Source organism: Reichenbachiella sp. (assembly GCF_039941815.1).
Taxonomy (GTDB): Bacteria; Bacteroidota; Bacteroidia; order Cytophagales; family Cyclobacteriaceae; genus Reichenbachiella.
The window spans coordinates 230,687-288,357 of the sequence record NZ_JBDVDW010000023.1; the positions used below are offsets into that span (position 1 = coordinate 230,687).

Consider the following 57,671-nt stretch of genomic DNA (forward strand, 5'->3'; position numbering starts at 1 on the left):
AATCATTCTTTTGTATCGTAAATCTTTCTGATTTTTGTTCTTTCTTCTTGCTTTTAGGAATTCCCTCAAAAATTTCATTCAATCCGCTTAGCAGGGCCTCATGAGTATTAATAAAATCGATTGCCTGCGGCTGAGGCCACTGTGTTTGGATATGAGCTAGCCATCTGGATTTGAATTCCGTTATTTGAGAATTGGAGGCCCTGGAACTCTCCGGCAGCGCATAAAAAGCTTCAACTTGCTCAATCATCAGTGTCATTTGCTCAGTCTCAGCGATCAAACGATCGCTGACCACTTCCAAATAACACTCATTTAGACACCGACTTATCCTATTTAATATTTCGTCCTCTTTAGAAGCCATTCTCGTTGATTTGTTGGTAAAGATTATTCAATACTTTCGATTTAGCACTGAAAACATATTGAAGTCAGATTTATTTTTTTCTACTGTAAGCAGGAATTAAGTTAAATAGAAATACATGAAGTTGATTTTTTAATTAAAGAATCTGGAAAGTATAAGAACCACCAGTCATTCCAAGGAGTTGATAGGCAGTTTCAATAATTTTCGCTCATCCAGCGATAAGAATTCTCTACTACCTCCTTGAGCACGTCTAAGTCAATGTCGTTCAGTTGTTTTATATAGAGGCAAGATTTACCTGTTTTATACTTTCCTAATGACTTCATCAATTGGGGTTCTCTTTTATAGCCCGATATGACATAGATTGTAAGACTTGTTTTTCTATTGGCAAACCCTACTTTAAACCACTCTGCTTCCTGACCATTTTGGGTTTTGTAAGCGTATCGACCATATCCGATCATGGCACCTCCCCAGACCACAGGGTCTTGGTTGGTTATGGATTTGAAAAAATCTAGCAAAGTTTTACAATCTTGACGACGATTAGGATCTTCGATGGCTGATACCAATTCGTTGGCACCCTCTGGTCCAGGTTGAGTTTTAAGAGTCATAGCGCTAGGTTTTAATTTATTAAGTTCTTATCTATTTTTTGCTAACTCGAGTCAGAAATTATGTTTTATAACCAAACGTCAAAATAAGTCAGTGCTCATTTGGGTGGTCACTTCCGAATCATTGCAGATCGTTTTTTGTAGCCCCTTACATCTGGATATTTCATATTTGTAGAAATAATCTAAAGTATGAAGCTTTCCAGCCCGGAATTTTTGATCCGAATGATCTAACGCAGCAATACCCATTTTCAGCCATTGCCAGCCAATGACGATAGTTCCAAAGAGATCCATAAATAGGGTGGCATCTGCCAAGTAGCGTTCGTGATTGCCTTTCATGGCATATGGCATCAATTGCGTAAGACATAACTCTATCAGTTTGGAACTCTCTCCCAATTCTATTGCGTACTTTTTCAGCTCTTCTTTTTGGAGCGCAATCATTATGGAGCCTTCTATTTCTTTGGCTAACAACTTCAAGGCGGCACCCTCCAACATGGTCACTTTTCTGCCCAGTAGGTCAAGAGACTGAATGCCTGTAGTACCTTCATAAATGGATATGATTCGGATATCTCGAAGATATTGTTGGAGAATAAAATCCATCATATAGCCATAGCCACCCAACACTTGCAGGCCTGTATCTACGGCATCCTTGCCTGCTTCCGACGGGAAGGTTTTTGCCACAGGGTTCAAAATTTCTGAAAGCATATGGTACTTGTCGTGTTCATCTCCTTGCGTGGTCATCAGCTTATCCACATAGTATGAGCACTGTAGGATCAGGCTCAAACTGCCCTCTACTATGGCTTTTTGATGGAGCAGCATCCGTTTTACATCAGGATGATTGACGATAAGCGTTTGCTCAGCGTTTGGATCTTTTTTACCTGAGCTTTGCAATTTTCTTCCTTGTGGACGCTCTTTAGCATATTGTAGTGACGCGTAGTAGGCAGCCGAAGCGATACCGGTACCCATGCGCCCTGTGGCAATTCGGGCTTCATTCATCAATTGAAACATGTAGCCCAAACCCTTGTTCTCTTCTCCGATCAAGTATCCGATACTTTCCCCACTATCACCAAATGCCAGGTGGTTAGTACAATACCCTCGCTGTCCCAATTTCACAAATTCACCAACGACATCCGCGTGATTATATGCGCCTATGCTACCATCGACATTTACCAGATATTGAGGTACTAGAAACAGTGATATTCCTTTTGTCCCAGCAGGTGCACCATTGACTCGAGCCAGCACCAGATGAACAAAGTTGTCGGCAAACTGGTGGTCGCTAGCGGAAATAAATATTTTCTGCCCTTTGATGGAATAAGTGCCATCGTCTAGTGGATGGGCTGAGGAAGTAATGTCAGAAAGCGAACTACCTGCTTGTGGCTCTGTGAGACACATTGTACCTCCCCATTGCATGCTTAGCATATTAGGGACGTATTTTTGTTTCAACTGTTCCGAACCAAAGGTGACAATGACATTGGCAGCACCAGAGGTCAGTCCCAAATATCCTGTCACGTGATTGTTGGCCGCCTCCATGATAAAGTACAGTGCGTTTACAACTAGCATTGGCATTTGAAGTCCGTTGTCCTTTTCGTCCTGAAAAGCGCCTACAAGGCCCATTTCGCCAGCTTTTTTTAGAATAGGACCGAACTGTTCGTGTACAATGACGCGGCCATCTTTGAATACAGATGGTTTTTCGTCCATTTCCTTTATATAAGGAAACAGGGCAGTATCACTGAATTCTTTTACTGCATCCAGCAGTAAATCTATGGATGGCAGGTCGTATGCCGAATAGCGTTCTGATTGAAGCAATTCGTCCAAGTGATGCACTTCGGACAATAGAAATGAAAGGGTTTGGGGGTCGTAATATTTCATTTTTGAATGGTTAAGAACATAAATTAATTCTCAATGACAAGAATTCCATTCAACCAGTCATTTTTTTGAGTGTTAAATGTGTCGTGATTCTTGAGATTGCTTCGTTTTGCATTTGATTGTCATCAAATTGCAGGCCTCGCAAGGACGGAGATAAGATTGCTTCTGAGTTATCAAAAGTCTTTTTTGTTGGCTAATCGCAATAAATTGAGTGCAGGCACCAGCGTCCAAATGAAAAGCGCACCAAAGGATAGAACTGTTCCCAAACCAGAACCGAAGAATTTTTGAAAAATGGCACCAGTATATCCCAATAAAGCAGCAATGTCCAGTTTGAGGAGAATCAAAACCCTGGAAAGATCGATGGGATTTAGCATACTTGATATGAGTGCAAATTTGTCCAGCGGGTAGTCTCTGAATGTCATCAACAGAATCATAAATATTCCATCATACATCACCGCCAGAAATAGCCATGTCAAAATCGCATAACTGAATCCTTTGATCCTGTTTTCATTGGCCAGGGCGATATTGATGGCTAAGCCAACGAAGATGAAAGTCAGAAAAGTACCAGTGATAAGCAAAAGAGCGAAGTTCCAAAATTCAGCCGATTGGCTCACTCCGTAAATCAGGAATGGTATACCTAGTCCCAGTACAAGGCTGAGAGAAAGCGAAGAGGCAATACCCAGATATTGACCAAGAAAAATAGTTCGTCTGCGAATCGGCTGAGCCAATAGGAGCTCCGTAAACTCACGGGCACTATAGTGATACATGATGCCGAATATGGTTCCTATCATGGGTGAAAGCACCACAATGATATTCATTAGAGTAATCACAGCTTTGGAAATGCTATTGTTTAGAAATAGTAATACGAACCCTAATAGCAGATAAAATGCGAAGTAGACATAACTCCACCGACTTCGAGCCAGATCAAAAAAGCTATATTTTAATATCTTTATCATTTCAATATTTGGGCTATGGCATGTTCCAGATCGTCTTGGCCTGTCTTTTCTTTTAGTGCCTCAAGTGATCCTTTGAAGTATATTTTACCATCTAGTAAAAAGACGATCTCATCGGAAAGTTCTTCTACCAAGTTCATAATATGTGTGGTGATCAGGAAAGTCTTACCCTTAGACTGCTCTTCTTTGATCAGCTCCTTGAGTTGGATGAGCGCCACTGGGTCTAGTCCAGCAGTAGGTTCATCGAGTATATAAAGCTGACAATCAAACATGAAAGTGAGGACGATATTTACTTTCTGTCTGGTGCCACCTGATAGGTTTCCGAGTTTTTTGGCCAAAGAATCATCCAGACCAAACCGGGTGATTAATGGTTTTTCATCTGCAGGCTGATCTCTGATGGTTTTTATCATCGCAATCACCTCGGCCACAGAGAGATTGTCAGGAAATCTGGCAATCTGAGGCAGATATCCGATTTGCTTCCGGTACTGCCATTCTCCTAAAGTAGAAGTGCCGTTGAGGAGTATATTTCCACTTTGTGGCAGCACCATACCCAGTATACTTTTTAGCAATGTGGTTTTTCCAGAGCCGTTGGGTCCCAGGATAGCGAAAATACCAGGCTTGTCTATAGTCAGGCTCACACCGTTTAGCACTTGTAAGCGATCAAATCGCTTTTTTATATTTTCGATTTCAATCATAATATAGGTTCCATGGCCGGAGCGTTATCCATCAGATTGTCAGGGGTAAAAATGGGTGATACCTTTTCAGAAAAATTGATGATATCTACAAAGAGACTCCTCAATAGCACAATTGATTCGGGGGTCTGACTGATGATATATGAAAAAAGCTTGACCGGACGATAGGGCACATCCCCAACACCATCTCTATCCAGGTCATATCCTGTATAGCTACTCCAGTAGTTGTGTCTGAATTCATTATCATTCATTTTGCTATTGTAGGCGATATCCAGTGCATTGTTTATAAAGTTGTTGTCTACAAAAATATTGGTGTAGCATCCACCGGATACTTTGACTCCCCATCCGTTGCTATAAAACTGATTTCGCTGATAGTTGATCCTTCCGGTTCCTTCGAGGAAAATCGCTATTGTATTCTCTTCAAAATGGTTCTCAATCACTTCGGCGTCATATATTTCTTTTAGTAAAAGCCCGTATGAAGCTGTTCCCCAGTTTTTGGAGAAAGTATTGTTTTTCATTACAATGAATTTGGAAAACATCACTGCCACGCCAGCACCGTTGTCGTGAAAGGTATTGTCTCTGTATTCGTCATGGTTGCTAAACATGAAATGGAGTCCGTACCGTACATTGTGATGACTCCTATTATTGATGACTTGGCTATTGGATACAAACTCGAAGTAGATGCCGTCTCTCAAGCCATAGGTTTCGTTTCCACTGATTTCTATCTCAGAGCAGTGCCAAAGATGAATACCGTTGCCCGAGTCTGTTTCAGTATTTGTCTTTCCAGAAATGGTGTTATCCTTGATTTTTCCAAAGTGTGATTTTTCTATCAAAAATCCGAAGTATGGCTGAATTACTCTATTTTTTTCGAGACTAAAGTGGTTTATCTTATGAGCGTATATGGCAGCATAATCTTTGGTGAAGCTTCGTCCGGCGTTGATGAAAGTCAATCCGATAATGCTAACACTGTCGGATTGAATATTTAAAATATGCTTCTCGAGCTGACCATCTAGTACTGCATTATCTGTGCTAAGCAAGGTTAGGGGTTTGCTGATCACGACGTCCACAGCAGTGTAGGTGCCAGAGGCCAGACGAATGGTGTCTCCTGAAACCGCCTGTTTCACAGCAGCAGCTACATCATTTATCGGGCAATTCTTACAGACCTTCAGCTCACTGCCTAGCACATTTTGTGTAGAAAATGATCCACTGATTAGCAAAAGAAAAAATATACGGATGATTAGGCGACACATCATTCTAGTCATAAAGCTATGAATTAGAAATTGATTTGTTTGAGTTCATTCCAGGATAATGTGCGATCAGATGATCTTCTTAAGAACTTGTTTCTTTCATTTTCGAATTCGAAGCCCGATAGATAGGCTCCCATTGGGCTGGGTATATTTTCACTAATTAAATAATAAGCACTAGTAGCATCAATGAGTTTTTTAGGCGAAATATAGTCCGTAATCAGTATAAATTTCAATTCGCCTGAATCCCACTGCCGACTACTCTGGATCATGCACTCAATGGCATCGTACTTATACGACCGCCCTTTTTGTGTTACGATTTGCGCTGCATGGGACTGATCTACAATTGTCATTTTACAAAAATGGCAACTGTCCGTACCGTAGTTGATCTCCGCTGGAGTGACTTCACAGCCTACGGCGAATACTAAGATTATGAATAAAGTATGAAGTGTTGATTTGTGCATGGTGTACCTGATTTTATGTTTCCATTTCTTCTCTTCGAGCGTGATAAAAGGCCAAAAGAGATAGCAGCATGCCGGTAAACAAAGCGTATGCTCCAGACATAGGCAGCGAAGTAGCATTGAAGTTAAGAATCATCTTTGATCCAATCAGTGGAGGCTGATAGGCTATGGGTTGGCCGTCCTTGTCGGTAAATTTAATGGCAGCCGTTTCTTTCAGGTCATGACCGTAATCGTATTCCCATTGGTAGAAGTCATACATACCTATGCTGCCGAGAATTACCATGATAGCAAACCAGGCCAAATAGAGCTTTCGCTTTCCTATAAATGCAATAATGAGCCCGAGTACGACGACAGAAATGACGACTCCAGGGAAAATTTTGAATTCAGGAATTTCTGTTGGAATGTCTTTCATTCCCACATAATGGTTCATCAAGTTGATGTTTTTGATGTCATTTGGATTATGATCTGCGATCTTATTGATCCAAATATCCATACCGATGGGTTCAGGGTATTGCGGCGCTCGGAGAGTAATATTCCACATGGGAAGTACAAACAACAGGAGGGGCAGTAGCGCGCCTGTGAACATCAAAATTTTCGATAGTTTCATGATTTCTTGATTTGATTTTTGTGAAGTACTGAGTAAATAGGGGAGCGAACCCTAGTGAAACGCTCCCCAACAAACCAACACTTTCTTTATTCTCCGTCCAGGCTCCAGCTTAGTTCTATGTCTGAATTCCGGTCGGATACTCTCACATATCCTTGCATTTCCTGATGAAGTGCAGAACAGAAATCCGTGCAGTAGAATGGCCACACACCCACACCTTTTGGTGTCCAGGTGAATGTCTCTGTCTGTCCAGGCATAATCAGCAACTCAGAGGTATTTGCTCCGATAATACTGATGCCGTGAGGTACATCATAGTCTTGTTCCAGGTTAGTCACATGGAAGTATACTTTGTCGCCTTCCTTGATGCCTTCTATGTTGTCCGGTGCAAAGTGGCTTCTGATCATGGTCATATAGACGTGTACCGTATTACCATCTCTCACTACTTTGGCATCTTTTTCAGACTTAGTCACAAATGGATGCTCATTCTCCTCAAGTGAATAAATTTTCTTAGAATTGGGCTTGATCAAATCAGCGGGAATACCGGCAGCATAGTGAGGCTCACCTAGAGTAGGGAAATCCAGTAGGAGTTCCATTTTCTCACCAGAGATATCATATAGCTGCGCAGACTGAGTGACTTCAGGCCCGGTTGGGAGATATCTGTCTTTCGTGATTTTGTTCATTGCTACAAGATATTTTCCAAAAGGCTCTTGAGAGTTTCCTCCAGGTATCATTAGGTGACCTACAGAATAGTAGGTTGGTTTTCTGTCGATTACTTCCCAGGTACCCAACTTCCATTTCACAACTTCAGAGGAGATAAAGAAGGTAGTATACGCGTTGCCTTTGTTGTCAAATTCTGTGTGCAATGGACCCAGTCCTGGCTGTACCACCACTCCAGCCAGCACATCTTCGAAGTTTAGTATGGGAATACCATACGCATCACCATCAAATTTTTCTTCCTCGATCGCCTTGATCATTTTGTCGAAAGAGTGAACCGTAACGTTGGCAGAAAGTTTTCCGCTACCCACTATGTATTCTCCTGTCGGATCTACATCACAACCGTGAGGAGACTTAGGCATTGGCATGAAATAAACTAGACCGGGGCACTTAGCAGGATCGAGAATTTTTACCTCTTTTTCCCATGTAGTAGTAGCCGTTTGCGTTTTTTCATCATAGAGGTTATGTGCATAATTGGTCGCCATCGTAGTGAAATTTCCTTGTGCCAGGTACTCCTCAGCTTTTTTCCAATTGATAGCTGCTACAAAATCTTTGTCATTCTGAGAAGCATTGACTTCCATGAGCGAATTAGCCTCTTCTGTATTGTAGGTGGTGAAGAAAAACCAACCGTGTGATTTGCCCCTGCCTGGATGTGCTTTGTCATAGTCAAAGCCGGGCATTAAGATTTGAAATTCTATGTTCATTTCACCGCTTTCCTGATCAACTTTCAAAAAGGACATAGCGCCTTTAAAATTGCCTTTATAGTCATTGATCGACATATCTCGCTGAGGAACGGGTACTGCGAATCTTGTACCGGCCACTACATATTCAGTATTGTCCGTCACATAAGATGAACTGTGATTTCCAGCAGAATTTGGTATCTCAATGATCTCAACAGTTTCGAAAGTAGTCAGATCAATTCTGGCAATTCTCGGCGTATTGTTTTCATTGATAAAAACCCATCTACCGTCCAGTTTGCCATTGGTTTGTGAGATGTCCGGATGGTGAGAGTCTCCCCATGGCACAAAGCCGAATGACGTATTGAGCAGTGCTTTAGTCTCTTCATTGAACCCATAAGCTTTCTCAGCGTCTACAGAAAAGACAGGTATGTTTTTGAATACTCTTCCAGAAGGCAATCCAATTACCGAAAGCTGTCCATTGAATCCTCCGGAGATAAATCCATAAAATTCATCGTGCTCGCCAGGCGCTACAAATGATCTTTGAGCCAGATCACCACTGATGGCACCTGAGTTTTTGTTTCCACCGGGAGTACATGCTGCAAGGATAAGCAGAGCCATACCCACTAGTAGACTTGTTGTATTTATGATTCTTGATTTCATCGAATTATGATTTAAAGTGTTTTGGTTATGGCAAAATAATTTTGTCAACTACATTGATGACTCCGTTTGAAGTTTGTATGGTACCCAGGATTTTTGCACCTGCTATGCTGACCTCCTCGCCATCGACTGTGACTTCGAGATATTGGCCAGTGGCAGTATAAATTTTCCTGCCTTTACGGGCTTCTTTTTTTAACGCTTCCAGATCATATGAGCCAGGAGCTGCATGTCCGGTCAGGATGTTGGCGAGTTTTGCTTTATTCTCTGGCTTCAGTAGATCCTCGACCGTTCCTTCAGGCAATGCAGCAAAAGCATCGTTGGTAGGTGCAAAAACAGTTAAAGGCCCAGCGTTGACGAGCACATGCTCAATCTCTGCAGCTTGTACCGCAGCTACTAATGTAGTATGCGCATCAGATCCAGCCGCGACCTGCAATATATTAGCAGCAGATACATCGTCTTGCACTGAGGCTTGACCTTTTGGGTGCGATTCTGGAGTAGCTTCACTACTCGCAGCAGACTCTGGTTGGGAGCCTTGCGAGCATCCCCCCAGCAATAGGACTATCCCTACGGACAGTATGGTTAATAAGTGCTTAGATTTCATGGTGATTACTGTTAGTTGATAAACTTATTTTAGGGTTCTGAAATATTCCAGAACAGCTCTGGCCTCATCTTCTGTCAGATTTTGATTGGCCATAGGAGAACCGTTGTATTCAATTAGGAGCTGCTTGGCTAATGGATCCTTTTGAGTCATCTCATCAGGATTTAGAATCATGTTCATGACCCATGATGGCGTACGACGGTCTAGAATATTAGCCGGAGACGGCCCGATAAATTTTTTGGTGATTTTATGGCACGCAGTACATTTGGCTTCAAAAATTACCTTACCCTGATCTACCAGACCCTGATCTATTTCAGCAGGCATTTCGAAAGATGATATGGGGCCGATACCTTCGTATTTCTGGTAATCTTTCTCCATCTCAGCCACTGATTTGGGTGCTTTCTTCTTGTATTTCTCTTTTACACTCTCGGCATTATTTTTATCTCCTCCACAGGCGGAAACCAGAAGTGCGAGAATGGTGAGCAGGTATGCAAATCTTTTCATAATTGTATGTCTTGTTTTGAAGTAAAAGTATTTCTGAGAAAGACTGAAAACTATGACGAGGGTCAGGTTTGAATGAGAGAGATGTCACCGAAAACCAACTAAATAGTGTAGGTAGCATGTATTAATTGACAGCTAACGGTTTAAATCGGTGCCCTAAAAAGGGCTGATTTCCATTTTGGTAATAAAACATTAGTATTAGTGAATAAAAATTCAGTGAATTATCATATTACTTGCTAAGTTTGCAAAGACTAGTGCCTATTAATGCAACTGACCCAAATTTGTAGTTCAATTGAAGTATAAAAATTAGCATGTATTATGGTCATAGGAGTCGTAAGATGTGAGGAGGAAAATTTAGTGGCCTTGGTACCACAGGTGGCCTCACGATACATTAAAGATGAATTTCAGGTAATTGTTGAATCAGGCGCTGGTTTGGACTCAGGGTATAGTGACGAGAGTTACGAGTCAGTTGGAGCAATAGTGACCTCACGCTCCAAGGTCCTGTCTAAGGCGAATGTTGTACTTACAGGCGTTGCTATTTCAGCTTCTGATCTAGAACAGTTAGGCCAGGATACTCTGCTCGTTGGTAAATTCAATGGTCGGGTTAAGTCCAATCAACTCAACCTACTCAAATCTAGTCGGGCCAAAGTCGTTAGCCTCGATCTATTACCCAGGACAACCATTGCGCAATCCATGGATGTGCTCTCATCGCTGGCCTCGTTATCCGGTTATAAAGCAGTAATATCCGCTGCTGAAGAATTTGCTGGGTATTTTCCAATGTTGACTACTTCGGCTGGAACCATTCCTCCTGCAAGAGTGCTCGTGCTGGGTGCTGGCGTTGCTGGCCTTCAAGCCATAGCGACAGCTAAAAGATTAGGTGCTATCGTTGAGGCATTTGACGTACGCACTGCTGTGAAAGAAGAAGTTCAAAGCCTGGGAGCCAATTTTATTGAAGTAGAAGGGAGCGAAGAAGATCAAAACGCTGGCGGATATGCAGTAGAGCAATCAGAGGCATATGTTGCAAAACAGAAGCAACTGATCCATGATACAGCAGTCAAAGCCGATATCGTAATTACTACAGCAAATATACCTGGTCGAGTCGCTCCAAAACTAATAGAAAAGCAAACTGTCCTGGATATGAAAAATGGAAGCGTCATCGTAGATATGGCTGCGGCTAGCGGTGGCAACTGCGACGGTTCGGTAGAGGGAGAAATCCTCGACATCGATGGAGTCAAAATAATCGGCGATTCCAAATTGTACAATAAAATGGGCAAACAGGCCAGTCTCCTCTATAGTAGCAATATTTACAATTTCCTCAAGTACATACTCAGAGATGGACTGGAAGAGCTGCCTTTTGAGAGTGACATCGTTAGCCAGACCTTGCTAAAGCATGAACCTTCGACTGTCATAGCCTGATCAATACTTATAAAAAAACAAAAAACATGTTAGCGATTTTAGACTACCTGATGGATCATATCCTTATGATCAACCTTCTCATCATTACCATTTATCTCGGTTTTGAAGTGATTTCAAAAGTACCCACCGTCTTACATACTCCATTGATGTCAGGATCCAATGCTATTAGTGGCATAGTAATCATTGGTGCTATTTTGCTAGTAAGGCAAGCCGGATCGAATGATTACTGGACACTGATTCTTGGTACGATTGGAATTGTGCTAGGTACTATCAATGTAGTAGGAGGGCACGCGGTGACTAATCGTATGCTGGAAATGTTTAAGAAGAAATAAAATGCACTATATAGAACTCATATATATCATCTCTACAATATTGTTGATCGTAGGCTTACGTAAACTGAGTAGCCCATCTACTGCTCGTCAAGGAAATCTGATTGCAGCCATAGGTATGACCTCTGCCATTCTTGTGGCTATATTTAGTCCGCTGAAAGGAGACCAGGGTAATCTTTTCTATGTTTTTGCAAGTATTAGTGTCGGATCTGTGATAGGAGTGATCTATTCCAGAAAGGTGGAAATGACAGCCATACCCGAATTAGTATCCATATTTAACGGTTTTGGTGGAGCATGTGCGGTTTGTATCTCCATTCTGGAAGTATATAAATTTGATGGTACTACCTCTATTGGCTTAATGGCGACTACCTATCTGGCGTTGTTCATTGGTGGGATAGCTTTTACAGGTAGCCTCATCGCTTATGGCAAACTGGCAGGAAAAGTCAAAGACTGGAGAAGTTCCATTTCTTCTTATTTCAATCTGTTCTGGATGGTAGTCTCTATAGGACTCATTGTGTTCCAATTGATCAATCCACAAGCAGTTGAATTTCTACCGCTTATCATTCTTATAGCGGCTTTGATCTATGGGTTGACCTTCGTGTGGCCCATTGGCGGAGCAGATATGCCTGTGGTCATCTCGCTACTCAATGCACTGACAGGCATAGCTGCCGCTCTAGCTGGATTGGTTTATGGCAATATGGTTATGCTCCTTGGTGGAGTACTAGTCGGCTCTTCCGGTGTGATACTCACCGTGCTCATGTGCAAAGCGATGAACCGATCTTTGATCAATGTGATAGTCGGTGGCTTTGGAGCCACAGCCTCTAGTGCAGCAGGCGAGCAAGGCGATATCAAAGAAACTAATACCAACGATACCGCCATTATGATGCGCTATGCACAGCATGTGATGGTAATACCTGGCTATGGCATGGCAGTCGCTCAGGCACAGAAAGCGTGCAAAGAACTTGACAAGAGCCTTACCTCCAGAGGTGTAAACGTGAACTATGCCATTCATCCGGTGGCAGGTAGAATGCCAGGGCATATGAATGTGCTCCTTGCAGAAGCTGACGTGCCCTACAATAAACTGATAGATCTTGACAATGCCAACGAAATGCTAACTGACACAGATGTTTGCCTGGTAGTCGGGGCCAATGATGTGGTGAACCCATCCGCCTTGGATGATAAGTCAAGCCCAATATATGGGATGCCCGTGTTGGAAATATTAAATTCCAAAAATGTCATTGTTCTCAAGAGAAGCATGAATAAAGGCTACTCAGGCATAGAGAACCCACTTTTCTTTCATGATAAGACCAGTATGCTCTTTGGAGATGCCCGGGATACTATCGAAGCACTGAATGGCGAGATAAAATCTATGGATTAATTTATAGATTAAATATTTTAAATTAATAACTAAGTATTATACGTATTAAATCATTAGGTATTTATGCCTATTGATTGAAATGCAAGCGTTGGTTACATTTGACAAGCAGCGACTTAAGTGAGAATAATTATAGTTAATGAACATAAATCATTAATTGATTTTATGTTTTGAAATTTGGTCATGGAATTGTTCTGTGATTTTTGGTCTTATTTAATTTGTTCATATGAAAACTAACTTAACTTACAAAATTGGCATAATTGCGTGCCTATTGTTCTTAACCGCCCAATTCCAAGTTCACGCCCAGGGCAACATTACACTAGAAAAAATATCCACTTATTACACAGATGTGTTTGCTGAAAGCGCCACAGAAATAGTAGCTCATGACCCGTTGTCTCAGCGTCTATATGTGACCAACGGCAATACTGGCGCTATCGATATATTGGATATTTCTGATCCGGCAAATATTGTTTTACATGCATCAATCGACCTATCACCATATGGTAAGAGTGCCAATAGCGTTGATGTACATGAGGGGATCGTTGCTGCGGCTGTTGAGAATGTCAACAAACAAGCAGATGGAAAAATTGTATTCTTCGATAGAGATGGAAACTTCATCAATCAGGTCACAGCTGGTGCTTTGCCTGATAACGTAGTTTTTGCACCGAATGGTCGATATGTATTGTCAGCGAATGAGGGCGAACCTAATGATGATTTCACTGTAGATCCCGAAGGAAGTGTGACTATAGTTAATCTTCGCCGTGGGGTTTATAATATCACCCAGGCAGACGTTTCACAAGTCGGTTTTACCATATTCAATAATGCTACGCTGGACCCAAGCGTGAGAGTAAGTTCTAATCCGGGTTTTTCTACTGTAGCACAAGATATTGAACCCGAGTACATTACTGTATCCAAAAATTCTCGCTATGCATGGGTCGCTCTCCAGGAGAATAACGCCATTGCTATCATAGACATCAGACGAGCCAAAATTCTTAGCCTCAAAGGTCTTGGGTTCAAAGACCATTCTCAATACGGAAACGGCCTTGATGCAAGTAATGAAACTGCTGATATTGATATTGCCAATTGGCCGATCAAAGGGATGTATATGCCAGATGCCATGACCAGCTACAAAAAATGGGGCCGAGAGTATATCGTTCTGGCCAACGAAGGAGATAGTAGAGACTATGCCGGATATAGTGAGGAAACAAGAGTCAAAGACCTTGCACTAGATCCTGTGGCATTTCCAAATGCAGCGGCACTCCAATCCGAAGATGCCATTGGAAGGATGAAAACTACTATTGCCACCGGAGATGCAGACGGTGATGGTCTTTTTGAAGAAATCTATACTTATGGAGCTCGGTCATTTTCCATTAGACGAGCGAGCGGTTCATTGATCTATGATAGTGGAGACGATTTCGAACAGATAACAGCAGCACAAATCCCCAATGATTTCAATTCGACTAACGATGAGAATTTCTCATTCAAGGACAGAAGCGATGATAAAGGACCCGAACCAGAAGCGGTAGAGGTCGCCAAATACAAAGGAAGAACCTATGCTTTTATTGGTTTGGAAAGAGTAGGAGGCATAATGATCTATGATATTTCAAATCCATATCACCCTTCGTTTATTGAATATATCAACAATAGAAATTTCAATGTGCCCGCCAATACCAGAGCTGCCGAAGACCTGGGACCTGAAGATCTTGTTTTCGTAAAAAAACGAAACAGTCCCGTGAATTCGCCCCTACTGATATCTGCCAACGAAGTCAGTGGCACGATCACAATATTCAAAGTCAAGCGTGATTATTCTTCAGCATATCAAAGCGATGCACGCACATTGGAAGTCGAAGAAGAAACTCCTGAAGAAGAATTGACATTGGCAACTGAACAATTGCAAGTCTACCCAAATCCCGTGGAATCAGGTTTATTGAGTCTCAATCAGCCAGTAGATGCAGTCATTTTCAACATCCATGGACGCAAAGTCATGACTGTTCAGGCAGTCAGAAAAGTCGACGTTTCGTCCTTGAAGAAAGGGTTGTATGTACTTAGGACTAATACCCTTGGCGCTGTCAAATTTATCATTAAGTAATTCCGATTAACCTAAACCCGATTACATGAAATCAAAAGTAACATTGATTGCGGCTCTGGTATTTCTGATGTTTTCAGAAGCCATGAGCCAGCAACTGAAAGAGAGAGTCAGAATAAATGGCTATTCAAGTTTTGAATATGAAAACATGTTCTCAGATGAAGGCGAAGGAGATCCCAACGGATCTTTCGATGCCGATCTAATTGATCTGGTTATTAATATAGATGTCACCAGCAAGTTGAGATTCTCCACAGATTTGACGTGGGAACATGGCGCTGCTTCCGAGGATGATCGAGGTAATGTAGCTGTAGAATATGCATTTCCGGAATATACTGTCAAAGATTGGCTGAAGTTTAGAGTGGGGAAAATGTTTGTCCCTTTTGGAATTTATAATGAAATCCACACTGCTAAACCAGCATTCTTAGCTGTCAAAGAACCACTCAGTACCAATAAGCCCCAAAAATTTGGAGCCGATGCTCGATTCTATCCAAGGTGGGCAACAGGGGTATCTATATTAGGAAATTTTGCTATTAAGTCTGTAGATTTTGAGTACCACGTGCAATTGAGTAATGGAGAACAAGAAAATACCAACCCATTTGAAGAGGACGACAACGAGGAGAAAGCCGTAGCCGCCAGATTGCTAGTGATGCCGTCTCAAGGGCTTAAGGTAGGAGTTTCTACATACTCTGATAAAATTACTGAGTTGGATGGATCCGGTGACGATACAGGAAATAGAACCAAACTCTTTAGCATCAGTACACATGCCGAGTATACTTATAAAAATGCCGGAATTGAACTAGAGTTTATCACTGGTAAAACGAGCCCTTCGGCTGGTGGAGACCTCAAAAAAAGTGCATTTGAAGGCATGCTCTATTATACTTTTATAGATCGCATCACACCCTATTTCAGATATGAATTCCTCGACCCTAACAAGGACGTGGACGATGACCAGGCTAACATGATCAGTCTGGGTGTAAATTCAAGAGTCGATGATAATTTTTTCGTCAAACTACAGTACAACAACATCTCTTCCAAAGACCAAAACGCAGAATTTTCTGGAACAGATTATAGCGAATTTCAAGCAGCAGTTGTACTAGGATTTTAATTTTAAATGAGATGGAAAAGATGAAAACTAAAAGACTTGATATTAAAATTTCGACCCTGGTATTGTTACTGATTTTTACACTAATTGGAAGTAAAGCTCTTGCGCAAGATCAATTCGTGATAATCGCCAATGCAGATGTGCCTGTCGAATCTATAGATAAAAGTACGATCAAGAGAATCTACAATGGGTTTACCACCCAGTGGAAAAATTCGACCAAGGTGAAGCCCTGTTATATGCAGATTCAGAATGATGCATTCTGGAAATACATGGGTACGACCAAGACAAACTTCAATAAGTTTTGGACCAAAAGGGTCTTCTCAGGCAATGGAGTCTCACCAGTGGAACATGGCAGTAGCGCTGCCTTGGTTAAATATGTGAGTGAGATATCTGGTGCAATAGGCATACTAAGAATAGAAGATCAAAAGCTTGCAGAAGGCAATTGTAAAATTCTTCAGAAGACTAATTAATAGAACGTAATAATTCTTCATAGTCCTTTTTTGAACATCCCTGGCTATGGCTCCCTCCCGTAGACGGGGATGTAATATTATTCCAAACAAAATGATTTTGATATGGCATTGGTAAAAAGATTCAGCATAGGCAAAAAGGTATCTGTCGGGTACATCATAATAATTCTTATCACTACACTTTGTAGTTTTTATAGCGTACTCAAACTAAGAGAGAGTAGAAATACAGACGAAAAAATCTCTGAAGTCTTTACAGCCCTTTTGGTCAAAATGGACCAAATGCAAGTGATGGTATCCAACTCCAAAAAGTACATCAACAATTGGATTTATGTGCCAAATGATGCTGAAAAAGAGGCCTTACGTTTAATTCAAGACGAGGAATTTCCGCAGCTAGTCAAAGAGATCAAGACACTTCAGAGTAAATGGACCCGTGACAACAGTCTCGATAGCCTGGATCTGATGATTGAGAAGTTTTATCAAAACGTTTCCTATCAGCAGCAGATCATGCAAAATTTGAACACGATCGATAGCTACAACTATGACTCCCTGATCTTCTATGTCGCAATCCCGATTTTTGATGAGCAAGTGGAGCCCAGGATCGACGCATTATCCAATAAATTATCGCATTTCACAGCAGGGCTGCAGACCATATCAGATGACCTGATTGCTGAAAAAAATGCCTCGCTAGATCGTGTCGAAAATATCACCATCCTGCTCACCATATTATCCATTATTCTTGGAGCAGTATGTTCGTATATTGTGACCTCGTCCATAGCCAAACCAATTCGACTTCTCAACGAAAACATCCAAAGAATGGGGCAGGGAGAATTGCCAAAGTTCGACTTCAAAACCAGTTCCGATGAAGTCGGAGACATGACAAGATCATTGGATCACCTTCGTGAGAACCTCGAAAACACGTCAAATTTTGCTAGAAACATAGGTAATGGAATGCTTGAAGTCGAATATGAGGCACTGAGTGAGCAGGACGTTCTTGGAAAGTCACTCTTGGCCATGCGCGACAATCTGTTGGAAGTAATAAGCGAAACCAGAGAAGTCGTAAGTCAGGCAGGAGCCAATGGAGATTTGAAGGCCAGAATAGACCTTGGTGAAAAAGCAGGTGCCTGGAAAGAACTCAGTTCCTCCATCAACAATCTATTGCTATCCATAGCCACCCCAGTCCTGGCGGTCAATAGGTTAGTCAATGCCATGGCTATTGGTAATCTTACAGAAAGGCTAACCGATGACGTTAAGGGAGATTTTAGGAACTTATTTGATAATTTGAACAAAGCTCTCGATACACTCAATGACTTCTTAGGTCAGATTGCTGACAATGCAGTTGCCATGAATTCTTCCTCTGAGGAAATGCAAGTGACCAGTCATGAAATGGCCTCTAGCACCAGTGAAATAGCTGCTGCTATCGGACAGATGAGCAGCGGAGCGCAGACCCAGGTGGGTAAAGTGGACGAATCATCTCAACTCATAGAAGGCATACTGAGTTCGTCAAGCGAAATGGGTCAGAAGGCAGAAAGGATAAATTCTGCAGCTAAAGTAGGAGTGGACAATAGTGAAGAAGGCACCAAAATGGTTGAAAAGGTAGTCACTAACATGACGGAAATCGCCGAGTACTCAGACAAGACCAATCAGTCCATGACTGTGCTGACCGATCGCTCCAATCAAATAACCAAAATGTTAGCCGTAATAAGTGAAATAGCAGCCCAAACGAACTTATTGGCACTCAACGCCGCAATAGAAGCCGCACAAGCTGGTGATGCAGGACGAGGATTTGCTGTTGTCGCGGAGGAAATCAGAAAACTTGCCGAAAGCTCCAGATCTTCGGCCAAGGAGATCGAGATGCTTGTACTTGGTGTTCAGAGTGATACTAAAGATGCCGCAAAAGTGATTGAGACCATGCACGAAAGCGTGATAGCCGGGAATAAGACCTCTCTCCAGGTATCAGAAGCCTTCAAAAAAATTACCGAAGCTTCACATAAGACATTAGACTCTTCTGAGGAAATTCTGGACGCCGCACAAAATCAAATCAGAGATATCAACAATGTTGTGAATATCACCGAGGGTATCGTTGTGATCGCTGAGCAAACAGCTTCAGGGACCGAGGAAGTGGCTGCAAGTGCTTCTGAACTATCTTCTGGAATGGACAATTACAACCTCAGAGCACAGGAGCTATCCAAAATTGCTAATAAGTTAAAATCAGGAGTAGAGAAGTTTAGTTTATCAGAAACACAGTCATCCGAGAATGAGGAAATTTTGTCCGATCATGGAGGCCAAGATCACGAATCATCGGATGAAATCGAGGCTCGCTTTGATTCTTCCGAAGCAATTTTGGACACCTATTGACGTATAGTCACATGTTATTTGCGCTTGAATGCCAGTAGTTTAGCGAAAAATATCCTACAAGAGAATAATTTTTAGTAGGATTGCTCTTATGAAAGTTATCTCGATTATAGGAATACTTGCCACAGTTATTTTCTCATGCAGTCAAGTCAAAACCGCCGAAGACTTCGTTTTTGCAGGGTCCTTTACAGAAGGACTCGAAGGGCCCGCCGTAGACCGTGAAGGCAACCTTTATTTTGTCAACCCAAATAAACTAGGTGCTATAGCAAGGGTATCTATTATGGGACAGCTTGAGATATACATTGACAGCCTGCCCAACGGTAGCGTAGCCAATGGAATTAGGATCGGAAGTGACGGTACTCTATATTTTGCCGACTATATCAATCATAATATTCTCGCTGTACAGCCCAACAGAAAGGCAGTAGAGATTTTTGCACATGACAGTACCATGAATCAGCCCAATGATCTAGCCATCATGTCCAATGGAATCATTTTGGCCAGCGACCCTAATTGGAAGAAAAGCAACGGGAATTTGTGGAGAATAGATGCAGCTGGACAAACCACCTTGCTAGAATCTAACATGGGTACCACCAATGGAATAGAGGTAGCTCCGGGTGATAGCCTTCTATATGTCAATGAAAGTATGCAACGAAAAATCTGGGTTTATGATTTGAGTAGTGATGGAGAAGTTTCAAACAAGCGACTATTGATGGAATTTGAGGATTTTGGTCTCGATGGGATGAGGACTGATACTAAAGGTAATCTGTATGTTGCCCGATACGGCAAAGGAGTAATTGCGGTCATTTCCCCGCAAGGAGTGCTGCTTGAAGAAATACAGCTGAAGGGCCAGAAGCCGACCAATATCGCTTTTGGAGGAATGGGTGGCAAGACCTGCTATGTCACCTGTCAGGATCGTGGATGGATCGAAACATTTGAGGCCGATCATTCAGGGCGAAGCTGGACACTGATCCGATGATATTAATGACAACACTGGCGCAAACCCGCTAATTTTCTGTTTGTTTTCGAAACTAAATTTTCAATAATCTGTACATTTATGTCATGTACGTTTCTATTACCCGACTCAAACTTAGATCAATATGGTCGCTCGCCAAATTTGGACGCCAATCCAATCTGGTCGCTCGCCAGGCCAAAGCAGCACCTGGCAACTTAATGGTCAAGCTATCCAATCGATGGTTCAACACATTCTACACCATTACGCATTGGAATTCCAAAGAGGCCATGCAGCAGTTTATGATCAATGGAGAACATAAAAAGGCCATGCAGCAATGGGCGGTCTATGCATCTGAAGTCAAAGTCTATGGCTTCGAGACTATGGACCCACCCACCTGGAAAGAAGCAAGACTAATGGTAGAAAATAAAGGAAGAATTACAACCAGGCATGCATGAATAGAATAGACAGACTCACTGCAATCATGCTCAAACTGCAAAGTAAAAGGCATGTGACAATAGATGATATATCGACTCATTTTGATATCAGCGAACGTACAGTATTTCGTGATATCAAAGCCCTGGGTGAGGCTGGAGTGCCAATAGGGTTTGAAAAAGACAGAGGCTATTTTATTGTAGAAGGCTACTATATCCCCCCAGTCATGTTCACCAAAGAGGAGGCTGGTGCCATTGTGCTTGCCAGCAAACTGCTGGAGCGGCAAGGTGATAAATCGCTAGTGGATGCCTTCGAACAAGCGCTGACAAAAGTACGTGCCGTCCTGAAGTCTACACAAAAAGACTATGTGCAAGAGCTTGAAAAATATATTGAAGTAGTTTCGCCTCAAGTACCGATGGAAAAGGCCTTTCCAGATATGTTTTTAAGTGATATTAAACATGCTCTAATCAACCATCAGCTCCTTAGTTTTGAATACTATGCCAACTATAGCGACTCTTTCTCCTCCAGAGAAGTAGAGCCATTAGGTATATGCCACTACGCAAATCACTGGCACCTCATTGCCTATTGTAGAATGAGAAACGGGGTGCGAGATTTTCGCACCGATCGAATCAGTAAACTCCAGGTACTGGATCAGCAATTTGACCCAACCCTCCGCGATGATTTTAAAGATCATATATTCGTCAGACAAATGCAGAAGGATGTCAGTGAGGTAAAAGTGCTCTTTAGAAAGAATGTAGCTCGCCTCATCGGAGACCAACGATACTATTATGGATACATAGAGGAGAAAAAAGTAGCCGATGGGGTAGAAATGACCTTCATGGTTGGAGAGTGCGACTACTTTGCCAGATGGCTATTGATGTTTACTGATTCGGCAAGAATACTCAATTCGGACCGGCTAGAATCCCAGATGCGTGAGTTGATAGATCAACTGGATTATCATTACTCACCGATATTATCCTAAACTATTCTTAAAAAAATTACATTCGTTTATTGCACTGACATAGGGTTGTCAGTGGTGATATTTTCATTTGTATAAAACATAATTAGATAACCGAAATTTTATACAAATGACTGATCAAGTAATGGAATTGGTGATTTACAAAATCAAACCTAATCAGGTTGAAAATTACCAAACCAAAATTATTCATCATTTTAGAGAGCTAGTCAAAAGCTTCGATGGCATGCTGGGATATCGTACCTACCATGCGGTAAAAGAAGAAGGACTCTTTGTAGATCAGGTAGAATGGAAAAACATCGAGTGTGCAGAATTTGCCGCTGAGAAAGTCAAGGAGATGCAGCAAGATGAAACCTATTCTCCCTATCTCTCTGCCTTTGAGGAAGTAAAATTTTTCTTACATGTAAAACACGTAGCCTAATGGAAAAACTCAATTTAACAAAACTCGACCCTGCTTACTATAAAGCCAATAGTAAGCCTGTAGAAATCAATTTATCAACGATAGAATGCCTAACGATCAGTGGGGTAGGAGCACCTCATGGTGATCGGTTCCAGCAAAGTATTGGAGTCATTTACGCCACCGCATATACAGTGAAAAAATACTGTAAATTGGATAATAAAGATTTTGTAGTGCCCAAACTTGAGGCGTTTTGGTGGGTGGAAGGAGATCAGATTTTTGAAGATACCCCCCAGGACGAATGGCACTGGCAACTGATGATTCGAATGCCAGACTATGTCACCAATGATCACGTAGATCAGGCTGTAGAAGAAGTAATCAAGAAAAAGAAACTTGGTTTGGCCAACGAAGTGCAACTCAAACCAGTCAATGAAGGCCGCAGTGTACAAGTGCTACATACAGGCTCATATGAGGAAGAACAGCCATCAATAAATAAAATCTTTGATTACATGAAGTTAAACGGTTTGCAGATGAACGGTCATCATCATGAAATTTATATTTCTGATCCTACTAAAACTCCTGTCGAAAAATTGAAAACAATTATTCGTTACGCCGTTAAGTAGAGTTAAATGAAAGTAGATGGCCCATGTACACACGTCAGGTTGTCTACTTTCAATTACCCTCTTAGGGTTATAAACTTAAAACTTACCGTTAAACTTAAACCGCACCAATGGCCGAATTACTAAAAAACGAATTCAACGAAGAATTTGTAAACGCGCTAGGAGATGGCCTGGCAGCCCATGATGAGTCTTTCAATCTGGATGGATTTGTATGCTCCACGATCAACGAAAACTGGGAAGCTCGCGAACTAAAAGATAGAATGCGACACATTACCAATATGGTACATGCACATACTTCCCTGCAATACCTGGAACAACTGGAAATAATGATCACGCTGTCCAGTCACTATGGAGGACTCAAGGGTATGACCTTTCCGGATTATGTGGAAGTTTATGGTTTGGATCACCCCAAAGAATCGCTACAAGCGCTAAAGTACATGACCCGGTATTCCAGTTCGGAGTTTGCTATTCGTCCGTTTATTGTCAAATATGAAGAAGAAACCATGCAGGCGATGTTAAAATGGAGCAGGGATGAAAACGAGCACGTAAGGCGATTGTCTTCCGAAGGCTGTAGACCTCGACTCCCATGGGCCATGGCACTTCTGTCCTTCAAAGCCGACCCTACGCTCATAATTCCAATTCTGGAAAATCTAAAGGTTGACGACTCTTTATACGTGAGAAAAAGCGTAGCCAACAACATCAATGATATCACCAAAGACAATCCTGAAGTAGCTCTTGACCTTTCAAATCAATGGTTCAGAACCCACGAGCATACCGACTGGATCGTCAAACATGGATTAAGAAATCTATTGAAAAGTGGGAATGAACAAGCTTTGCAAATCATAGGATTTGATGATAAAGCGCAATTTGAAGTGCCAGAGATTACACTCTCAGATCGAAAAGTGAAAAAAGGCGGAAGCTTCAAATTCGATTTTAAAGTGACCAATCTTGAAACCAAAATGGCTTTTGCTAAGGTCGGGTTTGTAGTGTCTTATCAAAAAGCTAATGGCACCCTATCAGACAAAATTTTTCATGTGACAGAAAAAGAATTTGCTTCCGCCAATGCCATGCAGTTTAGTAAAAAGTTGTCATTCAAAGACCTGACCACTAGAAAGCATCATCTTGGACTTCATAAGATAGGTGTCCTGGTCAATGGTAAGAAACTCGCAGAAGAGGAGTTTGAATTAATTTAATCCCAAAACATAAATTCAATGAATCCATTATCGAAATACCTGACCGGATTGGTAGCGATATGGATAGGTTTTTTGGGTTTCAACCAATTCAGATTCGCACCGGATTGAGTTCGAGAAGATCTTCTATCTTTGATCCTAATTACACAACCTTATGTCAGACGGATCGATCAGAAAAAATATAACACCCGGTATACTTGTTGAAGTTGTTCAGAAGCATCATCAGCGCACTGGAGAATTGACTGAGGGTGTTGTGAAAAGACTACTTACCAAATCTTTCACTCACCCTCATGGAATCAAAGTTCAGCTCGAATCTGGAGAAGTCGGCAGAGTGAAAAACATTCTATAATTTCAGTTTAATTTTTTTCTTTTAACCGAGTTACCGTCACACTACGGTTATTTCTAGATCAGTTGTATATCACTATCAAAAGCTGTATTATTATAGTAAGAAGCGATTTTATTGCAAACTTAACAATACTTGCTATCGCTGATAACTGACCATCTGATGATTATTTCAGTATTGAAATAACATCGCCTAAACCTAAAATCATGAGCATTCATGCAAGCAAGAAGCCTCAAATTAAAAATCGCTCGGTAGCCAGTCATGCCCCTATAGACAAAAAAGTAAGTCAAGTAAGAGGTTCTGAGATTAATAGTAAAGCTTCTTCTGTGACCCAGTTGCAGTCTCTAGCCGATACGTTTACTTCTGATAGCAAACCAATTCAAAAGAGGGAAAATAACACAGGGCTGCCAGGTCATCTGAAATCAGGGGTAGAAAACCTTTCAGGCTATGCCATGGATGATGTCAAAGTTCATTACAACTCAGACAAACCGGCACAATTAAACGCACATGCCTATGCCCAGGGTACCAACATTCATCTTGCTCCGGGCCAGGAAAAACATTTGCCGCACGAAGCCTGGCACGTAGTACAGCAGAAGCAAGGAAGAGTAAAGCCCACTACTCAGCTGAAAGGCAAAGTACATATCAATGACGATCAACAACTTGAAAAAGAAGCTGATGTGATGGGTCTCAAGGCTGATTCCATTCAATTGAAATTGATATCTGAATCCACAAACTTCTTGAATAGTCATCAGCAGAGCAATACAGGAGCCTCTAGGATGAAATATCATATGAGTCCGATTAAGGGTACGGTGACTCAACGGATGAAAGGTTTGGTAGCTCCAGATGAGGTTTATGTGCATACGACCATTGGCCCTATTAAAGGTCAGATCTTGGCGGCGTTGGATGCGGGTGAGGCCTATCGAGTTAAACTTACCGGATACCACAATAAAATTTACGAAGTTTCACATTTTATAGTTGATACTGATTTATTACACCTTCCCAGCAACACGAAGCTTGCAAAACCAATCGAAGCAGATGCTGTCTATGAGGTAAGCATTAAGGAAAAGATTTTGAAGGAATTGAACTCACTCATTTCTGCGAAGGAGGAGAAAATAAGTGTGATGGAGCGGATGAAACAGGCAGATGATGATACAGTGGTTAGTGCGGAAGATGATGCAATTATGCAGAAAGATGAGTCTGAGGTTTCAGGAGAAGTGACCGCCATGATGTTAGAAGTCTCTTCTTTAAAAACGGATGGAGCAATTAGCCCATTTATCGTAAATGACTCCAGTTTTAAGGCCTTCTTACTTGACCTTCAGAAAGCAGTAAAAATGGAAGTGGAGCACGTGGCACGTGTAAAAAAGCTGCATCTAATATTTCTGGGTGATGGACATTATACTCCAGTCATTATCCAGATTGGCTCCAACGGTAAGCTTCAAGTATTTAGCGTGGATGCTTCTGGAACACCTAAGAATTTTGGAAAGCTACAAGCTATCGCCGATGCAAGTTTTGGAGAGGTGGAGAAGGATGTTCGTTTCTATTCCGATGGTGATGTGCAGATGGATTCCTATCATTGTGAAACCTTTAGTATAGATGATTTGCATAAAATGGCCAGTATGACGACAGCTGAACTAATTAAAGGTATTCCTGAAATGCATCTACCGGATATCACGGGTCCTGGGGCTGATGATGTAGTTTATCATCAAGAGATCGAAGACATAGATCCAAGATTTATGCACAATTCTCAAAGTAGAACAAAAACTAATCTATACAAGGAGAAGCGAGACAAAGGAGATCCACATTTGGCAGCCATGGATAAGCACATCGATGATCATTCAATTCTTTTTAAAACCGGAGCAAAGAAAAACAGATCAATTGACTATAGCCGCTATCAAAAACTACTTGAGGTAAGAAAATTACTAAGCCAATCATCCTTACAGCAAGTAGAACACATTCTTGATAAACGTATCTACAACTATCGAGATATGATAGAGCCAAAATAATCTTGTCTTTGACTGGCTGATCAGCTTATTACAATCATGACTATTATCCCAAAATCTATTATTTTGCTGACCTGATCAACAAAAAATCTTACCGGTATGTCAGGACTCTGTGCCAATTGCAACCAAGAATTAACGGCAAAGTATTGTTCGCATTGCGGGCAAAAAACACTAAAAAATGATCGGTCGTTGGCTCATTTATTTGGAGATTTGATCAATAATTTACTATTTGTCGACAATCGATTTTGGGTCAGTCTTAAGTATCTGTTCTTCAAGCCAGGACTCATGACCGTTGAGTTCTTAGAAGGCAAAAGACGCAAGTTTATGCCACCGGTCACTATCTTTCTCTTTGTCAATGTTTTTTATTTTTTCACGTCACCCATGACAGACTATTCGCTACCGTTGGTCGACCAACTGTATCAGCCTACTCATAAAGCAATTGCCAATCGTCTGGTTGAGAAGAAGTTGGCGGAAGAGGAGTTGACCATGGAAGAGTATGCAATAGAATACAATCAGGCATCAGATAATGTATCTAAAACCATCATGATTCTGAATATTCCAATCATTGCTTTCTTCGTCTATCTATTGGCCATCAGAAAAAGAAAATTCTATTACGACAGTCTAATTTTTAGTATTCACTATTTCACCATCTTTTTATCATGTGTTATCCTCAGCGGAGTACTGATACCTCTTTATATATGGTTTATCCGCCTCATCGGAAGCAATCTTAGTGCCTGGACCTTTTGGTTTCCCTTCTTTATGTTCGTTCTGCCAGTGATATATGCCATGTTTTCATTTTATCGGTTTATTGATACCAAATGGTATCATGCTATTTGGAGCGGCCTTTTGGTTTTTCTTGCCGGAGGTGTTGCTCAGTTTATCTATCGGTCAATTGTATTCTTCGTTACCTTTTGGACCACCTAAACCCAGCAGCGTCTTTCAAAAATCAAATTGAACATGACAATTATTTTGCAAGTTGCTCACCATGTGATTATCTTTCTTATTTAGCATAAATGAGCAACAATGCAGTTTGAACCACATGTCCTGAGTGCCCCATTGACTGATCATATCGAGTCAATATTTCATTTCAAAAACTTTGAACCAGACCACTCAATTGAGCGAGTGGTGCCCACTGGACACGTATTTATCATTTTTGAGTTAGACGACTTTGTTAGAAATACCTTCGACAACGACACTTTAAAGCCTAAAGAAAGTTTTACCAAGGTCTGGATTTCTGGAATGCATCGCAATTATATATCCATTTCCTCACATCAAAAATCAGAGATGTTTGTGATACAATTCAAGCCATTTGGTGCATATCCATTTTTCCACTTCCCACTAGAAGAACTGACCGGAAAAGTAGTGCCTGCAGAAACAGTCCTGGGAAACGAAATTCTGGCACTGAGAGAATCTCTCTACAATACGGATGAGAACTCAGATAAATTTCAGCTGGCCGAAAAATGGCTCCTGGATAGGTTTGACGAACAAAAACGACCGTCAAAGGACCTTTTGGATGTGGCGAGCAAACTTCAAGAAGTGTCTGCCGCTGGAATCAATGATGCCATGACTTCATATCCCAATACACAAAAGCATCTCATCGATCAGTGCAAGAAATACCTCGGTCTCACACCCAAATATTTTCATCGAATAATAAGATTCAACGAAATGCTGGTTCTACTAAAAGAGCAGAAAAAAATACAGTGGTCACAAGTAGCCTATCAATGCGGGTATTCAGACCAATCCCATTTCATCAAGGAATTTAAGCACTTCTCAGGCTTCAATCCACAGGAATTCATAGAAGAACATCATAAGGACGAACCAAATTTTTTTCCACTAGATCGCGAAGGTTAATTTTTTACTATATCGACTCTGCCGCTCGTGCTAAACTTGTTCAAAAACTAAAAACATGGATTTAACCTCATCATTAGGAGCCGTATCATGGCTCGCATGTATCGCCGCCGCAGTTTCCTCATTTTTTGTAGGAGGCTTATGGTATGGCCCTTTGTTTGGCACCGCCTGGATGAAGGAATTCAACTTTACGGAAGAAGACCTTAAGAAAAGAAACCTTCCCAAGACTTTTGGACTTTCACTGTTGCTCTCGCTTATAGCGGCGATCACGCTGGAAATGTTCATTGGCCCCGAAGCCAATACAATGTTTGGCTCAATCGCTGGATTTCTTGCTGGATTTGGATGGGTATCCACCATGCTGGGTATTTTGTATCTATTCGAAATGCAGTCTTTGAAAGCCTATCTGATCAATGCTGGATACTGCGTAGTCGCACTCACTCTGATGGGGGCAATATTAGGAACATGGTAAAATATAAATAATGGAACAAGGATTATTAGATAAAACTGGAAAGTCACTTGAGCATTGGATTGATGTGGTGATGAAAGCTAAGATCGAAAAACATAAGGCCATCATTGATTTTTTAAAATCTGAACATGGCTTCACCCACGGTTATGCCAATTTCGTAGCCCTTAAAGCAAGAAAATCGGACGCTGGGTCACAAGACGCAGTAGACCTGCTAGAAAATCAATACAAAGGAAAAGAGGTCTTACGTCCCATATACGAAAAACTCGTAGTCGCCATAGAAAAGTTTGGATCCGATGTCACAAGGACGCCCAAAAAGGATAGCGTCAGCATGATACGCAAAAAGCAATTTGCACTGATCAAACCAGCCACGAAATCCCGAATTGATCTGGGTTTGAAATTGAAAGATAAACCAGTGGGAAGCAGACTAGAAAACTCAGGACCTTTTGGTACGATGTGTACTCATCGAGTAAAATTGTCATCTGTGGATGAAGTTGATGATGAACTCATAGGCTGGTTGGAAGAAGCTTATCAAAAGGCAGAATGATGAAACGCTGGGAAGGTTGCATTATGATCCTTTTATGGCTTGCCAGTTGTCAATCCGGACAAGGGCCGTTGGAAAGTCATTTGGCTTATCAGTTGCCCAAAGAAACCACTGGACCACAGCTATTTGCCTCTGGCCTGATCAGAACCAATAATGGAATCTGCTTTACCAATGATGGATACACAATAATAGTCTCGTTGCCTACAGAGAGGAAGTTTTCCAATGGAAAGGCCATCATGGCACTGCTGCCCTATGATTACAAAGATGGCAATTGGCAGAAGGGGACTCTTGCTGGACTTGACCATGGGATAGATGCATACCATCCTGTGCTGAATACAGGTAATGACACCCTTTTCTTCAATTCGAGATATGATCCGGAAGCGCCCGATACAGCTAGACCCCATGATATATGGTATTCAGTGAAACAAGAAAATATATGGGGTTATCCAAAGCCGCTCGGGGAGATAAATTCTACAGCCTATGATTCCTATCCATCCGTTGCCAGAAATGGAAACTTGTACTTTAATTCTGACCGGGAGGGAGGCAAAGGGGGCATGGATATATATGTGTCAGAATATAAAAATGGCACTTATCTCTTACCAAAGCCACTGACATCAATCAACTCCGTTGAAGTTGAAAACGATTTGGTTGTCGACCCACAGGAAAGATTTATCATTTTCAATCGGTATATCACCAGCTCTAACTCCATTGATCTTTACATCTCTCACAACTTGGATGGGAAGTGGTCCAATCCAGAACCACTCAACACTGTCAACAAGTCTGATCAATGGGAGCTCACGCCAACACTCACGCCAGACGGGAAATATTTTTTCTATGAGCTGGAGGGCCAAATCTGGCAAATTAGAATATCAGAGTTGATCAATATTTAATCAAAATATCCAGATACATTTTTTCTGATTTCTAGGCTATGGTCAGATTACATTGAGTGGATTTGTTTTCAATTATCAAATCATGAATCAGAACGAAACCGATAGTTGAAAGTTCTAGAAGATCGGTGTTGTTTCTTTTGCCTAAATCTATTAATATTATAAAAGCGCATCTATGGTTCACTTCTGTGATGTCGCATTTTTTTTGACCAACCTAAATGAACACACGATCTACCAAAGAACATGGAGGAAAGTCTCGATCTGTGGCTAATAGATTGGCTCAGGTTAGATCTCAGTCAAGTGCCTATTGGGATGGTTTGGAGCAGAACTCTCAATTTGTAGTCCAAAATAAGCTCCAGGAGTTGGCAGAAGAGAGCTCTCTTTATGATAAAACGCTACAGCTGCAGGCTCTTGCAGATAATATCACGCCTGCGAGTCTAATAAGTTCATACAACAAAGAAAACAAGACAGGACTTCCTAATTCGCTCAAAACCGGCATAGAAAGCCTCTCAGGATATGCAATGGACGATGTGAAGGTGCATTTCAATTCAGACAAACCTGCTCAACTCAATGCTTACGCATTTGCCCAAGGAACTGAAATTCATATTGGCTCAGGAAAAGAAAAGTACTTGCCCCATGAAGCCTGGCATGTCGTGCAACAAAAACAAGGCCGCGTACAACCCACCAAACAATTGAAGGGAAAGATAAATGTGAATGACGATGCCAATTTAGAGCGTGAAGCAGATGTGATGGGTGATAAGGCGATGAGAGCAGCTAATACTAATGTGGGACTTGAAAATGATAGTTCGGATGACACATCAGCACTAATCAATGGTTCACCAATGTCCAGTACAATTCAAGGGTATTTCGATGCTAATCATTCAATGGAAATAGAATTGGTAAGAAGATATGTGGTTCAAGAGAGGCCGGATATGCTGGAAGAATTTGATCGAATAGCTGATGATGATCGTAGCGAGATTGGACTAATTGATTGGATTTCCCAGAATTTTGGATTTGAACATATCAATGAAGTATTTGATTGGGAAAATGGAGCTCAGGGTGGAATAGGCGAAATTGATTATGGTTTGGAAGATGGAGGCATTGAGGAGAGTGTTGAAGCATCTGATGAAAACGTATGGGCTAAGTTTTTACAGGACACATCTAGCGATGAAATTAGAACATATGTTGGCGTATTGCCAGACTTGGATGTAGATATCAGCGGGCTCATGGCTGGCGTTGTTGCAGCGATCAATGGTGGTCAAGTGCCTATGGAGCTTTTGGAAGCTCAGGTGTTGGGGGCACTTCAGGGACTTATGCCAACAGAAGGCGATGATTCTGATGCGATGCAAGGTGATGGACATGACGATGAGCCGGCGGGAGTAGGTGCCACTGAGTTAATTGAAACAGAATATCTCCAAATGGATTATTGGAAGGCTACAGATCCTGGCTGGTTGGAATCCTTGTTTATGGATTTAGGCGTAGTTCAGGAATTTGGTGAGCAGGTAGGACGTGCTACCTTTGAAAATTGGTTAAGTGCAGGAGTAATGACGAGAGCACAAATCAGGGAAAAGGCCGCGGAGATTGCAGCTCAAAGTGGATCTGATGATACTGCGCAGCCAATGCAATTTGCCAGGGGTGCAGGTCCTTCGGGACCAAAAAGTTATCCCACCTCGGCACGTGGACCCTATGTTGGGGTTCAATATACTAAGGATGACGATGGTTACTTCAAATTTACCGCTCCTACCCAACAGACCGTTTGGAAAGACCCTACAGAAGGAGCAATCGTTGATATGGAATCAGGATACACTAAAACTGGATATGGGTTGTTGAAAGATCAAAAAACGGTGGTGGAATTAAAAACGGCTACGCGTAGTCAACACTTCTCAATTGCGAATCGAATAACAGGCCAGGCCGGTTCAGGAAGTCCTGCTAATTTCACGTGGCATCATTTGAAGGAGAAGTATAAAATGATTCTGGTAGACCGAGAAGTACACAGAAAACATGGACATAACGGAGGGGTATATCTATGGGACCTGTAGCTAAATACAATGAAAGGTTGGGGGCTTTTCAAAGTAAGCATTTGGTAGGAATCGAATATATTCAAGTGGATGTACATGGTCCCGAGAATATGGCCAGAGAGATACATGACAATACAGTCGATCGTGGAATAAAATATCTCACAAGCCGCTACAGCCAATTGCTCACTGCAATCAGCAATGAATTACTTGAAATCAAAAACGACGGCTGGCTTCGTAAGAACGAAGCACCGCTGTCTGAAAAAAAATTCAGATTGCTGATTACGCCAAGGCGCATTGAGTTGTTTGAAGATGGCAGTATAGAAATTGGCTGGAAGGATGGAGGTACTTTCTGGGGACATGAGATCGTACTGCGAACAGATAGCAATCTCACCCCAAATTGGATAGATATTGAAGGCTAATCTCTGATCGCATTTTTTACAAAGATCAATCTTCTAAAACCTATAATCTTCTTCCGCTCACAGGACTTATTCAATGTTTTTTTGATAGAAAAAACAAAAAAAACTCCCGTCTGATTGATCAAACGGGAGTTTGTATTTGGGACTTGCCCGATATATTTTGCTTTTGGCTTATTGAAATCAGAAAGCTGGAAGTTTACATTTCCAATGCTTCATTCATTTTTCTAACGGCCGCAGCGCTTGCCTCGAATTTTGCTTTTTCATCATCGTTCAAATCCAGCTCGATGATTCTTTCAATACCGTTTCTTCCAAGGATCACCGGTACGCCAATACAGATATCTTTTTGTCCATACTCACCCTCAAGGTAAACAGAACATGGCATCATGATTTTTTTATCTCTGATGATCGCTTCCACTACTTCAGCACCAGCAGCTCCGGGAGCGTACCATGCAGATGTACCGAGAAGTCCAGTCAGAGTAGCTCCACCTACCATGGTGTCAGCAGCCACCTGCTCCATTCTCTCCGCAGAGATATAGTTAGATGCAGGAGTCGCGTTGTAAGATGCCAATCTTGTCAACGGAATCATTGTTGTATCCCCATGACCACCGATGACCATTCCTTTTACATCGTTAGGATTGCAATCTAGCGCTTCGGACAATCTGTATTTGAACCTCGCACTATCCAGTGTTCCGCCCATGCCAATTACTTTGTTTTTGGCCAATCCACTTGTCTTAGCAGACAGGTAGGTCATAGTATCCATAGGATTACTGATAACCACTAATACGGCATCCGGAGAGTGCTTCACCAAATTCTCTGTCACAGTCTTTACGATTCCTGCATTGGTACCGATCAACTCTTCTCTGGTCATTCCAGGCTTTCTTGGAATCCCCGAAGTGATCACCACCACCGACGAGCCAGCAGTCTTTGAATAGTCACCTGTAGTACCAATGACTTTGGCGTTGAATCCATTGAGAGTGGCACATTGGTTGAGGTCCATAGCTTTGCCTTCAGCAAAACCTTCTTTGATATCCAGGATCACAACTTCATCGGCCAATTCTTTCATGGCTACGTACTCAGCTACACTGGCACCTACGTTTCCGGCACCTACTACAGTTACTTTCATCTTGTTTGTATTTTATAATTCTAAAAAAGGGATCATATTCTGGCGCAAAAATAGCCAATAATTGCTCTTTATGGGACAAAAAGAATGAATTCTTCGGTAGAATTGATGCTACGACTTTTGGAAATTTGTGATGCGAAATGCTCGTCAGTGACTTTGAATGAGATGCGTGCTCTATACTTTGCCCAGATAGACCTTACTCAATTCAAAAAATCCAAAATGAGACTTGTAAGTTTTGAACAGCTGTGCGGTGTACTCATTATATACCTCTGCAAAGGCTGTCATTACTTTAGCCCTTACTTCAGGGTGATCATTCAATATTTCAAGTAAGTTGATTTGAGGAATTACATACAGCTGAGCCTTTTCTGATGTGACCGCAGAGGTATAGATACGTTTGGCGCTTTCTATTAGACTGTTGTCACCAAAAACCTGCCCTCTATAGGCCTCAGCTAGTTGCTCGAATCGATCATTTACATCTATAGAGAGAGAGACAGAACCACGATTGATTAAGTAGAGGGCATGACTTGGGTCGCCAGCAAAAAATACTACCTCATCCTGCTGATAGTCGCGGAGGTACATATACGGCAAAAAGAGCCCCAACTCGTCTTCATCCAACTTTTCAAAATGACGTGTCTGAGCCAAAAAAGCTATCAGGTCTAATTCTTCCTTGCTGTATTTCTTCTTGAATGGATTAAACATGGTCGGTCATTTTAATGATCAATACGTGTTTGGTCTTAGGTGTGATTTTGAACCGATCGTCTATTCTATGCCCAGCAATCCAGATGATATCTTGGTTGGACTCAAAGACCAGAACACGCGATTTCAAGTTTACGGGAATTTTCTCATCAATCATAAAATCACTTAGCTTTTTTTTGCCCTTCATACCTAGTGGGTGAAAGACATCTCCCTGCTGCCAATTTCTAAGCTTTAGTGGGAATTCAATTTTGTCTGCATCCAGGTAAGCTTCGTTTCTATTCTTTGTCCAACCGTCAGTGGTTTCGGTTTTTTCAAAAGTAAAATTGGCTACAGCGGTAGATAGTTCTTCATCCTGCTCATTAATGACGAGGTCCACTATGGGCTGGTCATCATTTGGCAATATTATTAATGACTCACGGTCAATACCCAGTACATATTGACTGGAGAAAAATTGTTTACCTGAGGACTGAGTGTCTATGGCATCACTGATAGAAGCACATTGATTTGAATTAAATCCATAACCTTTTAAAAGTTCCGTCAGGATTGCCAGACCTCCTTTTGACTCCTCATACCAGCTAAGAGATAGTAGTTCATTGTCAAGATTTTTGATCATGTATTTAGCCTTGATACGCTTGCATTCTACAAGTAGCAGTTTTTCCAGTGCATCAAATCTTCGGCTTGTATTCAACAGGGTACGTTCCAGAGCTGGATTGATCTCCTTGAGTGGTGGTACGACCCGATGTCGGATCAAATTTCGGCGATATTTATCGTCCTGATTGGAACTGTCCTCGCGCCATTCGATATTATGTTGCATGGCATATTGCTCGATTTCCTCTCTGGTCGCAAAGAGTAGTGGTCTTCGGATGTTTTCTATTTTAACAGGGATTCCTCTAAGTCCAGCTACTCCGGTGCCCTTTGTCAGATTGTAGAGCATGGTTTCCAACTGATCATTGGCGTGATGAGCCGTGAGAAGATAATCGAAGCCCTTATCCTTCATCAACTCAGAAAACCAGTCATATCGTAATTCTCTTGCAGCCAACTGCGTAGACAGTTTTTGCTGTTTAGCGTAAGCCTGTGTTTCGAATTTTTTATGGTAACAACTAATACCATTTAGTTTGGCATAAGACTGCACGAAAGCTGAATCCTGATCGGACGCTAGTTGTCGGAGTTGAAAATCACAATGAGCAATCGCAAAAGTATGGCCGCTGGCACGGATCAGGTGAGCCAGGACCATAGAATCGAGCCCGCCACTGACAGCCAATAGGAGCCTGTCATTGGGGCCAAATAACTTTTGCCTTCTTATATAATTTTCAAAATGTTGGCCGAGTGCAGTCACCGAAACGAATTTTTGATCAAACTTAGTTTTTTTTCGTTAGTCAAGCGAAATATGATTTATTGATTTAGACTGAAAAAGTAGATTGGCCCTTGACTTCATTGCATATGAATCTCAAGGATTCGATGTAGCTTTGCCCACATATTTTTACACTATGCGAATAAAGTTTTTGTTCTTGATGGTTGGTGCTCTGATTTTAGCCACTCCGGCATTGGCTCAAAAGGGAGAAAAAATCAAATATAAAGCCGATCGGCTAACGAATGTCAGGAGCGGTAAAGTACGTTACAAAAAACTACTTCATAATGTAGTTTTCACTCAGAAGTCTACCACAGTATATTGTGATTCTGCATACTTCTATTCACGAGCCAATGAAATGGAAGCCTTTGGTAAGGTCCGAATTGTGGATGATTCGGTCACGATCACCTCAAAGAAGCTGATCTACAAAGGCAATGAAGGCATGGCGCTGCTACGCAAGGACGTGGTCTATAGAAAAGGAAGCAAAGTACTCTATACAGATATTCTGGATTATAATTTGATTACCGAAATCGGAGAATTCAAGGAATATGGCAAACTGGTAGACGAACAGAATACGCTGACTAGTACCTACGGAGTATATCATTCGAAAATAAGCCAGGCATATTTCTTCAAAGATGTGTTATTGGTTTCACCTGAGTTCAATCTTAGAGCAGATACGCTGGAATACTCTTCCATATCAAAAGTAGCCGTCACCAAAGGTCCCACCTATATTGAAAATAAAGACGGTACCACTGTGGATGCAGATGGTGGACGGTTCAGGACGGCACAGGATCAAACAACTTTTGCCGAAGGCACGATTGAAACACGAAACTATATTGTAACTGGCGATGAGCTTTTTATCGATGATAAGAAAAAATTCTATACGGCAGAAGGCAACGTAGTGATGACCTCCAAAAAAGATGATATCATCATATTTGGAGACAAAGCAGTGTATGATAAAAAGGCAGGCATCAGTCATGTCTATGGTCGGCCTTTGATGAAACGTGTCATGCGACGTGATACCTTTTTTATGTCTTCCGATACCCTGGTGTCTATTGAAAGTGTCGATAAGGACAAAGAAAGGATACTGGCCTACTACAATATATTGATGTACAAGCGTAATATGCAAGGCAAGTGCGACTCGGTCGCCTACTTCTTGTCCGACTCCACCATCCATATGTACAAAGACCCGGTGCTATGGAACAAATCCAGCCAGATGGTATCAGATAGCATCGATCTACTATTCAAAGAGGACATTCTGGAGACTATGACCTTACGGAAAAATGCATTTCTGATCTCTATTGATACCCTGGGGCAACACAATCAAATCAAAGGCAGAAAAATGGTGGGTCACTTCAATGAGTTCGGGGACATACAGACCATGGACATCAACGGCAATGGTGAGAGTCACTATTTTTTACTCAAAGGTGACAGCCTGCTGATAGGGATGAATAAAATATTCTGTAGCGCCATGACCCTGCGTTTTGGTGACAACCTTATGAAAAACATTTCATTTTACACGCAGCCCGAAGCTAAGTTTATCCCTCCGCATGAGCTCAATGAGGAGGATATGTTTCTTGAAGGATTTGACTGGCGCGAAGATGAACGACCGGAGCTGCACGATGTAGCTACCTATTATGCGAGCAAGTCTGCTCTGCCAGTGGATCAAGATGAACTAAAAGCTAAAGCAAAAGTGTTAATTGAAAACAACAAAGATAAGGTGGAAGCGGGTAAGATGATGTTAGATAATGTGAAGAGCGAAGAAGCCTTGAAGCAACTAAACACTGCTCGGGATCATTTACAAGAAGAGCGCTAGATAATGCGTAAAGCGGTTGTATCTCAGCTCAAAAAAAATTGTTGTATTTAAGGTAAAGAAGCTATATTTGCACGCTTATGCGAAAAATGAGGTTTTTAGGGAATTTTGTGCTTGTTTTAGTCGCTGTTTTGGCGATCTCCTGTAGTGAATTTAAAAGACTACAGAAAAGTACAGATTGGCAGATGAAGTATGAAGCAGCTCTTCGCTACTATGAAGAGGGGGAGTATTACAAGGCCAGTGTTTTGTTTGATCAGGTGTTGCCGATCATCAAAGGAACCCTTGATGCAGAAAAGGCAAGTTTCTACAGAGCCTATTCCTATTTCCACCAGAGACAGTATATACTTAGTGGCAGTTACTTCAAAGAGTTTGCAAGAATCTACTCCAGGAGTGATTGGGCTATAGAAGCAGCTTACATGTCTGCTTATTCGTCATATCTGCAGTCACCAGACTATAATCTTGATCAAAGCAGTACCTATACAGCGATCAATGAGTTTCAGGCATTCATCAACAGAAACCCGTATAGTGAATATGCCGAACCTGCGACGAAATATATAGATGAGCTTCAAAGAAAGCTTGAAAAGAAGGCATTTGAAAATGCCAAACAATATCATAAACTTGAAAGGTGGCAAGCAGCAAGAGTTGCTTTCGAAACCTTTGCTGATGAATTTCCGGATTCTAGGCTAAACGAAGAGATTCTTTTTTATGCCGTCGATTCTGAATATAGCTATGCAAAGCAAAGCATCAGATCGAAGCAGAAAGAAAGATATGAAAAGGCTATCGAACTCTATGAGAAGTTAGTCGACAAATATCCAAACAGCGAGTTCTTGAAAAAGGCAGAGAAGTTCTATGTGAACTCACTGGAAGAAACGAAAAAATTATCTAAAAATTCATAATAATGGCGGTCAAACCATCAATTGTAACAAGAGACATCATCGATTTGTCAACCAATACTGGCAACATCTACAAGTCTTTAAATGTAATTTCAAAAAGAGCGAGACAAATCTCTTCTAATGTAAGAGAAGAGTTGAGCGGGAAGTTGGCAGAATTTGCATCTACAGTAGACAATCTGGAAGAAATCTTCGAAAACAGAGAGCAAATCGAAATTTCTAAATTTTATGAAAAAATGCCTAAACCTACTATCGTAGCCATCGAGGAATTCAACGAAGGAAAAATTTTCGTGAGAGATGCTGTGAAAGAAGAAGGTGGCATAGAAATTTAATTGAGCCCCCAATGCTAGAGGGGAAAAAAATATTACTAGGAGTATGCGGCAGCATCGCCGCATACAAATCCGCACTTTTAGTCAGACTCCTGATTAAGGCAGGCTGTGAAGTACAAGTCGTGCTGACAGCTCCAGCCAAGACTTTTGTAACGCCGCTTACACTAGCCACACTATCAAAAAATCCAGTCTTATCAAAATTTGAAAAAGACGATCAGGGCCAATGGGAAAATCATGTGGAATTAGGGCTATGGGCTGATCTGCTGGTCATAGCACCAGCCAGTGCCAATACAATCAGTAAAATGGCTCATGGTCTGTGTGACAATTTATTGACTGCCGTTTACCTATCCGCCAAATGCCCGATAATGCTAGCTCCTGCCATGGACTTAGATATGTATAGGCATCCTGCTACACGAAAAAATCTTGAAACTCTACAGTCATTTGGTCACTTAGTACTCGAAGCAGAACATGGCGAGTTAGCCAGTGGTCTCGTCGGAGAAGGAAGAATGGCAGAGCCAGAAGCCATTTTTGAAAAAATAGAAAGCCTGCTAAGTAAAAAAAAAAGATTTGAAGGGAAACAAGTCCTGATTACTGCAGGCCCCACCTTCGAAAAGATCGACCCCGTAAGATTTATTGGCAATCACTCCTCAGGCAAAATGGGTCTTGCTTTGGCCCATAATATGGCAGCAGAGGGTGCAGAGGTAAAATTGATTGCAGGACCCGGGCAATACAACATAGAATCAGATCTGATCTCCCTAATTCGTATTTCGTCAGCTGACGAGATGTTTGCACAAGTAGATTCACATTATTCTACCGCCGACATTGCCATTTTCGCCGCCGCAGTGGCAGACTATAAACCTGCGGTACAAGCAAAGGAGAAAATCAAGAAGTCTGATCAGACGATGACCATCGAATTGGTGAAAAACAAGGACATCGCAGCGGAAATGGGCAAGCGCAAAAGAAAAGATCAAATTAATATTGGGTTTGCATTGGAGACGGAAAAAGAGGAGCAATTTGCCAAAGAGAAAATGAGCAAAAAGAACTTCGATCTCATTGTACTCAATTCACTAAATGATAATGGCGCTGGATTTTCTGTGGATACTAATAAAATTACTATCTTCAGCGTTGATCAACCACCAAGACCTTTTGAACTAAAATCAAAATCAAAAGTCGCAGCTGACATTGTTAATTGCATTCATGAAAAAATCCATTCCTAATTTCCTAATACTTGCCTGTCTCACCTTTGCTTGCTTTCCTGCCTTCGGTCAGGAGCTGAATTGCCAGGTACGAGTCAATTCGATTCAGATCGAATCTACGGAGCGTAGAGTTTTTCAGGAAATGGAGGTTGAGTTTGCCAAATTTTTGAATGACCGTAAATGGGCCGATGAGCGATTCGAAAACAATGAACGAATTACTTGCGGTATCAATATCACCCTAGAGTCACAGCCTTCATTAGGAAATTTTGCCGCCACTGTACAAGTCATAGTCGCACGCCCAGTCTACAACTCTTCGTATGAAGCCGTATTGCTCAATTTTGCCGACAGAGATTTTAATTTTGAATACACCGAATCGCAACCACTGGATTTCCAACCAACAAGCTTTATTTCCAACATTACATCCATGCTGGGCTATTATGCCTATATGATGCTTGGTTATGATTATGATTCATTCGAGCCACTCAGTGGACAAAAATACTACGAAGCAGCCTGGGCTGTGGTCAACAACGCACAGCAATCAGGCTATGGGGGATGGGATCAATTCAATAGCATTAGGAACCGATATTGGCTAGCCGAAAACAGTATAGATCAGACCATGGAACCCCTTCGTGAGGCCATGTACGAGTATCACATCAAGGGATTGGATCTAATGAGCGAAAACCCAGATGAGGCTAGAACGAATATTCTTGAGGCCCTAAAAAAAGTACAGGCTGCCAATAAAGCGAAACCAAGATCAATTTTGGTCATTGCTTTTATGGATGCCAAACTGGACGAAATAATTGGAGTTTATTCAAATGGAGATTTGGCCCAACGGAGAGAAGTATTCAATATTCTCAAAAGTATTGATCCAGCTCGAACTGACGAATTTCAAGAAATTCTAGATAATTAGCCCGCGAACTTTTTTCTGGTTTAAAACTTTGAAAAATATAAGCTTCGTCATATCCTGAAAGTTTTTATTTTTGACCTCATTTTGCACCTATTAAGAAGGATGACCAGTTCATGATTTCCAGTTTATCTATAAGTAACTATGCCTTGATCCGAAAGCTCCGTCTGGAGCCAGATGAAGGACTGAATATCATCACGGGTGAGACAGGAGCCGGTAAGTCCATTATGCTAGGTGCCGTGGGTCTACTGCTGGGAAATAGAGCCGATACTAAGGCCCTGCTCGACAAGGATACCAAATGCGTGGTCGAAGGAGAATTTGATATCTCCAGACTTGGGCTCGAAGGCCTCTTTGAAGAAGAGGACATCGACTTCGAATCGCAAACGATCATCAGAAGGGAAATCAACCCTAAAGGCAAGTCAAGAGCGTTTATCAATGACATGCCCGTCACGCTGGAAGTATTGAAAACGATCGGCCTACGACTGATCGACATTCATTCTCAGAATGAAAGTATTCAACTTGGAAACAAGAGCGTCAAGATAAAACTACTCGATGATTTCGCTCAGTCTGCCAAAGAATTACAACAGTTCCAATCTGATTTCACCTCCTTTACAAAGCTATCTAAACAGCTGATTGAGCTTCTCGAAAGAGAGAAAAGCTCTAAACAGGATGAGGACTATAAGAAATTTTTGCTCGATGAATTGGTCAAATCTGAATTGAAGCAAGATGAGCAGTCTGAGCTGGAAGAAGAACTGCAGGTGCTTGAGCATGCAGAAGAGATCAAACTCAAATTGACACAGATTTCATCAGAATTTGATGGGAGCGAACCATCGATCAACGATAGACTACGAGAGGCAGTAAGTGTGCTTAAAAACATCTCAGGGTTTACCAGGGAGCTGGAAACCTTAAGCTCAAGATTTGAATCCGCTACAGAAGAGATTGTAGACATTGTGAGGGACGTGATCAATATTCAGGACAGCGTGGAGCACAATCCCGGTAGAATAGAAGAAGTCAGCCTTCGGCTCGATCATTTATACAAACTACAGCAAAAGCACAAAGTGGGAGATGTAGCTGCGCTGATGGAAATTCAAACCAAGCTTGAAAAAGAAACAATAGGTACGATCCAATTGGAAGAGGAGATTTCGAGATTGAAAGAAGAGAAGGATCGGTTGGAACGCCAAATGATTCAATCTGCAGAGACACTTTCTGAAAAGCGCAGAAGCCAGATTGATGTTTTTTCAACTTCCCTCAACGAATTACTGGCAGAAGTAGGAATGCCAGATGGCCATGTTGAGTTTGTATACAAAAGAGCAGAGCCTTGGAAGTTGGGGATCGATGAGATTGAAATTCTCTTTAGTGCGAATAAAGGAATCAAGCCCGAACCTGTAGGCAATGTGGCCTCAGGTGGTGAGTTTTCCAGACTAATGTTCTGTATAAAATATCTGCTTGCCAGCAAGACTGCTATGCCGACTGTGGTATTTGATGAAATTGATACCGGTGTGTCTGGTGAAATAGCCATGAAGATGGCCAATATGATGAGACGAATGTCTTCAAATCATCAGATCATTTCCATCAGTCATTTACCACAAATAGCAGCTAAGGGACAAGCTCACTATTATGTCTATAAAAACAACGAATCGGCGAAGGCAGAAAGTATGATTAGAAAACTTGAAGCAGAGGATCGACTCGAAGAAATAGCCAAAATGATAGGCGGAGAAAACCCTTCGGAAACTGCACGTAACAGTGCCAGAGAGCTGATTGAGATGAAATAAATTGTGCGCAAAGTGCTACTCTTACCAGAGTGGTTATCTTTGCTTTTTTTAAACCAATAAGATACTATATCAAATGTCTAATAATCTATTAAAAGGAAAAAGAGGAATCATCTTTGGTGCTTTGGACGAGAATTCAATTGCCTGGAAAGTGGCGTTGAAGGCGAAGGAGCAAGGAGCTACATTTACTTTGACTAATGCGCCAATCGCATTGCGAATGGGTGCCATCAATCAACTCGCTGAACAGTGCGGCTCGGAGGTGATACCTGCAGATGCTACTTCAGTAGAAGATCTTGAAAATCTCTTTTCAAAATCTGTGGAAGTTTTAGGTGGAAAATTGGACTTCGTATTACATTCTATTGGCATGAGCCCGAATGTAAGAAAAAATAAAGAATACAATGATTTGAACTACGACTGGATGCTCAAAACCATGGACATCTCAGCCATTTCATTTCATAAAGTGATGGCTGTAGCCGAGAAGCAAGATGCCATGAATGAGTGGGGATCAATTTTGGCACTGACTTATATCGCCGCGCAGCGAACCTTCCCAGATTATTCTGACATGGCGCAGGCCAAATCTATGCTCGAATCCATTGCCAGAAGCTATGGAGAAAGATTTGCCAGATTGAAAAAGGTAAGGGTAAACACCATCTCGCAATCTCCAACTATGACCACGGCTGGATCAGGAGTAGGTGGATTCGATGTCTTCATGGACTATGCCGAAAAGATGTCTCCATTGGGTAACGCGTCTGCAGCAGACTGTGCAGACTACTGCGTGTCGATGTTCTCTGATCTGACCAAAATGGTAACCATGCAAAATCTGATGCATGATGGTGGGTTCTCTTCATCGGGAATTACCGCCGATGTAATCGAGCAAATGAAGAAGTAAAACTTGAATAAAGCGATCGTATCAAAAAATATACGTCATTGAGAACATCCTGAAGTAATCTCATGGTTTGATTAGTTTTCAAAATTTGAGATCATTTCGTTTCCTCGTGAAGACAGACCATTGTTTTTTGATGCGATCTATTCCAATACATCAATGATAGCCTTCCCAAACGCAAAGATCAATATTGGTCTAAACATCACTTCAAAAAGAGAAGACGGCTATCACAATCTTTCCTCCTGTTTTCTTCCAATAGAATGGAAAGATGCTCTGGAAATCATTCCCGCAAATGAGTTTGAATTTGCTTCATCCGGATTGCCTATTCCGGGTGACCAAAGCTCGAATCTTTCTGTACTGGCATACGAACTGATCAAGGACAATCATCAGATCTCGCCAGTGAAAATGCACCTACATAAAACGATCCCAATGGGTGCAGGGCTAGGAGGAGGGTCAGCCGATGGTGCCTTTGCACTCAAACTGCTCAACGACCAATTTGAGCTAAACCTTTCTCAGGCTCAGCTTGAAGAATACGCTTTGACACTCGGCTCTGATTGCCCTTTTTTCATTGATAATCAGCCAAAACTCGTCACCGGCAGAGGTGAGGTGATGGAGCATGTATCAGTTGATTTATCAGGCTATTCGATTGCCTTGGTTTCTCCCGGAATACATATTAGCACCAAAACAGCATTCGCAGGCATCACTCCGCAAGATCCAGGATATGACTTAAAGACTATTCTAAAGCGGCCACCAAACGAATGGCAAGGAATTGTAGTCAATGATTTTGAAAAAACAGTCTTTGGTTCACATCCGGAAATCCAGCAAATCAAGGAATCACTGCTAAACTCAGGGGCTGACTATGCATCTATGACAGGCACTGGCTCAGCAGTATATGGGATTTTTGAGAAAGGAAGAGATTTGGATCAGGTAATGACGAGATTTGAGCAGTTTGACACTTTTACCTTTTCTTGTCCTATCTAATATTTGATTTATCAAAAAAAAAACAAAATTCAACAAGCCTGCATGCTAAAATCAATCCATCATATCGCTATTATTTGTTCGGACTATCAGAGATCGAAGGCTTTCTATGTGGAAATATTGGGACTTGAAATCATCAACGAAGTTTACCGCCAAGAGAGAGAGTCCTACAAATTGGATCTGGCGCTAAACGGCAAGTATGTTCTTGAACTGTTTTCATTTCCCGATCCACCCAAAAGACCCTCAAGGCCAGAGGGCACGGGCCTTCGTCACCTTGCCTTTCAGGTCGAGGACATAGATTCAGCGGTTGAGCAGCTATCACAAAAGGGAATCCGGACCGAACCCATTCGGATCGACGAAAATACCAATAAGAAGTTTACTTTTTTTGCAGACCCGGATGATCTGCCCTTAGAGTTATATGAGGGATAAGGCGTATTGGAGTAAGACTTCATAAGAAAGCTTTATTTTAGCTAGAGAACTAAAAATCATGAATGAGCATTGTTATTCATAATCTGAAGTGATAGAATATGACACGAAAAATACCTGTTGGTGTTAATAGACGGTTGAGCTGGGTAATATCAGCCCTTATGCTCACCATGGTCAATTCAGTGGCTTTGGCCCAATTAAAAAACTATAACACCGAAGTGGACATATGGTTGCCCGGTCAGATCAAACTATTTGATGGTACTGCGGTAAAAGGTAATATCAACTACAATTTCATCACAGACTTATTGAGCATTCAATTCGCTGATAGCACTTCCAAATCTTATACGGCAAAGAAAGCCAGTTATTTTGAAATGAGAGAGGCTGATAATCAGCTGAAAAAATACTACTCTTTGCCATTCGAAGTACGGAAGAACAAGGACTTGCAAAACGTATTTTTTGAAGTGGTGCATGAAAGTCAATCTGTCGCCATCTTGTCCAGGCACGAATATGACTATGCCATCAGAGGGACTCCAAGTGGTCAAAATAGTGCTTCGGTAGAGGTGGACCGAACTGTTGAGATGGAGAAAGTCACTGAGGTATTATATATAGCATCTAATAAGGGCGAGATTCTGGAATATGCAAAGAAAAAAAAGGACAAGTCGTCAACATTGGTCTATGATACAGAAAATAATTTGAATAATACCAAATATGGAAATAGCAGAACAAGGAGATATGCAGGAGGCACATACAAGGTCACGAATGTAGAAGCACTAAATGTGATAGGTGGGGAAAAGTATGATGATCTGGTCAAGGAATGTGAAGTTCAAGGGCAGAAGCTCAATACTATTGAAGGGCTCACCTATTTTGTTGATTATTGTTCTCAACTTGAGGAGAATAAGTAGCTGGCATATTACATTGCACACTGTTGCTTTTTGCACGTTTATGTTGACTTCCCCGTCAACTGGCTTTATCGGTTCAGAAAATGTGCCGATTTATTATAAAATTTATCCCTATTTCAGCACCCGCTAACTTAATTATAGAACCTTCCAACCAAAATATTCTGATTGATGAATAAACCGATAGAAATAAACTCCCAATTCGAACTGGCCGCTAGCTACGTCAACACGACTAATGAGCATTTGTACCTTACCGGAAAAGCTGGATCCGGGAAAACCACCTTTCTGAAGTACATCAAAGAAAATTGTCATAAAAAAACAGTAATAGCTGCTCCGACGGGAGTGGCTGCGATGAATGCAGGTGGAGTTACTTTGCATTCATTATTTCAGCTGCCGATGGGTAGTTTTATGCCAGATCAAAGTTTGTCAGGAGACGAGTACGGAGAGTTTTTCGATAAAAAAAAGCTGCTCAAATACCTTAGGCTGAATAGTGCCAAAAGAGAATTGTTGCGAGATTTGGAATTATTGATCATAGATGAAGTTTCGATGCTGAGGGCTGATTTGCTTGACGCAATAGATGCCATATTGAAATCAGTAAGACGGAATAGCTGGAGTGGATTTGGAGGCGTGCAAGTACTCTTCATTGGCGATTTATTTCAATTGCCCCCAGTGATCAAAAACAATGAATGGTCAGTACTGCAGAAATACTACAAGACGATTTCATTTTTTGATGCGAAGGTCCTTCAGGATTCACCCCCGATCTACTTAGAACTCAAGAGTGTTTATCGTCAGAGTGATCAAAAATTTATCGATCTTTTAAATAAGATTAGGAATGATAAAATGGATAGAGGGGATCTGGAATTGCTAAATAAGTACTACAAACCAGATTTTGAACCTGAGAAAAAAGGCGAATACATTACGCTCACCACGCACAATAAGAGGGCAGATATAATCAACGAGGAGCAGCTGGGAAAGCTAGAGGGTGCGACTCACTCTTTCCAGGCCACTGTGACAGGTGATTTCAATGAAGCTACCGTGACTGCCGAAACGGATCTTAAATTAAAGAAAGGGGCACAGATCATGTTTATCAGAAATGATAAAGGAGAAGACCCTAGATATTATAACGGTAAAATTGGTTTGATCAAGCAAATCGATCAAGATGACATCGTGGTGGTTTTTGCAGATAGTAAGGATGAGATCTTGGTTGAGAAAGAAACATGGGAAAACAAACGATACAAGCTGAATAAGGAAACGGATGAACTCGATGAAGTAGTGAAGGGTACTTTCACACAATATCCGATTCGTTTGGCTTGGGCAATCACTATTCATAAAAGTCAGGGACTCACCTTCGATAAAGCCATCATAGACGCTGGTCAGTCGTTTTCGCCTGGACAAGTGTATGTAGCACTTAGTCGGTTGACCTCTTTGGATGGATTGGCGCTTTACTCAAGTATTTCGGATAGCTGTATTCGTAGTGACCAGGCAGCGATAGATTTTAGTACCAGAGAGCAGTCCGCAGAGGACTTACAAACTCAGCTAAAGAGCGCCCAAATATCGTATGTCAGTGCGTTCTTGTTAAAAGCCTTCGACTGGAGCAAGTTGAAATGGGGGATTAAGGATTTCTTCGAGAATATGGAAGAAAAGAGAATCCCAGAGAAAGATAAGGCAATTAAGATGATTTCAACCATGCGAACGTGTGTAGGGAAGCAGGAGGAAACCGCAGGAAAGTTCGTCAGCCAACTAAACAGCATGCTTCCGGAAGCACATGATGATAAATACCAGCAGATCAAACTTAGAGTAAAAGCGGCTACAGATTACTTTAAAAATACGCTGGATCAAGAAGTGCTGAGTCCATTGTCAAATCACTACGATTCACTGAAAGTGAAGTCCGGGGTGAAAAAGTATATGCGTGAAATTCACGAACTGATATCGCTGGCAAAACAGAAACAGTTCTTGCTAGAAGAAATGGCATTGCTCACAGAAGGATTGTCTCAAGACAAAAAACTTCCCCACCTGCTAACCGAAATGGCAAAAAGAAGAAAAATACAACAGCAAGCGGTGGAAGAAGAAATTAAGAAATCTAGTAAAAAGAAAGTAAAAGGAGAAAGTCAACTGTTGAGTTTGAGTATGTACAAGGATGGCAAGACGGTAGAGAAAATAGCAGAAGAAAGGAGCTTGAGCCCAACCACAATTGAAGGACATCTAATGAGTTTTATTGGTACAGAATTTTTGCTGAGCGAATTTGTCAGCGAAGAAAAGATTGCACAGATCAAAGAAGTCATGAAAACGATAGGAGCAGGTGAAGGCACAAATGCAATCAAGGCAAAGCTAGGTGAAGAATTTAGCTATAATGAAATCAGAGCAGTATTGAACCATGAGAATCAGGCCTAGTGCGATCCGATAGATACATTGAAGTTAGGCTCAGAACACTTTGACATAGGCTCACCAATCTATACCCTTCTTCAACAAATCTAGTGTTTTCTGCTCGTCAGAACCCGTTTCAGGGATATGATTATACTCCCAGTTGGCCTGAGGAGGAAGGCTCATCAAAATGGATTCGGTTCGACCATCCGTATCCAATCCAAATTTAGTACCCTTGTCCCACACCAAATTGAATTCTGCATATCTGCCTCGGCGCAGATATTGCCATTGTTTATGTTTATCGGTAAATGGCAGTGCCTTGTTTTTGGACATGAGATGCGTGTAGATGGGAGCAAATTGGCTCCCGACGTCTTTCACAAAAGCCCAGCGATCTTCCAGACTGAATTTTTCGTTTGCCGAAAGGCGATCGAAGAAAATCCCACCAACTCCACGGGTTTCTTTTCGATGTTTGATATAGAAGTAATCGTCTGCCCACTGTTTGAATTGGGAGTAGTAGGACTCGTCGTGACGAGCACAGCAAGTCTTGAGCTGCTCGTGAAAATACCGGGCATCGGCGTCTACGACATAGTGTGGCGTCAGGTCGATACCACCACCGAACCAGGATACTCCGTTGCTCATTTCGAAATACCGGACGTTCATATGAATGATAGGCACCATTGGGCTGTGGGGGTGCATCACAATCGAGACACCCGTGGCAAAGAAGTCCGCCTGATCAATCTTCAAGGCCTCTAGGATTTTGTCTGGAGTAGGTCCATGCACTGCCGAAAAATTGACTCCTCCTTTTTCGATTATGGCACCGTCGTTGATTACTCTTGTTCGGCCCCCGCCTCCCTCGGGGCGATCCCAGAGGTCTTCCTTAAATTTACCTTTGCGATCCGTTTGCTCCAGTTTACTGCAGATATCGTCCTGCAATCCCTTGAACCATTCTTGTATTTCTTCTTTATTCATTTGTCTATTATTAGAACGGATATCCTATACCAAGATTCCAGACCAGCCGCTTATAATTGTCATAATCCGGCAAATCCAATGCCCCTCTCGGTACTTCACTTCCATAAATCGTTCGATCCCCGGGGTCATGAACTTTCCACGCCGCATCGAGTCTCAGGAGCAAAAATGAAAAATCCAATCGGAGGCCATATCCAGCTCCAACTGCTATTTCTTTTAGAAAATTGTCGAATTTGAATTGACTACCCGGCCTGGCCTGCTCCTCCTGCATGGTCCAAACGTTGCCCATATCTACAAACAAGGCCCCATGTAGGAATCCAAATATTTTATGCCTCAGCTCTATGCTCGTTTCGATCAGGATCTCTCCAGGCTGCTCGAAACTGTTGTCATAGATGCCCAACGAATCAGGGAGATACGATCCGGGACCGAGTCGTCTGGGTTCCCATGCTCTGATGCTATTGCTACCTCCGGCGAAGAAAAATTCTTCGTATGGGAGTGTCTCATTCTCTCCATAGGGTACTGCGACCCCCAAATGTGCCCTATAGGCCATGGTCACTATTGAGTTTACAGGTGCGGAATATCGATAGTCAATGTCAAATTTGGCGTATTTGAAATACTCCAACTCTCTTTCAAAAATGTTTTTTGCCAGCAAGCTGTAGAAATTTCCTCCTGATTCTATTTGATATCTTAGAAATGCTGAATGCTCATTTCTGTTGCCATAGTCATTGATATTGTGAGTCACAGAAAACCAGGTGCTACTTACGAACGATGGCAAGAAGGAATTGCTCAGATTGTTTCCACTGGCCGATAGGCCATCCAAAAAGGTTTGATACGAGTCAGACACGTCAGAATCGATAAAGCTGATATCAGCAATGTTGAACGAGTAGTTTCGACGTCGCTTGTAGTTTTGCCAACTAAAAATCAGTGAAGTATTTACATTGGTACGAATATATTCAGGCCGATCGGAGTAGTTCAGACCAAATGAAAGACGGGTTTTGGGGTTGAGTCGACCAAAATTGGACTTCAATTTCGAACCAATCGGTAGCATAAACTGTGGGAAGGTAAATGCAAGATTTCCTCCATAATCCAATGAAGAATAGGGGTTTCCTGTATCCGTAGCACCAGATAACCCTTCAAAACCTATCCGACCACTGAGCTCCATGACCTCGAGTCCTCTAAATGTGTTTCGATTTTTAATAGAAGCGTTGAAAAAAGGACCCGGCAGTCCTTTGCTCACATTGAGGCCGAGCTCAGAAGACGTTTGAAATTTCTTCAATGGGCTAGTGGTTATGTTGGATATAAATTGACCGCCGGTGGTATCATAGTTGACACTGATAAATTGAAATATATCAAGGTTCGAAAGCTGTTTTTGAGTTTCCAGCGTGTTGGATCGGCTAAAGAGGTCGCCCGGCTTCAAGAATATTCTTCTGGCTAGAATCTTCTCGGAGTATCTATTATTTACGAATTGATAGGTGACCCCGTCGAAGAGTTCACTCTGTCTTGCTGCGGTTGATTCGGTACGACTAGGATCTGTTTTGAATACTATAGAATCAATATGATAGATCTTGTGATTGTTCTGATCGTCAGAATTTCTGATACTCAGCCCCACAATCACCCGCTTATTGTCCAGATAAGACGAATCCACTAAAAAATTAATAAACTGCCGATTAAACTCATAATAGCCATTATTTAGCATCAACTCGTTAATTCTATCCCTCTCTTTGACCAGATTTTCCTGTTCATAGTTTTCATCGATATTGAGGAATGATTCTTCGTTCGTTTCGGCTAAAAGATTGTAGATAGCGGTATCCGAGATGTTGTAGAAAAGGGAATCGATACGATAAGGCTGATTTCTTTCAATTTTATATAAGGTGGACACCATCTTGAAGGACTCTTCCGTGGAGTAGGTCACTTTTGCGTTGAAGTACCCCTTTGAAGTCATATAGTTTTGAATCTTGGATGTCGTTAGATTTTCCTTCGCAGTATCAAATATGGCCAGAGGCTCGCCCATACGCATCCCAAAATTTCCCTCTTTGATGTTACGATTCTGTTTGGCGATCTTCTTATTCTGCTTGTTTCGTAGCTTTTTCTTCTTTTTAACGTCGTCTTTTTTTGCGATTTTCTTAGCGAACTTAGCTCTGATTTCAACCTTTTTTTGCTCGTATTTTAGAGAATCGTAGCGTTTGAGACCGTGTTGATAGATATCGATATATGGAGACCAGGGGATAAAAAGGATTTTTCGGTTAGGCTTATATGCGTAGAGAGATTTGATCTCGTCCTTGTTTAGCTTCTCTGCACCATCCAGTTTCTGCTCCACCAGTAGCGATTTTCCACTAGGCAAATACCTACGGCCCATACATCCTGATAAAAACAGAATAATGGCAATGAGAACCGGTGCATATAAAGTTTTGAAGTAGCTAATGATGTTGTTTGTCTATTCGATTATCTATGACCATGAATTATACAATATCCATTAAGTTTGGAGATATGTTAGTATCGGTTTTAGATCATTTCTGACTGCCGAATGCACTTAGTCTTTTAATTAAAGTACAACCTTTGATGATTTCAAATCGAGATTCAAAATTCATTAAATCCTTACAATTAAAAAAATTCAGACAGTTAGAAAATCAATTTGTTGTCGAGGGCGCAAAAAACGTGCTGGAATTGATTCAATCAGAGCTAAAAATAATTAGCCTGTTTGCCACAGCAAATTTCATTGAAAAACATGAAATAGAGCTAGCCAATTGTCAGGCATCAGTCAATGAGGTCAAAGAAGCTGAACTTAAAAAAGTAGGCTCATTTGTCAATAACAACGCAGTCTTGGCGGTAGTAGAGATGCCAACAGTGCAATCGCTGGATGCATCCAAGTCAGTATTAGCATTTGATCGCATCAAAGACCCTGGCAATCTGGGCACTGTGATACGAATAGCCGACTGGTATGGCTTTGATCAAATCGTATGTTCATCCGAATCGGTGGATTGTTTCAACCCCAAAGTGATCTCAGCAACCATGGGCTCATTTACCAGGGTTAAAGTACACTACGCCTCACTGAGTGATATTCTGCCAAAATATAATCACACCTACGGTACCACGCTGCAAGGTGATAATATTCATGAGATCCATTTTGAAGAGCCAGCTATCATCGTTTTTGGCAATGAATCACAAGGGTTGGATGATGCGCTCAAACCATTGATCAAACAAGAAGTCTTTATTCCCGGCTACGGGGATGCTGAATCTTTGAATGTCGCGATTTCAACTGCCGTTTTTTGTGATAACTTCAGACGTTTGCTCAAAAGGTAAGCTCAGGGCAATTTCTTATCTAACAGTGATACAAATTTGTGGATTAACTGATTAGTAGTTCCCTCTTTCCAAATCAATGAGAGATAGGTAATCTGTTTTACATTTTTGAGCTCGATGAATTTAATATCCAGATCATATCCATGCTGGAGAGAAGTAGGCACGATGGCAATACCAAGTCCATTTTCTACTAACCTAAAAATCGTATTCGCATGAACAGATTTATGAGAAATCCTCGGTGAAAACCCATGATCGTCGAAGATACTCATCACTTTGTTATAGTAGGTGCGGCTATAGTCACTAGAAAATAGGATGAAATTTTCTTGTGAAAATTGACTTAGGTCTTTAAAATTTGCTTCAGTGATACGATGGGAGCCAGGCAAGACGATTGAGAAAGTGTCCTTAAAAATCTGCCTGTACGCAATACCATCAGGAGCCTGCTTAGCACGGATAAACCCGATGTCGAGCTTGTTGTGTTCAATGGCGAAAATCTGATCCTCGTTGGACATTTCCTCCAGGCTGGTGTGAATTTTGGGGAATATATCCTTGAGCCTCAGCAAAAGCTCAGGAATGACAGCCTGCATCGCCGACCCAACAAATCCAATATTGATCTCACCTTCTTCTCCTTTGTCAATCAGCTTGATGGATCGTTTGATGGATTCGAGGTGATTGACCAGGTTGGCACTCTCGTCATACAAGTATCTTCCGGCATCTGTCAGCTCCACCTGACGCTTATTTCTAATAAACAGTTGTACCTGTAGTTCCTCTTCCAACTGTTTGATCTGCCGACTAAGACCGGGTTGAGTGATGAACAGTCGTTCGGAGGCCTTTCTGAAGTGCAACTCCTGAGCTACTACCATAAAATAGCGCAAGTGTCTAAATTCTATTTGATTACTCATTGTTATCAATTGTTGACCTAGAAAGTATTTTCAGTAATCAAAATTACCACTTAATATTGTTTCTATAATGAAAACATAGACTTTTTCATTGCAGGAGAGGAGGCAGATTTGGGAAATAGGTTTTGACCTTAGATTTCATCTAAAATTTGTACTTACACTCCATCAACAACCCCAATGATAACTTATATAATATGACGATTTTCAATTACGGAATTGATCATTTGACCCCAGGTGTGGCCTACGACATTGCAGAAGGCCGTACCCAGGGCGTACTCAATGATGAAGCCAGGTCAAAGATTTTGGCCAGCCGTCAAAATGTACATGACATCACAGAACAAGAGCGAATAGTCTATGGTGTAAATACTGGATTTGGTTCGCTTTGTACTACCATTATTTCCAAAGCGGATACTGGCAAGTTGCAAGAAAATATTTTACGTAGCCACAGTGTAGGAGTCGGAGCTGAGACGCCGCTAGATGTAGCCAAGCTCATGATGATTCTGAAGGTACATGCCCTGTCCAAAGGGTATTCTGGAGTCGCGCTCGAAACGCTGGAAAGGATCATCTGGCATATTGAAAACGATTATATTTCCTACGTGCCACAGCAGGGCTCAGTAGGAGCGTCAGGAGATTTGGCACCCTTGGCTCATCTTTTTCTCCCGTTGATAGGAGAGGGTAAAGTCAGTGTAGACGGAACTTGGATCACCACGGCAAAATTATTTCAAAAAGAAAATAAAGAACCACTAGCCCTTGGCCCGAAAGAAGGTCTTGCACTCATCAATGGTACCCAGTTTATCGCAGCCTATGCTTTGAAGGGTTTTGTGCGATTGAGCAATTGTCTCGATACAGCCGATATCATCGGAGCCATGAGCTTGGAAGCGCTAAAAGGCTCTATGAAACCGTTTGATAAAGAATTGCACCAGATAAGACCCTATCAGGGATCTATCTATGTGGCGGACCGGTTGGAGAAATTGGTGACTGACTCAGAGATCATCAACTCTCACCAAAACTGTAGTCGCGTACAAGATCCATATTCGCTTCGATGCATGCCGCAGGTACATGGGGCCTCAAGAAACGCTTGGTTGCACCTCAAAGAGATGCTCACGATTGAACTAAATTCGGTGACCGATAATCCCATTATTTGCAGTGTAGATAAAACAATCAGTGGTGGTAATTTTCACGGTCAGCCGATGGCGTTGCCGATAGACTATGCCGCATTGGCTGCCGCCGAAATTGGAAATATTTCGGATCGCCGAGTCTATCTCTTGCTGGAAGGAGACGTGGAGGGTCTTCCTGCTTTATTGATGAACAATACAGGACTGAACTCCGGGTTTATGATTCCTCAATACACCTCAGCCGCTTTGGTCAGCGAAAACAAAGGGTTGTGCTTTCCTTCCAGTGCGGACAGTGTGCCTACCTCGCTTGGTCAGGAGGATCATGTCAGTATGGGATCTATTGGTGGCAGAAAACTCAATACGATTCTGGATAATCTTGAAAACATTTTGGGTGTGGAGCTGTTTTGCGCCGCACAAGGGTTTGACTTTAGAAAACCGTTGAAATCTAGCGCGATCCTCGAAGAGGTGCATGCGCATGTCAGAAAGCATATCAGCTTCGCCACCGAGGACAGAATTTTTGGTGATGACATGGTCATCGCTACTGATCTAATTAGAAATAAAGAAATTGTATCTGTTGCTCATAGTGCTGCAGATCGTCACAACATTAACTTATACAATCATGATGTATTCGGAATTTATTAAGAAATACGCATCTCATCCCAACTATAAAGCGCCAGTCGGGAATACGCTTCATGCCAAATCATGGCAGACGGAAGCTGCGTTGAGAATGCTACTCAATAATCTCGACGAGGAAGTCGCAGAAGACCCTTCTGAACTGGTGGTCTATGGAGGTACCGGCCAGGCAGCTAGAAATGTAGAATCACTTCAAAAAATCATCGAACTACTGCTCAAGCTCGAGGATGATGAAAGTCTGCTCGTACAATCTGGTAAGCCTGTAGGAATCGTCCGCACTCATGCCGAAGCACCACGCGTGCTTATTGCCAACTCCAATCTTGTGCCGGCCTGGTCCAACTGGGAGCACTTCCAGTCACTGAAAGAACGTGGCTTGATGATGTACGGTCAAATGACCGCAGGGAGCTGGATTTATATCGGTTCGCAAGGCATTCTGCAGGGTACCTATGAGACCTTTGTGGCTTGTGGTGAAAAACATTTTGGCGGAAGCCTAAAAGGAAAACTGGTTGTCACAGCCGGTCTCGGTGGTATGGGAGGGGCACAGCCTCTGGCTGCCACTATGGCCGGAGCTACTTTCCTCGGAGCAGATATAGACCCTGCCAGGATTCAAAAGAGACTGGATACGAAATACATCGATCGAATGACTCACTCCTACGAAGAGGCTAGAGATTGGGTACTGGAGGCCAAAGCCAAAGGCGAAAACTTGTCCGTCGGCTTGGTGGCTGATGCTGGGGATATGCTTGAAAAACTCATCGCAGATGGCATAGTGCCAGAAGTACTGACCGACCAGACCTCGGCGCACGATCCGGTATTTGGCTATGTGCCTAATGGCTTGAGCTTGGAGGAAGCAGCTGCTTTACGGAAAACTGATCAAGTAAAATATAAAGATCTCTCCTTGAAGAGCATGGCACGTCATGTCGGGCTGATGCTCGATTTGCAAAAGATGGGAAGCAAGACCTTTGACTATGGAAACAATATTCGAGAGTTTGCCAAGCAAGGAGGCGAACCCAATGCCTTTGATTTTAATGGGTTCGTGCCGGAATACGTGCGACCACTCTTTTGCGAGGGCAAAGGCCCTTTTCGCTGGGCGGCCATGTCAGGAGATCCTGAGGATATATATGTGACAGACCAAGCGTTGATTGAGGCTTTTCCTGAAAACAAGCACATGATTAACTGGCTCCGGGAGGCGCAGAAAAAGGTGGCCTTTCAAGGTATACCTTGTAGAATTTGCTGGCTTGGAATGGGAGAGCGCGAGAAGGCTGGATTGATATTCAATGATCTGGTCAGGACGGGCAAGGTGAAAGCACCGATTGTGATCGGTAGAGACCACCTGGATTGTGGCTCTGTAGCCTCACCTAACAGGGAAACAGAAGGTATGAAGGATGGTACCGATGCAGTATCAGATTGGCCACTGCTCAATCTGATGTCAAATGCCACAGGCGGAGCTACCTGGATTTCTTTCCACCACGGCGGTGGAGTAGGGATGGGGTACTCTCAGCATGCGGGCATGGTCGTATTGGCCGATGGGACCGAGCGTGCCGAAAAATGCCTTCGACGTGTGCTGCACAATGATCCCGCGATGGGCATCTTTCGACACCATGATGCAGGCTACGACAAAGCCACCCAGTTTGCCGATGACTTTGACTTAAACGTGTGGAAATAAGCTGAATACCACTAGCGAATCTCCAGATGGGAAAACCAGAGAGATATTTTGATATTGCTGGTTAAGTAATCCATTGGTCTATGGATCGTCACAGCATGCGGAGTACTCATGTCTCGCAAACTGTGACGATAGGTCCATTTTGAAGCCAGTCTATATATTGACCTCCCTAAAATAAATATGGGGTGAATGGGGATCTAACCGATCTATAGTTTGATGATTTTTTTGACAAAAACAGCATCTGAGGATATGAGTCGTATGATATAGCTGCCAGTGTTCAAGGCAGAAAGGTCTATCTCGTTTTTTCCAGCGCTGATGTAGCTTTGATATACTGTAGATCCGTTGAGATCTACTACTCGTACTTCATAGTCGTCACCTATCTCGAATGGAAGGTCAATGCTTAACTTGTCGATACAGGGTACCGGGTATGCAGTTATTTCTTCGCCTCCCAACAATGATTCTTCGACAAATTCCCTTTGAGTAGCTGGCTCCTGCAGGTCGATGGAGTCCTCTTGGGCCATACTTATGATGGGTTTGTAGAGGATCTCGTCATTACTTATTTTTGATACATAGGGCGTGTTACGCACCCTAAAGTATACTTTCTTGGTGCCAGCTCCCTTACTGAGCTTAAACTTAGGCTCTGAATCATAATTTTTCCATACCGAGCCTGCAAAATTAGAATTTTCACTGGCTCGATAGTGCGTAGGGCAAAGGCCACACGCATTGTACAACTTGACATAGCGCGCAATATTTGAAGTCTTTGGTGCCCCCTGGTTGATGTCAAAATATTTGACTGTAGGGACTCTCTTTTTAAATTTGGTTAGCGACTTGCAGGTCCATTTAATATTTTGACTGTCGTCGTAGATTCTATCCATGGCTGCGAGTGGACTCCCACCGGTAGTTGTCAGATCGGCAATCGGCTGAGAAGAGGTCACATCTATCGCGTAGTACATCAGCGCATCAGGATCCACTACATGATCGAGTCCTAGTATGTGGCCTACTTCGTGCAGGAAAGCATTGTAAAAACTTCCCGACCCGGCGGGCACCTTGCCGGAGGTTCGGTAGTTCCAGGAGACTCCTGGTGCGGGACGGCTTCCTATCTCTATATCGCTTTTGTATTTTCGGTATTGGTATGCTTTGTTGTCCATAGCACAGTTGCTTGCTTTTGAGACGGTACCCATGCCATTGTTGCGACTAGGGTTTTGCCAGATTACATTCCTGCCGCTTTGGTTTGCTGCAGTAGCGGTCACAAGATTACCGTCCGAGTCTCTTTTCAAGCGCATGTCCATACCCAGGTAGCCAGACCAGGCACACAGTGCTTTTTCTATACATTCTATAGCCCCGCTATTGTCAGCCAG

54 protein-coding genes (2 of these 54 running past the window's edge) are annotated in these 57,671 nt (G+C 42.0%); 36 read left to right on the forward strand and 18 right to left on the reverse strand.

Annotated features, from left to right (window positions below; all coding sequences use genetic code 11):
* The 11 genes from ABJF11_RS04240 to ABJF11_RS04290 all read right to left on the reverse strand — a co-directional run.
* On the reverse strand, positions 1–358 hold the start of the coding sequence (locus ABJF11_RS04240) for a hypothetical protein (RefSeq protein WP_348118267.1). 2,585 nt of this gene lie to the left of the window's left edge; the window shows 358 of its 2,943 coding nt (coding positions 1–358); the start codon lies at positions 356–358; its stop codon lies off the left edge, out of view.
* A gap of 191 nt (positions 359–549) precedes the next feature.
* The gene (locus tag ABJF11_RS04245; RefSeq protein WP_348118268.1) at positions 550–960 is read right to left on the reverse strand and encodes a DUF1801 domain-containing protein; all 411 of its coding nucleotides are present in this window, start codon (positions 958–960) and stop codon (positions 550–552) included.
* Positions 961–1,038: 78 nt separating this feature from the next.
* Positions 1,039–2,823, reverse strand: coding sequence for an acyl-CoA dehydrogenase (locus tag ABJF11_RS04250; RefSeq protein WP_348118270.1), 1,785 nt, complete (start codon positions 2,821–2,823; stop codon positions 1,039–1,041).
* Between the two features lie 170 nt (positions 2,824–2,993).
* On the reverse strand, positions 2,994–3,776 hold the full coding sequence (locus ABJF11_RS04255; protein ID WP_348118271.1) for an ABC transporter permease: 783 nt from the start codon (positions 3,774–3,776) through the stop codon (positions 2,994–2,996).
* Positions 3,773–4,468, reverse strand: a complete 696-nt coding sequence (locus ABJF11_RS04260) for an ABC transporter ATP-binding protein (protein WP_348118272.1) — start codon at positions 4,466–4,468, stop codon at positions 3,773–3,775. The genes ABJF11_RS04255 and ABJF11_RS04260 overlap by 4 nt, the downstream gene beginning before the upstream one ends.
* Positions 4,465–5,727 carry a nitrous oxide reductase family maturation protein NosD gene (locus tag ABJF11_RS04265; RefSeq protein ID WP_348118274.1) on the reverse strand — a complete coding sequence of 421 codons (1,263 nt, stop codon included), beginning with the start codon at positions 5,725–5,727 and terminating at the stop codon, positions 4,465–4,467. Before ABJF11_RS04265 ends, ABJF11_RS04260 begins: the two co-directional genes overlap by 4 nt.
* A gap of 11 nt (positions 5,728–5,738) precedes the next feature.
* The gene (locus tag ABJF11_RS04270) at positions 5,739–6,173 is read right to left on the reverse strand and encodes a nitrous oxide reductase accessory protein NosL (RefSeq protein ID WP_348118276.1); all 435 of its coding nucleotides are present in this window, start codon (positions 6,171–6,173) and stop codon (positions 5,739–5,741) included.
* Positions 6,174–6,186: 13 nt separating this feature from the next.
* Positions 6,187–6,777 (reverse strand): hypothetical protein, encoded by a 591-nt coding sequence (locus ABJF11_RS04275; RefSeq protein WP_348118277.1) that lies wholly within the window; start codon positions 6,775–6,777, stop codon positions 6,187–6,189.
* An 86-nt stretch (positions 6,778–6,863) separates the two neighbouring features.
* Positions 6,864–8,828, reverse strand: coding sequence for a Sec-dependent nitrous-oxide reductase (nosZ, locus tag ABJF11_RS04280; RefSeq protein WP_348118279.1), 1,965 nt, complete (start codon positions 8,826–8,828; stop codon positions 6,864–6,866).
* 25 nt (positions 8,829–8,853) lie between these two features.
* The gene (locus ABJF11_RS04285) at positions 8,854–9,426 is read right to left on the reverse strand and encodes a fasciclin domain-containing protein (protein WP_348118280.1); all 573 of its coding nucleotides are present in this window, start codon (positions 9,424–9,426) and stop codon (positions 8,854–8,856) included.
* Positions 9,427–9,450: 24 nt separating this feature from the next.
* Positions 9,451–9,927 (reverse strand): cytochrome c, encoded by a 477-nt coding sequence (locus ABJF11_RS04290; RefSeq protein ID WP_348118281.1) that lies wholly within the window; start codon positions 9,925–9,927, stop codon positions 9,451–9,453.
* A gap of 315 nt (positions 9,928–10,242) precedes the next feature.
* On the opposite strand from ABJF11_RS04290, the gene ABJF11_RS04295 reads away from it, so the two are divergent.
* The 22 genes from ABJF11_RS04295 to ABJF11_RS04400 all read left to right on the forward strand — a co-directional run bounded on the left by ABJF11_RS04295 (position 10,243) and on the right by ABJF11_RS04400 (position 32,140).
* Positions 10,243–11,340 (forward strand): NAD(P) transhydrogenase subunit alpha, encoded by a 1,098-nt coding sequence (locus ABJF11_RS04295; protein WP_348118283.1) that lies wholly within the window; start codon positions 10,243–10,245, stop codon positions 11,338–11,340.
* Positions 11,341–11,366: 26 nt separating this feature from the next.
* Entirely contained in the window at positions 11,367–11,672 is a 306-nt protein-coding gene (locus ABJF11_RS04300; RefSeq protein ID WP_348118285.1) for an NAD(P) transhydrogenase subunit alpha, read from the forward strand.
* A gap of 1 nt (position 11,673) precedes the next feature.
* Positions 11,674–13,047, forward strand: coding sequence for an NAD(P)(+) transhydrogenase (Re/Si-specific) subunit beta (locus tag ABJF11_RS04305; protein ID WP_348118286.1), 1,374 nt, complete (start codon positions 11,674–11,676; stop codon positions 13,045–13,047).
* A gap of 223 nt (positions 13,048–13,270) precedes the next feature.
* Positions 13,271–15,133, forward strand: a complete 1,863-nt coding sequence (locus tag ABJF11_RS04310) for a choice-of-anchor I family protein (protein ID WP_348118287.1) — start codon at positions 13,271–13,273, stop codon at positions 15,131–15,133.
* A gap of 25 nt (positions 15,134–15,158) precedes the next feature.
* Positions 15,159–16,235, forward strand: coding sequence for a hypothetical protein (locus ABJF11_RS04315; protein WP_348118288.1), 1,077 nt, complete (start codon positions 15,159–15,161; stop codon positions 16,233–16,235).
* Positions 16,236–16,255: 20 nt separating this feature from the next.
* The gene (locus ABJF11_RS04320; RefSeq protein ID WP_348118289.1) at positions 16,256–16,702 is read left to right on the forward strand and encodes a hypothetical protein; all 447 of its coding nucleotides are present in this window, start codon (positions 16,256–16,258) and stop codon (positions 16,700–16,702) included.
* A gap of 102 nt (positions 16,703–16,804) precedes the next feature.
* A complete protein-coding gene (locus ABJF11_RS04325; RefSeq protein WP_348118292.1) occupies positions 16,805–19,054 on the forward strand; it encodes a methyl-accepting chemotaxis protein in 2,250 nt (749 codons plus the stop codon).
* A gap of 88 nt (positions 19,055–19,142) precedes the next feature.
* Positions 19,143–20,027 carry an SMP-30/gluconolactonase/LRE family protein gene (locus ABJF11_RS04330; protein ID WP_348118294.1) on the forward strand — a complete coding sequence of 295 codons (885 nt, stop codon included), beginning with the start codon at positions 19,143–19,145 and terminating at the stop codon, positions 20,025–20,027.
* An 83-nt stretch (positions 20,028–20,110) separates the two neighbouring features.
* Positions 20,111–20,458 carry a hypothetical protein gene (locus ABJF11_RS04335; protein WP_348118295.1) on the forward strand — a complete coding sequence of 116 codons (348 nt, stop codon included), beginning with the start codon at positions 20,111–20,113 and terminating at the stop codon, positions 20,456–20,458.
* Positions 20,455–21,417: a YafY family protein gene (locus tag ABJF11_RS04340; protein WP_348118297.1), complete on the forward strand. Its 963-nt coding sequence runs from the start codon at positions 20,455–20,457 to the stop codon at positions 21,415–21,417. Before ABJF11_RS04335 ends, ABJF11_RS04340 begins: the two co-directional genes overlap by 4 nt.
* Before the next feature lie 106 nt (positions 21,418–21,523).
* The gene (locus ABJF11_RS04345) at positions 21,524–21,832 is read left to right on the forward strand and encodes a hypothetical protein (RefSeq protein WP_348118298.1); all 309 of its coding nucleotides are present in this window, start codon (positions 21,524–21,526) and stop codon (positions 21,830–21,832) included.
* A complete protein-coding gene (locus ABJF11_RS04350; protein WP_348118299.1) occupies positions 21,832–22,431 on the forward strand; it encodes a GyrI-like domain-containing protein in 600 nt (199 codons plus the stop codon). The genes ABJF11_RS04345 and ABJF11_RS04350 overlap by 1 nt, the downstream gene beginning before the upstream one ends.
* A gap of 107 nt (positions 22,432–22,538) precedes the next feature.
* Positions 22,539–23,621, forward strand: a complete 1,083-nt coding sequence (locus ABJF11_RS04355) for a DNA alkylation repair protein (RefSeq protein ID WP_348118300.1) — start codon at positions 22,539–22,541, stop codon at positions 23,619–23,621.
* A gap of 151 nt (positions 23,622–23,772) precedes the next feature.
* Positions 23,773–23,967: a YwbE family protein gene (locus ABJF11_RS04360; RefSeq protein ID WP_348118302.1), complete on the forward strand. Its 195-nt coding sequence runs from the start codon at positions 23,773–23,775 to the stop codon at positions 23,965–23,967.
* 200 nt (positions 23,968–24,167) lie between these two features.
* Positions 24,168–25,964: a DUF4157 domain-containing protein gene (locus ABJF11_RS04365; RefSeq protein WP_348118303.1), complete on the forward strand. Its 1,797-nt coding sequence runs from the start codon at positions 24,168–24,170 to the stop codon at positions 25,962–25,964.
* Between the two features lie 186 nt (positions 25,965–26,150).
* Complete coding sequence (locus ABJF11_RS04370) at positions 26,151–26,885, forward strand: DUF3667 domain-containing protein (RefSeq protein WP_348118305.1); 735 nt, start codon at positions 26,151–26,153, stop codon at positions 26,883–26,885.
* A 99-nt stretch (positions 26,886–26,984) separates the two neighbouring features.
* Positions 26,985–27,812, forward strand: a complete 828-nt coding sequence (locus ABJF11_RS04375) for an AraC family transcriptional regulator (protein WP_348118307.1) — start codon at positions 26,985–26,987, stop codon at positions 27,810–27,812.
* A gap of 55 nt (positions 27,813–27,867) precedes the next feature.
* Positions 27,868–28,278: a DUF1761 domain-containing protein gene (locus tag ABJF11_RS04380; RefSeq protein WP_348118309.1), complete on the forward strand. Its 411-nt coding sequence runs from the start codon at positions 27,868–27,870 to the stop codon at positions 28,276–28,278.
* A gap of 10 nt (positions 28,279–28,288) precedes the next feature.
* Positions 28,289–28,819, forward strand: a complete 531-nt coding sequence (locus tag ABJF11_RS04385; protein ID WP_348118311.1) for a DUF5655 domain-containing protein — start codon at positions 28,289–28,291, stop codon at positions 28,817–28,819.
* Complete coding sequence (locus ABJF11_RS04390; RefSeq protein WP_348118313.1) at positions 28,816–29,706, forward strand: hypothetical protein; 891 nt, start codon at positions 28,816–28,818, stop codon at positions 29,704–29,706. The genes ABJF11_RS04385 and ABJF11_RS04390 overlap by 4 nt, the downstream gene beginning before the upstream one ends.
* 215 nt (positions 29,707–29,921) lie before the next feature.
* The gene (locus tag ABJF11_RS04395; RefSeq protein ID WP_348118314.1) at positions 29,922–31,742 is read left to right on the forward strand and encodes an HNH endonuclease; all 1,821 of its coding nucleotides are present in this window, start codon (positions 29,922–29,924) and stop codon (positions 31,740–31,742) included.
* Positions 31,730–32,140 carry a DUF2262 domain-containing protein gene (locus ABJF11_RS04400; protein WP_348118317.1) on the forward strand — a complete coding sequence of 137 codons (411 nt, stop codon included), beginning with the start codon at positions 31,730–31,732 and terminating at the stop codon, positions 32,138–32,140. Before ABJF11_RS04395 ends, ABJF11_RS04400 begins: the two co-directional genes overlap by 13 nt.
* A 193-nt stretch (positions 32,141–32,333) precedes the next feature.
* On the opposite strand, the gene ABJF11_RS04405 is transcribed toward ABJF11_RS04400, so the two are convergent.
* The 3 genes from ABJF11_RS04405 to tilS all read right to left on the reverse strand — a co-directional run bounded on the left by ABJF11_RS04405 (position 32,334) and on the right by tilS (position 35,289).
* On the reverse strand, positions 32,334–33,260 hold the full coding sequence (locus tag ABJF11_RS04405; protein WP_348118318.1) for a malate dehydrogenase: 927 nt from the start codon (positions 33,258–33,260) through the stop codon (positions 32,334–32,336).
* A gap of 171 nt (positions 33,261–33,431) precedes the next feature.
* Positions 33,432–33,956: a cyclic nucleotide-binding domain-containing protein gene (locus ABJF11_RS04410; RefSeq protein ID WP_348118320.1), complete on the reverse strand. Its 525-nt coding sequence runs from the start codon at positions 33,954–33,956 to the stop codon at positions 33,432–33,434.
* Positions 33,949–35,289 carry a tRNA lysidine(34) synthetase TilS gene (gene tilS, locus ABJF11_RS04415; protein WP_348118321.1) on the reverse strand — a complete coding sequence of 447 codons (1,341 nt, stop codon included), beginning with the start codon at positions 35,287–35,289 and terminating at the stop codon, positions 33,949–33,951. Before tilS ends, ABJF11_RS04410 begins: the two co-directional genes overlap by 8 nt.
* A 151-nt stretch (positions 35,290–35,440) precedes the next feature.
* Here tilS and ABJF11_RS04420 point away from each other — a divergent pair, with 151 nt between their 5' ends.
* From ABJF11_RS04420 to ABJF11_RS04470, 11 genes are all read left to right on the forward strand, one after another.
* Entirely contained in the window at positions 35,441–37,117 is a 1,677-nt protein-coding gene (locus tag ABJF11_RS04420; RefSeq protein WP_348118322.1) for an OstA-like protein, read from the forward strand.
* A gap of 86 nt (positions 37,118–37,203) precedes the next feature.
* Entirely contained in the window at positions 37,204–38,010 is an 807-nt protein-coding gene (gene bamD / locus ABJF11_RS04425) for an outer membrane protein assembly factor BamD (protein WP_348118324.1), read from the forward strand.
* Positions 38,011–38,012: 2 nt separating this feature from the next.
* Positions 38,013–38,336, forward strand: a complete 324-nt coding sequence (locus tag ABJF11_RS04430) for a DNA-directed RNA polymerase subunit omega (RefSeq protein WP_348118325.1) — start codon at positions 38,013–38,015, stop codon at positions 38,334–38,336.
* A gap of 11 nt (positions 38,337–38,347) precedes the next feature.
* Positions 38,348–39,550, forward strand: coding sequence for a bifunctional phosphopantothenoylcysteine decarboxylase/phosphopantothenate--cysteine ligase CoaBC (gene coaBC, locus ABJF11_RS04435; protein WP_348118327.1), 1,203 nt, complete (start codon positions 38,348–38,350; stop codon positions 39,548–39,550).
* Positions 39,531–40,439 (forward strand): DUF4835 family protein, encoded by a 909-nt coding sequence (locus tag ABJF11_RS04440; protein WP_348118329.1) that lies wholly within the window; start codon positions 39,531–39,533, stop codon positions 40,437–40,439. Before coaBC ends, ABJF11_RS04440 begins: the two co-directional genes overlap by 20 nt.
* Positions 40,440–40,549: 110 nt before the next feature.
* Complete coding sequence (gene recN / locus ABJF11_RS04445) at positions 40,550–42,205, forward strand: DNA repair protein RecN (protein ID WP_348118331.1); 1,656 nt, start codon at positions 40,550–40,552, stop codon at positions 42,203–42,205.
* A 73-nt stretch (positions 42,206–42,278) separates the two neighbouring features.
* Entirely contained in the window at positions 42,279–43,091 is an 813-nt protein-coding gene (locus ABJF11_RS04450) for an SDR family oxidoreductase (RefSeq protein ID WP_348118333.1), read from the forward strand.
* A 153-nt stretch (positions 43,092–43,244) separates the two neighbouring features.
* On the forward strand, positions 43,245–44,066 hold the full coding sequence (ispE, locus tag ABJF11_RS04455) for a 4-(cytidine 5'-diphospho)-2-C-methyl-D-erythritol kinase (RefSeq protein WP_348118335.1): 822 nt from the start codon (positions 43,245–43,247) through the stop codon (positions 44,064–44,066).
* A gap of 42 nt (positions 44,067–44,108) precedes the next feature.
* On the forward strand, positions 44,109–44,492 hold the full coding sequence (locus ABJF11_RS04460) for a VOC family protein (RefSeq protein ID WP_348118336.1): 384 nt from the start codon (positions 44,109–44,111) through the stop codon (positions 44,490–44,492).
* Between the two features lie 98 nt (positions 44,493–44,590).
* Positions 44,591–45,391, forward strand: a complete 801-nt coding sequence (locus ABJF11_RS04465) for a hypothetical protein (protein ID WP_348118337.1) — start codon at positions 44,591–44,593, stop codon at positions 45,389–45,391.
* A gap of 165 nt (positions 45,392–45,556) precedes the next feature.
* Positions 45,557–47,776 carry a helix-turn-helix domain-containing protein gene (locus tag ABJF11_RS04470; protein WP_348118338.1) on the forward strand — a complete coding sequence of 740 codons (2,220 nt, stop codon included), beginning with the start codon at positions 45,557–45,559 and terminating at the stop codon, positions 47,774–47,776.
* Positions 47,777–47,827: 51 nt separating this feature from the next.
* Here ABJF11_RS04470 and hemF read toward each other — a convergent pair whose 3' ends face one another.
* Positions 47,828–48,715, reverse strand: coding sequence for an oxygen-dependent coproporphyrinogen oxidase (gene hemF, locus ABJF11_RS04475; protein ID WP_348118339.1), 888 nt, complete (start codon positions 48,713–48,715; stop codon positions 47,828–47,830).
* Positions 48,716–48,725: 10 nt separating this feature from the next.
* Positions 48,726–51,029, reverse strand: a complete 2,304-nt coding sequence (locus ABJF11_RS04480) for a BamA/TamA family outer membrane protein (RefSeq protein WP_348118340.1) — start codon at positions 51,027–51,029, stop codon at positions 48,726–48,728.
* A 242-nt stretch (positions 51,030–51,271) separates the two neighbouring features.
* Here ABJF11_RS04480 and ABJF11_RS04485 point away from each other — a divergent pair, with 242 nt between their 5' ends.
* Complete coding sequence (locus ABJF11_RS04485; RefSeq protein ID WP_348118341.1) at positions 51,272–52,012, forward strand: RNA methyltransferase; 741 nt, start codon at positions 51,272–51,274, stop codon at positions 52,010–52,012.
* A gap of 2 nt (positions 52,013–52,014) precedes the next feature.
* On the opposite strand, the gene ABJF11_RS04490 is transcribed toward ABJF11_RS04485, so the two are convergent.
* Entirely contained in the window at positions 52,015–52,908 is an 894-nt protein-coding gene (locus ABJF11_RS04490; protein WP_348118342.1) for a LysR family transcriptional regulator, read from the reverse strand.
* Positions 52,909–53,099: 191 nt separating this feature from the next.
* Between ABJF11_RS04490 and hutH the strand changes: the two genes are divergently transcribed.
* Together hutH and hutU are read left to right on the forward strand one after the other, a co-directional pair.
* Positions 53,100–54,662 carry a histidine ammonia-lyase gene (hutH, locus tag ABJF11_RS04495; protein WP_348118343.1) on the forward strand — a complete coding sequence of 521 codons (1,563 nt, stop codon included), beginning with the start codon at positions 53,100–53,102 and terminating at the stop codon, positions 54,660–54,662.
* Positions 54,640–56,316: a urocanate hydratase gene (gene hutU / locus ABJF11_RS04500; RefSeq protein ID WP_348118345.1), complete on the forward strand. Its 1,677-nt coding sequence runs from the start codon at positions 54,640–54,642 to the stop codon at positions 56,314–56,316. Before hutH ends, hutU begins: the two co-directional genes overlap by 23 nt.
* 203 nt (positions 56,317–56,519) lie before the next feature.
* On the opposite strand, the gene ABJF11_RS04505 is transcribed toward hutU, so the two are convergent.
* Positions 56,520–57,671 carry the final stretch of a T9SS type A sorting domain-containing protein gene (locus ABJF11_RS04505; protein ID WP_348118346.1) on the reverse strand. The gene runs 1,677 nt beyond the window's last position, so 1,152 of the gene's 2,829 nt are visible here — the last part of the coding sequence; its start codon lies off the right edge, out of view — the gene reads right to left on this strand; it ends in the stop codon at positions 56,520–56,522.

Coding starts and splice junctions, on each gene's coding strand:
- hutH (WP_348118343.1), top strand. CDS start 53,100: ATGACGATTTTCAATTACGGAATTGATCATTTGACCCCAGGTGTGGCC.
- hemF (WP_348118339.1), bottom strand. CDS start 48,715: ATGAATAAAGAAGAAATACAAGAATGGTTCAAGGGATTGCAGGACGAT.
- ABJF11_RS04275 (WP_348118277.1), bottom strand. CDS start 6,777: ATGAAACTATCGAAAATTTTGATGTTCACAGGCGCGCTACTGCCCCTC.
- ABJF11_RS04410 (WP_348118320.1), bottom strand. CDS start 33,956: ATGTTTAATCCATTCAAGAAGAAATACAGCAAGGAAGAATTAGACCTG.
- ABJF11_RS04390 (WP_348118313.1), top strand. CDS start 28,816: ATGATGAAACGCTGGGAAGGTTGCATTATGATCCTTTTATGGCTTGCC.
- ABJF11_RS04350 (WP_348118299.1), top strand. CDS start 21,832: ATGGAAAAACTCAATTTAACAAAACTCGACCCTGCTTACTATAAAGCC.
- ABJF11_RS04245 (WP_348118268.1), bottom strand. CDS start 960: ATGACTCTTAAAACTCAACCTGGACCAGAGGGTGCCAACGAATTGGTA.
- ABJF11_RS04320 (WP_348118289.1), top strand. CDS start 16,256: ATGAAAACTAAAAGACTTGATATTAAAATTTCGACCCTGGTATTGTTA.
- ABJF11_RS04290 (WP_348118281.1), bottom strand. CDS start 9,927: ATGAAAAGATTTGCATACCTGCTCACCATTCTCGCACTTCTGGTTTCC.
- ABJF11_RS04300 (WP_348118285.1), top strand. CDS start 11,367: ATGTTAGCGATTTTAGACTACCTGATGGATCATATCCTTATGATCAAC.
- ABJF11_RS04365 (WP_348118303.1), top strand. CDS start 24,168: ATGAGCATTCATGCAAGCAAGAAGCCTCAAATTAAAAATCGCTCGGTA.
- hutU (WP_348118345.1), top strand. CDS start 54,640: ATGATGTATTCGGAATTTATTAAGAAATACGCATCTCATCCCAACTAT.
- ABJF11_RS04460 (WP_348118336.1), top strand. CDS start 44,109: ATGCTAAAATCAATCCATCATATCGCTATTATTTGTTCGGACTATCAG.
- ABJF11_RS04250 (WP_348118270.1), bottom strand. CDS start 2,823: ATGAAATATTACGACCCCCAAACCCTTTCATTTCTATTGTCCGAAGTG.
- ABJF11_RS04420 (WP_348118322.1), top strand. CDS start 35,441: ATGCGAATAAAGTTTTTGTTCTTGATGGTTGGTGCTCTGATTTTAGCC.
- ABJF11_RS04430 (WP_348118325.1), top strand. CDS start 38,013: ATGGCGGTCAAACCATCAATTGTAACAAGAGACATCATCGATTTGTCA.
- ABJF11_RS04465 (WP_348118337.1), top strand. CDS start 44,591: ATGACACGAAAAATACCTGTTGGTGTTAATAGACGGTTGAGCTGGGTA.
- ABJF11_RS04470 (WP_348118338.1), top strand. CDS start 45,557: ATGAATAAACCGATAGAAATAAACTCCCAATTCGAACTGGCCGCTAGC.
- ABJF11_RS04450 (WP_348118333.1), top strand. CDS start 42,279: ATGTCTAATAATCTATTAAAAGGAAAAAGAGGAATCATCTTTGGTGCT.
- ABJF11_RS04340 (WP_348118297.1), top strand. CDS start 20,455: ATGAATAGAATAGACAGACTCACTGCAATCATGCTCAAACTGCAAAGT.
- bamD (WP_348118324.1), top strand. CDS start 37,204: ATGAGGTTTTTAGGGAATTTTGTGCTTGTTTTAGTCGCTGTTTTGGCG.
- ABJF11_RS04440 (WP_348118329.1), top strand. CDS start 39,531: ATGAAAAAATCCATTCCTAATTTCCTAATACTTGCCTGTCTCACCTTT.
- ABJF11_RS04360 (WP_348118302.1), top strand. CDS start 23,773: ATGTCAGACGGATCGATCAGAAAAAATATAACACCCGGTATACTTGTT.
- ABJF11_RS04485 (WP_348118341.1), top strand. CDS start 51,272: ATGATTTCAAATCGAGATTCAAAATTCATTAAATCCTTACAATTAAAA.
- ABJF11_RS04335 (WP_348118295.1), top strand. CDS start 20,111: ATGTACGTTTCTATTACCCGACTCAAACTTAGATCAATATGGTCGCTC.
- ABJF11_RS04295 (WP_348118283.1), top strand. CDS start 10,243: ATGGTCATAGGAGTCGTAAGATGTGAGGAGGAAAATTTAGTGGCCTTG.
- nosZ (WP_348118279.1), bottom strand. CDS start 8,828: ATGAAATCAAGAATCATAAATACAACAAGTCTACTAGTGGGTATGGCT.
- ABJF11_RS04345 (WP_348118298.1), top strand. CDS start 21,524: ATGACTGATCAAGTAATGGAATTGGTGATTTACAAAATCAAACCTAAT.
- ABJF11_RS04405 (WP_348118318.1), bottom strand. CDS start 33,260: ATGAAAGTAACTGTAGTAGGTGCCGGAAACGTAGGTGCCAGTGTAGCT.
- ABJF11_RS04260 (WP_348118272.1), bottom strand. CDS start 4,468: ATGATTGAAATCGAAAATATAAAAAAGCGATTTGATCGCTTACAAGTG.
- ABJF11_RS04355 (WP_348118300.1), top strand. CDS start 22,539: ATGGCCGAATTACTAAAAAACGAATTCAACGAAGAATTTGTAAACGCG.
- ABJF11_RS04285 (WP_348118280.1), bottom strand. CDS start 9,426: ATGAAATCTAAGCACTTATTAACCATACTGTCCGTAGGGATAGTCCTA.
- ABJF11_RS04305 (WP_348118286.1), top strand. CDS start 11,674: ATGCACTATATAGAACTCATATATATCATCTCTACAATATTGTTGATC.
- ABJF11_RS04380 (WP_348118309.1), top strand. CDS start 27,868: ATGGATTTAACCTCATCATTAGGAGCCGTATCATGGCTCGCATGTATC.
- ABJF11_RS04270 (WP_348118276.1), bottom strand. CDS start 6,173: ATGCACAAATCAACACTTCATACTTTATTCATAATCTTAGTATTCGCC.
- coaBC (WP_348118327.1), top strand. CDS start 38,348: ATGCTAGAGGGGAAAAAAATATTACTAGGAGTATGCGGCAGCATCGCC.
- ABJF11_RS04310 (WP_348118287.1), top strand. CDS start 13,271: ATGAAAACTAACTTAACTTACAAAATTGGCATAATTGCGTGCCTATTG.
- ABJF11_RS04395 (WP_348118314.1), top strand. CDS start 29,922: ATGAACACACGATCTACCAAAGAACATGGAGGAAAGTCTCGATCTGTG.
- ABJF11_RS04255 (WP_348118271.1), bottom strand. CDS start 3,776: ATGATAAAGATATTAAAATATAGCTTTTTTGATCTGGCTCGAAGTCGG.
- ispE (WP_348118335.1), top strand. CDS start 43,245: ATGATAGCCTTCCCAAACGCAAAGATCAATATTGGTCTAAACATCACT.
- ABJF11_RS04330 (WP_348118294.1), top strand. CDS start 19,143: ATGAAAGTTATCTCGATTATAGGAATACTTGCCACAGTTATTTTCTCA.
- recN (WP_348118331.1), top strand. CDS start 40,550: ATGATTTCCAGTTTATCTATAAGTAACTATGCCTTGATCCGAAAGCTC.
- ABJF11_RS04325 (WP_348118292.1), top strand. CDS start 16,805: ATGGCATTGGTAAAAAGATTCAGCATAGGCAAAAAGGTATCTGTCGGG.
- ABJF11_RS04400 (WP_348118317.1), top strand. CDS start 31,730: ATGGGACCTGTAGCTAAATACAATGAAAGGTTGGGGGCTTTTCAAAGT.
- ABJF11_RS04265 (WP_348118274.1), bottom strand. CDS start 5,727: ATGACTAGAATGATGTGTCGCCTAATCATCCGTATATTTTTTCTTTTG.
- ABJF11_RS04385 (WP_348118311.1), top strand. CDS start 28,289: ATGGAACAAGGATTATTAGATAAAACTGGAAAGTCACTTGAGCATTGG.
- ABJF11_RS04490 (WP_348118342.1), bottom strand. CDS start 52,908: ATGAGTAATCAAATAGAATTTAGACACTTGCGCTATTTTATGGTAGTA.
- ABJF11_RS04375 (WP_348118307.1), top strand. CDS start 26,985: ATGCAGTTTGAACCACATGTCCTGAGTGCCCCATTGACTGATCATATC.
- ABJF11_RS04315 (WP_348118288.1), top strand. CDS start 15,159: ATGAAATCAAAAGTAACATTGATTGCGGCTCTGGTATTTCTGATGTTT.